This is a genomic window from Janibacter corallicola NBRC 107790 (assembly GCF_001570965.1).
GTDB lineage: Bacteria > Actinomycetota > Actinomycetes > Actinomycetales > Dermatophilaceae > Janibacter > Janibacter corallicola.
In genome coordinates this window covers 1-56,008 of record NZ_BCSR01000007.1, presented here as the reverse complement: position 1 = coordinate 56,008, position 56,008 = coordinate 1, and the positions used below count along the sequence as shown (strand labels likewise).

Sequence of the window (56,008 nt, the reverse complement as noted above, 5' to 3'; positions counted from 1 at the left end):
CGAAGGGGGCCCCGTCGAGTGGCACAAGATGGGCTCCGGCTGGTCCTGGTCGCGCAAGGCCGGCACCGAGGAGGACCACGCCGCCGACGCGCTCGAGGGCTGGCAGGAGATCAAGCGCCGTCTCGCCGAGCAGACCCACACGGTGTACGTGCTCGACGAGTTCACCTACGTCCTCAAGTGGGGCTGGGTCGACGTCGAAGACGTCGTCGAGACGCTGACGAACCGCCCCGGCTACCAGCACGTCGTGATCACCGGGCGCGACCCGCACCCGCGGCTGCTCGAGATCGCCGACGTCGCGACGGAGATGACCAAGATCCGCCACCCCTTCGACCGGGGTCAGAAGGGGCAGAAGGGGATCGAGTGGTGATCCGCCCGTGAGCGTGCTCCCCCGCCTGCTCGTCGCGGCGCCCGCATCCGGGCACGGCAAGACGACGGTCGCGGTCGGGATCATGGCCGCGCTCGCCCATCGCGGCCTCACGGTCGCGCCGGCGAAGGTCGGTCCGGACTACATCGACCCCGGGTACCACGCGCTGGCCACCGGCAGGCCGAGTCGCACCCTCGACCCGTGGCTCGTCGGCGAGGAGCTCGTGGCCCCGCTGCTGCTGCGGGGGGCCAGCCACCCCTCGCCCGCGGACGTCGCGGTGCTCGAGGGGGTCATGGGGCTGCTCGACGGGCGGCTCGGGACCGGCGGCTTCGCCTCGAGCGCCCACGTCGCGACGCTCACCCGCACCCCGGTGGTGCTCGTCGTCGACATCTCCTCGACCTCCCGCACCGTGGCGGCGACCGTCCGCGGCCTGGCCACGATCGACCCGGGGATCGACGTCGTCGGTGTCGTGCTCAACAAGGCGGGCACGCCCCGGCACGGCGAGGAGGCGCGACGGGCGGTCGAGACCGTCGGCGTCCCCGTGTTGGGCGTCCTCCCCCGTGACGCGGCCATGCACGTGCCCTCGCGCCACCTGGGACTCGTCCCGGCGGCCGAGCGTCCGTCCGCCGCAGCGTCCCTGGACCACATCGCCGCGGTCGCGGAGGAGCACATCGACCTCGACGCGCTGCTCACCGCGGCCGGCACCGCGCCGGACCCGGCCGCGGCCCCCTGGTCACCCGAGGAGGCCCTCGGGAGCGAGGCCGGCGCCAGGAGCGACTCCCCCGTCGTCGCGGTCGCGGGCGGGCGCGCCTTCACCTTCCGCTACCCGGAGACCGTCGAGCTGCTCGAGGCGGCGGGCGCACGGGTCGTGGAGTTCGACCCGGTCCGGGACGAGTCGCTGCCCGAGGGCACCCGGGGCCTGTGGCTCGGCGGCGGCTTCCCCGAGGTCCACGCGCGCACACTCGCGACGAATCTCCCTCTCGTGCAGCAGATCCGCGAGGCCGTCGCCGGCGGCACGCCGACCATCGCCGAGTGCGCCGGGATGCTCTACCTCGCCGAGGCACTCGACGGGCACCCGATGGTCGCAGCGCTGCCGGCACGTGCCGCCATGGGCAGGCGCCTCACCCTCGGCTACCGCGAGGCGACCTCTCTCGTCGACTCCGTCCTCGGGCCGGCCGGTACCCGGGTGACGGGACACGAGTTCCACCGCACGGTGACCGATCCCCCCTCCGGCACCCCGGGGGCGTGGGACCTGGGCGGGCGCCGCGAGGGTTTCGCCCTCGACCCCGCCGGCACCGGCCGCGCGACCGTCGTCGCCTCCTACCTGCACACCCACTGGGCCGGCTCCCCCGAGGTCGCGGTGTCGTTCGTCGACGCGGCCCGCACCTGGGCCGGCTGGAGGCAGGGGCGAGGAGGGAGTGCCGCGACTCAAGGGCTGCCCTTCTCGCCCCTGCCTCCGGGTGACGCGGCCGACCCCCTTCGCCACCACGGGGACACCGAAGCCGGCGACGGCCTCATCGACCTCGCGGTCAACATCCGGCTGGACCGGCCGCCGCGCTGGCTGGCCGATGCCCTCACGGACGAGCTGGCCGGCCTCGCGGCCTACCCCGATCCCAGCCCGGCACGGGAGGCGATCGCCGCGCGGCACGCCCTCCCCCGCGAACAGGTGCTGCCCACCAGCGGCGGCGCCGAGGCCTTCACCCTCCTGGCCCGGGCGCTCGACGTCCGCGACCCGGTGGTCGTGCACCCCCAGTTCACCGAGCCGGAGGTCGCGCTGACCACCGCCGGGCACTCCGTGCGCCGGGTGCTGCTGCGGGCCGAGGACGGCTTCGCGCTGACCGACACCGCCGTCGACGAGATCGGCGACGCCGACCTCGTCGTCATCGGCAACCCGACCAACCCGACGGGGGTCCTGCACCCGGCCGAGCGGCTGCGCGCCCTCGTCCGGCCGGGGCGGGTCCTCGTCGTCGACGAGGCCTTCATGGACGCCGTCTCCGGCGAACCCGGCTCGCTCCTCGGCGGCGACCTCTCCGGTGTGCTCGTCGTCCGTTCGCTCACCAAGACCTGGGCGGTCGCCGGTGTCCGGGCCGGCTACCTCGCCGGCGACCCGGACCTGGTCGCCCGGTGCGGGCAGCAGCAGCCCCACTGGTCGGTCGGCTCCCTGGCGTTGCGCGTGATGACCGAGACCGCCGCCCCGCACGCCCTCACCGAGGCCGGCCGGGCCGCCGAGGAGCTCCTGCGGTGGCGGGAGCACCTCGCGACCGGCCTGCAGGACCTCGGCGTGCCCGCGGTGGCGGGCGTCGCTCCCTTCGTCCTCGCCCGTCCCGGGGCCGGAGCACGCGAGGAGCTGCGTGCGGCAGGCTGGGCGGTGCGCCGCGGCGACACCTTCCCCGGCCTCGGTGCGGACTGGGTCCGCATCGCCGCCGCCGACCCCCACACCATCGACGGGCTGCTGCGGGCACTGGCCCGGATCCGCCACGAGGAGCCACGGAGCGCATGACCACCACGAACACCACCGGACGGGTCCTCCTCGTCGGGGCCGGCCCCGGCGACCCCCGACTGCTGACCCTCGCGGCCCGGGACGCCCTCGCCGCGGCCGACGTCGTCGTCACCGACCGGCTCGTGCCGCTCACGGCCATCGACGAGCACGCGCCCCGGGCCGAGGTCGTCCACGTCGGCAAGATCCCCCGCGGTACCTTCACCCCGCAGGAACGCATCCACGAGCTGCTCCTCGAGCACGCCCGCGCCGGCCGGACGGTGGTGCGCCTCAAGGGTGGTGACGGCTACCTCTTCGGTCGTGGCGGCGAGGAGTGGCAGGCCTGCACCGCGGCCGGCATCCCCGTCGAGGTCGTTCCCGGCGTCTCCTCGGCCCTGTCCGTGCCCGCCCTCGCCGGCATCCCCACCACCCATCGCGGGCTCTCCCAGGGGGTGGCGATCGTCTCCGGGCACGTCACCCCCGACGACCCGCGCAGCGAGGTGGACTGGGCGGGTCTGGCGACCTCCGGACTGACGATCGTGGTGCTCATGGGGGTGGCCACGCTCGGGGCGATCGCCGAGGCGCTCCTCGCCGCCGGGCTGCCCGCCGACACCCCGGCCGCCAGCATCGCCGACGGGGCGACACCGCAGCAGCGGGTGGTGCGGGCCCCGTTGACCGGCATCGCCTCCGCCGCGGACGAAGGGGGCATAGCCCCGCCCGCGATCACCGTCATCGGACCGGTCGTGGCAGCCCTGGAGGAGACCCCGGCATGACGACGAGCGGGCTGCGACTGGCGGTGGGGACCTTCACGCGGATCCCCAGCGGCCGCGTGGACACCAGCCCCGCGAGCGCCCGGTCGGCTCTCCTGCTCGCCCCCGTCGCGGTGCTGCCGCTGGCCGTCCTCGCCGGTCTGGTCGCCGCACTCGTCGAGCTGCGGCTCCCGCCCCTGGTCGCCGCCGGCCTGGCGCTCGTGGTCCTGGCGCACGGGTCCCGCGGCATGCACCTCGACGGTCTCGCCGACGTCGTCGACGGGCTCGGCGCCTCGGCAGCGGGTCGGGCCCGCGCGCTGGAGGTCATGCGCCGTGGCGACGTCGGCCCGATGGGGGCGATCGCTCTCGTGCTCGTCCTGCTGCTGCAGGCCGCGGCCCTGGCCGACCTGTTGCGCCACGGGTGGCCGGGAGGGCTGCTCTTCGCGGTGGCGGTCCTCCTCTCGCGGGCGGTCCCGGCCGTCGTGTGCGCGCACGGGACCCCGGCGGCGGAGGGATCGCGCCTCGGGGCGGCCTTCGTGGGGACGGTGCCCCCCTTCGCCGCGACCTGCCTCTTCATGACGCTCACCATCGCCCTGGCAGCGGCCGGCCTCGTCCACGGCCTCGCCGCCCCCGTCGTCACGGTCCTCGCCGCGCTCGCCGCCCTCGTCGCCGCGCTGTGGCTGCGCCGGCAGGTGATCCGGGGTCTCGGGGGCGTGGGCGGTGACGCCATCGGTGCCGCCGTCGAGGTCGCGCTGACCGTCACGCTCGTCTGCCTGACGGTGGCGTGGTGAGCGCCGTGCGGACCCTCGTCACCGGCGGCGTGCGCTCGGGCAAGTCCCGGCACGCCGAGTCCCTGCTGCTGCCCCCGAACCTGCCGCTCGACTCCCCCGTGAGCTATCTCGCGTGTGGTCCGCAGCGCGACGACGCGGACTGGGCGCTGCGGGTGGCCCGCCACCGCGAGCGCCGGCCGACCTCGTGGTCCACGGTGGAGAGCACGGATGCGGCGCGGGCGCTGCGCGCAGCGACCGGACCGGTGCTGTTGGACTGCCTCGGCACCTGGCTGACCGCCCAGCTGGACCAGCTGGGCGCCTGGGAAGCGCCCGAGCAGACCTGGGGACCGGAGCTGGACTCCCGGGTGGCCGACCTCGAGGCGGCATGGCGCGAGGCGGCGCACGTCGTCGCGGTGACGAACGAGGTCGGTTGGGGTGTCGTGCCCGCCCACCGCTCGGGGCGCGTCTTCGCCGACCGGCTCGGCCTGCTCAACCAGCGCATCGCCGCCGCCTCGGACCGGGTGCTGCTCGTCGTCTCCGGGCAGGTGCTCACCGTCAAGGACGACGGGGCGGCGGCCGGACCGTGAGTCCCGCGCCGATCAGCCCGGAGGCGATCGGGCTCCTCGGGGGCTGGCTGGCCGACCGCGTCCTCGCCGACCCGCGACGGGGGCACCCGGTGGCGCTCTTCGGTTCCTGGGCGGCCCTCGTGGAGTCCCGAACCCACCGCGACTCGCGGGCCGCCGGGGTCCTCACCGAGACCATCGTGCTCGCCCCGGTGCTGGGTCTCGGCGTCGCCGCCTCCCGGCTGCCGCCCGCGGGCCGGGCCGTCGCGACGGCGGCCCTGACCTGGGCGGCCCTCGGCGGCACCAGCCTGCGGCGGGAGGGCACGGGCGTGCACGACCTGCTCGTCGCCGATGACCTCGCGGCCGCCCGACGGAGGGTGGCGCACCTCGTGGGGCGGGTCACCGACGACCTCACCGCCGACGACATCGCCCGCGCCGCGGTCGAATCGATCGCCGAGAACACCTCCGATGCCGTCGTCGGCACCCTCGTCTGGGGAGCCCTGCTCGGGCCGACCGGGGTCGTGGTGCACCGCGCCGTCAACACCCTCGATGCGATGCACGGCCACCGCTCGGCGCGCTACGCCCGCTTCGGCTGGGCGGCCGCCCGGCTCGACGACGTGCTCGGCTGGCTGCCCGCGCGGGTCACCGTGCTCGCGACGGCGGTGGCCCGCCCCCTTCGCGCCGGTGAGGTGGTGCGCACCGCACGGCGGGACGGGCGCCGTCACCCGAGTCCGAACGCCGGACCGGTGGAGGCCGGCTTCGCCGCCGCCCTGGGGCTGCGGCTCGGCGGACGCACCGTCTACGCCAGCGGCGCGGAGGACCGGGCCGTGCTGGGCACCGGCGGCGCGACCACGTCCGCCGACCTGCCCCGGGCCGTGGCGCTCTCCCGCCGGGTGGGCACGATCTCGCTGGTCGGCGCCGTCGGCCTGCGCGTCCTCGCCGGCGTCACCCGAGGGAGGCGACCCAGGCCGCCGCAGCGGTCGCGTCCTCGACCGCGGTGACGCCCTCGGGCCGGGGCGGACGGGAGACGACCACCACGGGGACGCCGAGGTCGCGGGCCGCAGCGAGCTTGGCCTCGGTGTATCGACCACCGGAGTCCTTGGTGAGCAGCACGCCGATCCCGTGGGTGCGCATCAGCTCACGTTCGCCGGCCACGTCGTAGGGCCCCCGGGAACGCAGCACGGTCCAGGCCGCGGGCAGCGGATCCGCGGGCGGCTCGACGAGCCGCACGACCACCTCGCGCCCGGCCCACGCACCGGTGTGGTGGTGCAGGGTCTGCCGACCCGTCGTGACGAAGGGGGTCCCCCCGAGCGCGTCCGCCACGTCCCGGGCGGCCACGTGGTCCGTGACCCAGGTCCAGTCCCCGGCGTCCGGGTGGTCCTGCCACCCGGGCCTGGCCAACCGCAACAGCGGCAGTCCCAACCGCGAGCAGGCTTGCGCCGCATGGTTGCCCATCGTCCCGGCGAAGGGGTGCGTCGCGTCGACCACAGCGGTCACGTCGTGCTCCGTCAGCCAGGCGGCGAGCCCGCCGACGCCCCCGAAGCCGCCCACCCGCACCGGACCCTCCGGCAGCCGGGGCCGGGAGACGCGGCCCGCGAGGGAGGAGGTGACGGGGACCCCCTGCGCCACGAGGTGGGCGGCGAGGTCGCGGGCTTCGGCGGTGCCGCCGAGGATGAGGACGTGGGTCATGACGACTGTCAGCCTGTCATGCCCCCGCGGCCGGCCCGCACCACCTCCCTCTACCGTGAGCCTGTGCTCGAGGAGATCCTCCGCCGCCTCGCCCCGGCCGCCGCGCCCGACCTCACCGGCGCCGGGGCCCTCGTCGTGCTCGCCCTCGCCGCGGTGCTCGTCGGGTGGTGGCCGGCCTGGCGAGTGCTGCGCCTGGTCGTCACGCTCGTCCACGAGCTCGGCCACGCGGTCGTCGCAGTGCTCTCGGGCCGACGATTCACCGGCTTCGTGCTGCGCTCGGACATGTCGGGGCACGCCGTCACCGTCGGCCCTGCCCGTGGCCCCGGCGCCGTGGCCACCGCCTGGGCCGGCTACCCGGCGCCGGCGCTGCTCGGGGCGCTCGCGGTGTGGGTGAGCGCCAGGGGCTGGGCGGCTCCGCTGCTCGGCCTGCTGCTGCTCGGGTTGCTGGTGTCGCTGGTCCGGGTCCGCTCGGGGCTGACCGCACTCGTGGTGCTGACCAGCGGCGCAGGCCTCGCGGCCCTGTGGTGGTGGCGTGACGACGCGCTCCAGCAGCAGGTCCTGCTCGGTGCCGGCGTCGTCCTGCTCGTCGGCGCCTGGCGCCACCTCGGCGCGGTGCTCAGCCGGCCCTCGCCGGGCAGCGACCCCGACGAGCTGGCACGGCTCACCGGTGTCCCGGCGGGGCTGTGGCTGGCCGGATTCGTGCTCGTCCTCGCCGCCGCGAGCTGGCTGGTCGTCGCCGAGGTGCTCGCGCTGCTCTAGCGCCCGAGCCAGCCGTCGACGAAGTCGAGCACGTCCAGCAGCTCCTCGGCGACGGCGTCGGGCGTGACCTCCACCGTCACCTGCTGCTCGGTGGGGATGTCGCTGTGCGGCACCCAGATAGCGCGCATGCCGACCTCCTGCGGCCCGAGGACGTCCTCGAAGAGCCGGTCACCGACGTAGACGGCATTCGTCGGCTCCACCCCGAGCTCGTGGCAGATGGTCTCGAAGGCCTTCGCGTGCGGCTTGACCACGTGGATCTCGGACGAGTACACGTCCCCGTCGATCAGGTCCAGCACGCCGTCCCGCGCGAAGATCTCGCGGTGGTACTCCCGGCTCCAGATCGTGTTCGAGAGGACCCCGACCTTGAGCCGACGGGACCGCAGCCCCTCGAAGAGGGGACGCACGTCGGGATCGGTGTGGGTGTGTGGTTCCCAGAAGCGCCGGTACGCCGCGAGCGCCACGTGGTGCCGGTCGTCGCGCGGGTCGACCCCGGCCTCGCGCAGGATGTCGTCCAGGTGCGCGCTGCGCTGGTCCTCCCGGCCTCGTCGCCAGGCGCTCGTCTCGGCCTCGTTGATCCGCTCGGCGAGCTGCCACGCCCGGCGCAGGTCCTCCTCCGGCACGTCCGCGGAGTCCAGCGGGATGCCGTGCACCTCACGGGCGAAGACCCGCCACTGCTGACCGAGGTCGATCGTGTGCCACGGGGTGAGGGTTCCGCCCCAGTCGAAGACGACCGCCTCCACCGCGCCCGCCTCCGGGCGCTCGTGCACGGTCAGGGGGTGTCGCATCTCCTCGGCCGTCATGACGTTCCTCCGGCGCCCCCCGCCTCGGCGAGCACCTCGGCGGCGGCGTCCGCGACCGCCACCTCGCGGCTTTCGCCGGTGCGGCGGTCCTTGATCTCGACGACGCCGTCGGCGAGGCGCTTGCCGACCACGACGATCGTCGGGACACCGACGAGCTCGGCGTCCTTGAACTTCACACCGGGGCTGACCTTGCCCGCCCGGTCGTCGTAGAGGACGTCGAGCCCCTGCCCCTCGAGCGCGCCGGCGAGGTCGGCGGCGGCGGCGAAGATCTCCTCGCCCTTGCCCGCCGCCACCACGTGCACGTCGAAGGGGGCGACTTCCCGCGGCCACACGAGGCCGGCGTCGTCGTGGTTGTCCTCGGCGATGACACCGACGGCGCGGGTGACCCCGATGCCGTAGGAGCCCATCGTGACGGTGGCGAGCTTGCCGTTCTCGTCGAGGACCTGCAGGCCGAGCGCCTCGGCGTACTTCGTGCCGAGCTGGAAGATGTGGCCCATCTCGATGCCCCGCGCGAGGGTGAGGGTGCCGGAGCCGCTCGGGCTCGGGTCGCCCTCGCGGATCTCGGCGGCCTGGATCGTGCCGTCGGCGGTGAAGTCCCGGCCGTGGACGAGGTCGATGACGTGCCGCCCGTGCTCGTCCGCGCCGGTGACCCAGGCGCTGCCCTCGGCGATGGACGGGTCGAGGAGGTAGCGGATGGCCGAGGTGTTCTCCAGGCCGAGGACGCCCGGGCCGATGTAGCCCTTGGCCAGGCTCGGGTGGGCGGCGAAGTCCGCCTCCTCGAAGGGGACCACCTCGGCGGGCGAGACCTGGGCCTCGAGGCGTTTGTCGTCGACCTCCCGGTCACCGGGGACGCCGATCGCGAGCGGCTCGCGCCGACCCTGCGGGTGCTCCGCGTCGGCAGGGTGGACCAGGGTGACGAGCACGTTCTTCAGCGTGTCCGCCGCCGTCCACTCCCGGCCGTCGGTACGGGGGTGGTCGGCGTTGAGCCCGGCCACGAGGGTCTCGATCGTCGGGGTGTCCGGTGTGTCCTCGACGTGCGCCGGCCCGGCGGTCACCTCGACCGGCGGCGCCTGGGGCACCTCGACGGCCTCGACATTGGCCGCGTAGCCGGACCCGTCGCGAACGAAGGTGTCCTCGCCATTGGGGCTGACCGCGAGGAACTCCTCGCTCGCGCTGCCACCCATGGCGCCGGAGTCGGCCTGGACGACGACGTACTCGAAGCCGAGCCGGTCGAAGATGCGGACGTAGGCCCCACGGTGGGCGGCGTAGGAGCGTTCCAGCCCGGCCGCGTCGACGTCGAAGGAGTAGCTGTCCTTCATGATGAACTCGCGACCGCGCAGGATGCCGGCGCGCGGGCGGGCCTCGTCGCGGTACTTGTTCTGGATCTGGAAGAGGGTGAGCGGCAGCTCCTTGTAGGAGTTGTACATGTCCTTGACCGTCAGGCAGAACATCTCCTCGTGGGTGGGGCCGAGCAGCATGTCGACCTCCTTGCGGTCCACGAGCCGGAAGAGGTTGTCGCCGTACTCGGTCCACCGGCCGGTCGCCTCGTAGGGCTCCTTCGGCAGGAGCGCGGGGAAGGAGAGCTCCTGCCCGCCGATGGCCTCCATCTCCTCCCGCACGATCGCCTCGACCCGACGCAGCACCCGCAGGCCGAGCGGCAGCCAGGTGTAGATGCCGGGGGCGGCCCGGCGCACGTACCCGGCCCGCACGAGCAGCTTGTGGCCCGGCAGCTCCGCATCCGCCGGGTCCTCCCGGAGGGTACGGAGGAAGAGGGAGGACATGCGCGTGACCACGGGGGCGACTCCTGGGGAGGGGGTGGGGGAACTGGCCCCCAGCCTATCTGCCGGGCCGGTCCCCAGCCGCGGCACCGACGTGCGCGAGCGGACCCGGCCCCGTGTCAGCCCAGCGCCGCGACGATCCGCGGCAGCACCTGCGCCGCGCTCCCCCGGACGACGTGGTGGCACATGTCGGAGATCTCGGTCTCGACGGGGTTGACCTCGATCACGGTGGCCCCCTCGGACCGGGCCATCGCCGGGTAGCCCGCCGCGGGGAAGACGAGGCCGGAGGTACCCACGACGAGGCAGACGTCGCCCGGCTCCAGCGCCTCGAGCGCCGCCTCGGTCGCGGCCACCGCATCCTCGGGCAGCATCTCGCCGAACCAGACGACGCCCGGCCGCACGTCACCACCGCACTCGGGGCAGGTCGGCGGGTCGAGGCGCTCCACCGGCTCCTCGGGCAGCTCCGGCTCCCCGACGAAGGGGGCCCCGCAGTCGCTGCAGCGCAGGTCGAAGATCGACCCGTGCACGTGCGCGGCCACCGACGAGCCGGCGCGCTCGTGCAGGTCGTCGACGTTCTGCGTCGCGATGCTCACCTCGCGCAGCCGGCCCAGCTCGGCGATCGCCCGGTGACCGGCGTTGGGCTCCACGGCCCGCACGAGATGCATCCGCCACGCGTACCAGGCCCAGACGAAGGCCGGGTCCTCCGCCCACGCCTCGGGGGTCGCGAGCCGCATGGGGTCGAACTCCTCCCACAGCCCGGTCTGCGCGTCCCGGAAGGTCGCGATCCCTGACTCCGCGCTCATCCCCGCCCCGGTGAGCACGAGGATGCGCCGGGCCTCCCGCACCGCGGCGAGCACCTCCGCGGGGAGCGGGTGCTCCTCCGCCCCGGTCACGCCGGCCCCCTTCGCCCCCAGCCGGCGGCCCGGGCCGCGGTCCGGATCATCGGCCACTGCAGCGGGAGGCGTGCCACGGTGCCCGCGAGGAGTCCGAGGGACTTCGGGGTGCGGCGTCGCTGCGCGCGCCGCACGGCGTCGATGCTCATCTGCACGTTCGCGGGGAACACCGCCGCCAGCAGCGCGACGCTGCTCGCGCCCGCCAGCGGTCGGGTCGCCGGGACGAGCAGCCCTGCCCCACAAGCGACCTCGGCCACGCCGGAGGCCCGGACCAGGGCGCGATCGTGCTCGCGCAGCGGGCCGGGGATGATCGGCTCGAAGGTCCGCGGACGGACCAGGTGCAGCGTCCCGGAGGCCAGGAAGAGGCCGGAGAGCAGCCCGGTGGGCAGGTCCGTGTCTCGGGTCATGCCGCTCCTTTCAGAAGATCTGCCGCAGGTTCGCCCGGGAGAGGTCGAGCAGCTCGTCCCCGCGCCCGGACATCACCGTGCGCAGCGCGTAGAGGGTGAAGCCCTTGATCTGCTCGGCCGAGATCGCCGGCGGGATGGTCAGCTCCTGGCGCTCGGTGACGATGTCCACGACCGCCGGACCGTCGTGCGACAGAGCCTCGCCCAACGACTTCTTCACGTCCTTGGACTCGGTGACCCGCCAGCCCTTGATGCCCATCGACTCCGCGAGGGTGGAGAAGTCGGGGTTGTCCAGACCGGTGCCGAAGTCCGGCAGGCCCGCAGCCTTCATCTCCAGCTCGACGAAGTTCAGCGAGGAGTTGTTGAAGACGACGATCTTCACCGGCAGGTCGTGCTGCTTGACCGTCAACAGCTCGCCCAGGAGCATCGTCAGGCCGCCGTCGCCGCTGAGGGTGACGACCTGGCGCTTCGGGAAGGCGGTCTGGGCGCCAACTGCCTGCGGCACCGCGCCCGCCATCGAGCCGTGCACGAAGGAGCCGATGATGCGCCGGTCGCCGCGGCACTCCAGGTAGCGGGAGGCGTAGACGACCGGGGAGCCGACGTCGGGGATGAAGACGGCATCGTCGTTGGCGAGCTCGTCGAGCACCCGCGCGACGTACTGCGGGTGGATGGCCCGGCGCCGCTTGGCGGGCACCGCCAGGTCGTCCAGGTCCTTGCGGGTGCGCACGTAGTGCTTGACCGACTCCTCGAGGTGACCGCGGCTCCGGTTCCTCTTCAGCATGGGCAGGAGTGCGCCCACGGTCTCGCGCACGTCCCCGACGAGCCCCAGGTCGAGCGGGGTGCGTTTGCCCAGCTGCTCCCCGCGCAGGTCGACCTGGATGATCCTCGCGTGCTCGGGGTAGAACTGCCGGTAGGGGAAGTCCGTGCCGAGCATGAGGATCGTGTCGGCCTTCTCCATCGCCCGGTACCCGGAGGCGAAGCCGAGCAGCCCGGTCAGCCCGACGTCGAACGGGTTGTCCCCCTCCACGTGCTGCTTGCCCCGCAGCGAGTGCACCACCGGCGCGGCGAGGGTGTCGGCCAGTTCGAGGACCGCCTCCTTGGCCCCCTCGGCGCCGACGCCGACGAGCATGGTGGTGCGCTTGGACCCGTTGAGCAGGTCGGCGGCCGCCTGCAGCTGGTCGGCCTCGGGAAGCGTCCGGGCCCGCGCCCGCTCGATGACGGTGACCCGGTTGTCGACCGCCTCGGCCTGGGCGACGTCACCGGGGACGACGAGCACCGCCACGCCACGCTGCTGGATGGCCGCCCGCATCGCGGTCTGCAGCATCCGCGGCATCTGGTCGGCGGAGGAGACCATCTCGCAGTAGACGCTGCACTCCTGGAAGAGGTTCTGCGGGTGGGTCTCCTGGAAGTATCCGCTGCCGATCTCCGCGCTCGGGATCTGCGCGGCGATCGCGAGCACCGGTACCCGGGAGCGCTGGGCGTCGAAGAGACCGTTGATCAGGTGCAGGTTCCCCGGGCCGCAGCTGCCCAGGCAGACGGTCATCTGGCCGGTCAGCTCCGCCTCCGCGCCGGCTGCGAAGGCGGCGGACTCCTCGTGACGGACCAACGTCCAGCCGAAGTTCCCGTCCCGACGCATCGCCTCGGTGAAGCCGTTGAGCGAGTCGCCGGGCACCCCGTAGGCGTGGCTGATCCCGTTGGCCCGCAGGGTGGCGATGACGTTGTCCGCGATTGTGGGCATGGGGCCTGCTCCTCGCTGCTCGGAAGTTTCCCGTCACGCTATCCGGTCCGGCCCGGGCGGGCGCCCCCCGGATCCTCCTAGAGTGAGGGAGATCAACGCCCCGACCAAAGGAGTTCACGTGCGCGCCGTCTACGCCGAGACCATCAATCCCGAGAACCCGCTGGCCGGCCTGGTGGTCGGTGAGCGTCCCGAGCCGGAGGTCCCCGATGGTTGGGCGAGGGTGCGGGTGCAGGCCGCGGCGCTGAACCACCACGACCTCTTCTCGCTCCGCGGGGTGGGCCTCGGCGAGGAGCGGCTGCCGATGATCCTCGGCTGCGACGCCGCCGGGCTCGACGAGGAGGGGCGCGAGGTCCTCGTCCACTCGGTGATCCCCTCCCCCGGCTTCACCGGCGACGAGACGACCGACCCGCGCCGCTCGTTGCTCTCCGAGAAGCACCAGGGCACCTTCGCCGACACGGTGGTCGTGCCGAAGGGCAACGTCGTGCCCAAGCCGCAGTCCCTCTCGATGGTCGAGGCCGCCTGCCTGCCGACCGCGTGGCTGACCGCCTACCGGATGCTCTTCGTGCGCGGCGCGATGCGCCCCGGCGAGACCGTCCTGGTCCAGGGCGTCGGGGGCGGCGTCGCGACCGCCCTGATCACCCTCGCGAGCGCCGCCGGCCTGCGCGTGATCGCCACCTCGCGCAGCGAGGAGAAGCTCGGGCGCGCCCGCGAGCTGGGTGCCCACCTGGCCGTCCCGAGCGGTGAACGCCTCCCGGAGAAGGTCGACGCCGTCATGGAGTCGGTCGGGCAGGCCACGTGGTCGCACTCGATCCGCTCGCTGCGCCCGGGCGGGCGGCTCGTCGTGTGCGGGCACACGAGCGGCCCGAAGCCCGACGACGCCCAGCTGACCAGGATCTTCTTCCTCCAGTTGAGCGTCATCGGCTCCACGATGGGCACGAAGGGGGAGCTGGGTGACCTCGTGCGCTTCCTCGAGTCCACCGGGACCCGCCCGCTCGTGGACCGCACGCTGCCCCTGGAGTCCGCCCGCGAGGGGTTCGCGGCGATGGAGTCCGGGGACCAGGTCGGGAAGATCGTCTTCACGCTCTGAGGAGTGCCTCAGAAGAGGATCGTCGCGAAAGTCCCGATCTGCTCCATGCCCACGCGCCGGTAGGTGGCCAGGGCGGGGGCGTTGTAGTCGTTGACGTAGAGCGTGGCGAAGGGGGCGTGCTCGGCCAGGGTCTGCTCCAGCGCCGAGGCCATGAGCGCGGGCGCCATGCCGCGGCCCCGCAGCTCGGGCGCCAACCACACGCCCTGGATCTGGCAGGCCCCCAGCGCGACCGACCCGACGTCGGCCTTGAAGATCACCCGGCCGTCCTCGACGGCGACATAGGTGCGCCCGGCGCGGATGAGCCGCCAGATGGAGTCCCGGTAGAAGGCCGGGCTGCCGGTGTAGGGCCGGTAGCCGATCTCCTCGGTGAACATGTGCTCGGCCGCCGGGAGGACGAGGTCGACCTCGTCGAGGGTGGCCGGACGCACCCGCGGGTCGAGCTCGACCCCGAGCACCGAGGGCGGCGTGCGGGTGCCCAGCAGCGGCTGCTCGGCGCGCAACGAGCGCGGCGCGGGGTAGCTCCCGCCGACCTCCTGCCACAGGCCGAGGACCTGATCCCGCGGACCGAGGAAGGAGGCGCACCGGCGCCGCATCCGGCGCACCTTCTCCGAGAGCGCCAGCCGGCTCTGCACGTCGGTGCCGACCGGGATGACGTTGGCGACGGTCCAGATCAGCGAGGACAGCTGCCCCTCGCGGAAGTACCCGTGGGCGGCGGAGGAGCCGTGCCCCAGACCGCCGTCGAGGATCCTGCTGGCGACGAAGACATTGGCCGCCGGGTCCGCCGCGCACAGGTCCAGGGCATCGTCGACGTCGTCGACGCCCAGGAGCCGGATCGGTTGGTTGCGGGTGCGCAGCACCCTCTCAGCCTAGGTCAGCCGACGCTCACCTGTGCGCCCGCGGTCTCCCCGTCCACCGGCTCACCCATCTCCTCGGCGATCCGGCTGGCCTCCTCGATGAGGGTCTCGACGATCTGGGACTCGGGCACGGTCTTGATGACCTCACCCTTGACGAAGATCTGCCCCTTGCCGTTGCCGGAGGCGACCCCGAGGTCGGCCTCGCGGGCCTCCCCCGGCCCGTTGACGACGCAGCCCATGACCGCGACACGAAGGGGGACGGTCAGCCCCTCCAGCCCTGCGGTCACCTCGTCGGCCAGCTTGTAGACGTCGACCTGGGCCCGGCCGCAGCTCGGGCAGGAGACGATCTCCAGCTTCCTCGGACGCAGCCCGAGGCCCTGCAGGATCTGCTGGCCGACCTTGACCTCCTCCACCGGCGGGGCGGAGAGCGAGACGCGGATGGTGTCGCCGATCCCCTTCGAGAGAAGGGCACCGAAGGCGGTGGCGGACTTGATGGTCCCCTGGAAGGCCGGACCGGCCTCGGTGACGCCCAGGTGCAGCGGCCAGTCGCCCGCCTCGGCGAGCAGCTCGTACGCGCGCACCATCGTCACCGGGTCGTTGTGCTTGACCGAGATCTTGAAGTCGTGGAAGTCGTGCTCCTCGAAGAGCGAGGCCTCCCACACGGCGGACTCGACGAGCGCCTCGGGGGTGGCCTTGCCGTACTTCTCGAGCAGCCGCTTGTCGAGGGAACCGGCGTTGACGCCGATCCGGATGGAGGTGCCGTGGTCCTTGGCGGCCTGGGCGATCTCCTTGACCTGGTCGTCGAACTTGCGGATGTTGCCGGGGTTGACCCGCACCGCCGCGCAGCCGGCCTCGATCGCGGCGTAGACGTACTTCGGCTGGAAGTGGATGTCCGCGATCACCGGGATCTGGCTGTGCCGGGCGATCGCCGGCAGCGCCTCGGCGTCGTCGGCGCTCGGGCACGCGACGCGCACGATGTCGCACCCGGCCGCGGTCAGCTCCGCGATCTGCTGCAGCGTCGCGTTGACGTCCGTGGTGTTGGTCGTGGTCATCGACTGCACCGAGATCGGGCTCTCGCTGCCGACACCGACCGAGCCCACCTTGATCTGGCGGGTCCGGCGGCGAGGGGCGAGCACCGGGTCGGGGGCCTTCGGCATTCCCAGGGAGACGTTCATGGCCCCCATTATGGCTCCCGCTCCCGGGATCAGGTCAGGCGCACCGGTGAGACGATGTCGGCGTAGACGAGCAGCAGCGTCATGCCGATGAAGGCGAGGGCCACCACGTAGGCGAGCGGCAGCGCCTTGGCCACGTCGACCGGGCCGGGGTCGGGGCGCCGCCGCGCCCGGGCCCAGCCGCGCTTGACCGCCTCCCAGAGCGCCCCGGCGATGTGCCCGCCGTCGAGCGGCAGCAGGGGGATGGTGTTGAAGGCGAAGAGGACGAGGTTGAGCGAGCCGAGCAGGCTGACGAGCAGGATCGCCTTGTCCGAGGTGTCGCCGAAGACGTCGGAGCTCGCGACCTCACCGGCGACCCGGCCCACGCCGACGACCGACATCGGCCCGTTGGGGTCACGTTGCGCGTCGCCGAAGGCCGCCTGGGAGACCCCGACGAGCTTCTGAGGGATCTTCACGAGCAGCTCGTAGGTGTCCCCGAGGGCGTCGCCGAAGAGACCGGGCACGGCCGTGAGCGGCTGCGGCTGCACCTCCCGGGTGCCGGAGACACCGAGGAAGCCGGCCCGCTCGCTGCGGATCGACCCGTCGGCCTCGTGCTCGACCTTGCCGTCCTCGTCGTAGACCGGCATCTGCATGACGATGGGGTCCGCGGTCAGCTGCTTGGCCCGCCCGTCCCGGTCGACGGTGATGTGCAGCTGCTTGCCCAAGTTGCCGCGGATCGCCTGGCTGACGTCGTCCCACGTCGAGATCGAGTGGCCGTTGATCGCCGTGATGGTGTCCCCCGGCTTGATGCCCGCCGCGTTGGCCGGGGCGACCGGCATGTCCGAGGTGCACGTGTCCTTGGAGGACTGCCCCACCTGGGAGATGTCGACGCACTGGCTCACCGAGGAGACCTGCGGCGTGGTCACGGCGATCCCGTGGAGCGTGAAGATCCCGGTGAAGAGGACCAGGGCGATGAGCAGGTTCATCACCGGCCCGCCGAACATGATGACGACCCGCTTCCACACCGGCAGCTGGTAGAACATCCGCCCGTCGTCGCCGGGACGCACCTCCTCGAGGCTCTGCTGCCGGGCCTCGTCGATGAGCTGACCGAAGCGGCCGGTGCTCGAGGCCCGCGTCCGCATCGGGTCCTGCCCGGGGGCGGGCGGGAACATCCCGATCATCCGGATGTAGCCGCCGAGCGGCACCGCCTTGACGCCGTACTCGGTCTCCCCGCGGCGACGCGAGAAGATGGTCGGTCCGAAGCCGACCATGTACTGGGTCACGCGCACGCCGAACTTCTTGGCAGGCACGAGGTGGCCCACCTCGTGCAACGCGATCGACAACGAGACCCCGAGGAAGGCCAGCACGACCCCGAGTGCGTACAGCAGCATGGGGTCATCGTCTCATTGTCGGCCGGGGACGCCCCCCAGCACCACGGTGGCCTCGCGGCGAGCCCACGCATCGGCCGCGAAGACCCCTTCGACCGTGTCGGAGTCGTGCTCGTCCGGGTCGTGGCGCTGGACCACCTCGGCGACCGTGCCGACGATGTCGAGGAAGCCGCAGCGGCCCTCGTGGAAGGCGTCCACCGCGACCTCGTTGGCGGCGTTGTAGACCGCCGGCCGGCTCCCCCCGGCGGCCCCGACCTCCTGGGCGAGGCGCACCGCGGGGAAGGCCGAGTGGTCGACGGGCTCGAAGCGCCAGTCGGCCGCCTGCGTCCAGTCCACGGGCGTCTCGACGTCGACCAGTCGCTCCGGCCAGGCGAGCCCGAGCGCGATCGGCACGAGCATCGTCGGCAACCCGAGCTGGGCGACGACGGCGCCGTCGTGGAACTCGACCATCGAGTGGATGATCTGCTGCGAGTGCACGACCGCCTCGATCGAGTCCATCGGGACGTCGAAGAGCAGGTGCGCCTCGATCAGCTCCAACCCCTTGTTCACCAGGGTGGCGCTGTTCGTCGTGATGACCCGACCCATCGCGAAGTTCGGGTGCTGCAGCGCCGCCTCCGGGGTCACCTCGGCGAGCTCGTCCACGCTCATCCCGCGGAAGGGGCCACCGCTCGCGGTCACGACGAGCCGGCGCACCTCCTCGTGGGACCCCGACCGCAGGCTCTGCGCGATCGCGGAGTGCTCGGAGTCCACCGGCACGATCTGACCGGGCCCCGCGGCGGCCCGCACGAGCGGGCCGCCGATGATCAGCGACTCCTTGTTCGCCAGCGCCAGCCGCGCGCCCGAGCGGAGCGCGGCCAGGGTCGGCCGCAGCCCGATGGCGCCGGTGATGCCGTTGAGCACGACGTCGGTCTCCCTCGCGGCGACCTCCGTGGCCGCCTCCGGGCCGACGAGGACCTCCGGGGCGTAGCCGGTGGCCCCTGCATCGTCGGCCGCGGTGGCCACCGCGGCGCGCAGCTCCTCCGCCGTCCCGGTCGCCGCCGCGACGACGTCCGGCCGGAAGCGGGCGGCCTGCTTGGCCAGCAGGCCGGTGTTGGACCCCCCGGAGATCGCCGCCACCTCGAACCGGTCGGGGTGCCCGCCGATGACCTGCAGCCCCTGGGTCCCGATCGAGCCGGTCGACCCGAGCAGCGTGACCCGGGTACTCATGCCTGCACCCGCCCCTCGGCGCGGGAGGAGCTGATGGCCGTTCGCCTCGCCAGCCGGTTCTCCCGGCGGATCTCGGCCTCGTGGAAGCGGCGCCGCTCCTCCGGCGTCTCCGGTGCCAGCTCGGGGACGGAGCGGGGTCCCCCTTCGCCGTCCACGGCCACGAAGACCAGGTAGGCGCTGGCGACGTGCACCCGGTCGGTGACCGCGTCCCACCGGTCGACCTCGGCACGCACGCCCACCTCCATGGAGGTCTGCCCGGCCCAGTTGACCTGGGCGCTCACGTGCAGCACGTCCCCGACCCGGACGGGGTTGTGGAAGGCCATCTCGTCCATCGCCGCCGTGACGGCCGGCCCTTGGGCGAAGCGGTTGGCCGAGACCCCGGCGGTGTCGTCGACCATCTTCATGATGTTGCCGCCGTGCACCGTGCCCAGGAGGTTGGCCTCGGCATTGGACATGACTCGGGAGAGGGTGATGCGGGTGTCGGTGGGTGTGGTCACCCGGTCATCCTCCCAAAACGCCCGCCCGGCACTCAGCGGTCGGCCACGACGACGCTGACCCCCGGGTACTCCTCCTCCAGCGAGGAGAGCACGCCGAGCACCCCCGGGTCGGCCCCGCCGTCCGGCTCGGTGTCACCGGGGGCCCAGACGAGGGTCCACGGGCCCTCGTGCCGGTCGGCCACGTCGCGCAGGCAGTCCATGAGGGCATCGAGGTTGCCCCCGAACCACTCCGGGAAGTCCAGCACGTCGGCGAAGCGGGCGAGCACCTCCGCGCGCGTGGTGCCGCCGTCGACGACGTGGACCCGGTCGGTGCCCGCGCGGGCGCGGGCGAGCAGCCCGTCGACGCCCTCGGAGTCGATATGGATCACTGTCCCTCCTCGATCTGCCGGAAGCTCGCGTAGTGGTCGTCCGTGTAGTAGCTGTCGCCGTCCTCACCGCTGACGATGCGTCGGGCACCGCGGTCGTCCTCGCCGGGGGTGGGCACGGTGTACTCGCTGTAGTAGCCGCGCTCCTCCTCGGGCAGGATCCCCTCCCTGTTCTCGAAGGTGATCCCGTCCCGGTCGTGGGGGAAGGGCCCGCCGTCGTGGATCAGCTCCAGGGTCTCCCGGCCCTCCGGCGGCAGCTCGGAGGCCGGGACGGTCGCCAGCCCGGAGTCCGGGGTCGACCCTGCCGAGGCGCTGCTCGAGGTGTCGGGCGGGTTCGGACCGCGGCCGATCCCGCGGGGGTCTCCCCCGGTGAGCAGGATCCACGCCACGACCAGCAGGAGGAAGACTCCACCGCCGATCCGGATCCACCGGCGCCACCCGCGCGGCTCAGGGCGCGATGCCGACATACTTCGTCTCGAGGTACTCCTCGATCCCCTCGAAGCCGCCCTCGCGCCCGAAGCCGGAGTGCTTGACCCCGCCGAAGGGGGCCGCCGGGTTGGACACGACGCCCTGGTTGATCCCGACCATCCCGAACTCGAGGGCCTCGCTCACCCGCAGGGTGCGGGCGCCGTCCTCGGTGAAGGCGTAGGCGACGAGCCCGTACTCGCTGGAGTTGGCCAGCCGGATCGCCTCCTCCTCGCTCGTGAACGTGGTGATCGGCGCGACCGGGCCGAAGATCTCCTCCCGCAGCACCCGGGCCCCCTCGGGCACGTCGGCGAGCACGGTCGGCGGGTAGAACCAGCCCTTGCCGGTCGGCACCTCGCCTCCGGTGAGCACGGTGGCCCCCTTCGTGACGGCGTCCTCGACCAGTTCGGCGACGTTGCCACGGGCCGCCTCGGTGATGAGGGGGCCGACCTCGGCCCCCTTCGCCGTGCCCTTGCCGACGGTCAGGGCGCCCATGCGCTCGGCCAGCCGGGCGGAGAACTCCTCGGCGACCGACTCGTGGACGATGAAGCGGTTGGCCGCGGTGCACGCCTCGCCGATGTTGCGCATCTTCGCCAGCATCGCGCCGTCGACCGCCCGCTCCAGGTCGGCGTCCTCGAAGACGAGGAAGGGGGCATTGCCGCCGAGCTCCATGGAGACCCGCAGCAGCTGGTCCGCGGACTGCCCGACGAGGGTGCGGCCGACGCCGGTGGAGCCGGTGAAGGTCAGCTTGCGCAGCCGCGGGTCGCGGATGATCGGCTCGCTGACCTCGGCGGTCCGGCTCGTCGTGATGACGTTGAGCACGCCGGCGGGCAGTCCGGCCTCCTCGAGCACGCGGGCCAGGGCGAGGGTGGTCAGCGGGGTCTCGCCGGCGGGCTTGAGCACCACCGTGCACCCGGCCGCGAGCGCCGGGCCGACCTTGCGGGTGCCCATCGCGAGCGGGAAGTTCCACGGCGTGATCGCCATGACCGGGCCGACCGGCTGGCGCATGGTCACCAGCCGGGTGCCACCGCTCGGGGCCACGGCGTAGCGGCCGTGGATGCGCACCGCCTCCTCGGCGAACCACCGGAAGAACTCCGCCCCGTAGGTGACCTCGCCACGGGACTCGGCCAGCGACTTGCCCATCTCGAGGGTCATCAACATCGCGAAGGTCTCGGCCCGCCCGGTGAGCAGCTCGAAGGCCCGGCGCAGGATCTCCGAGCGCTCGCGCGGATCCGTCGCGGCCCAGTCCGCCTGGGCCGCGACCGCCGCGTCCAGGGCGGCCCTGCCGTCCTCGACGGAGGCATCGGCGACCTCGGTGAGGGTGCGCCCGGTGGCGGGGTCGTGGACGGCGAAGGTGGCCCCGCCCGTCGCCGGGCGCCACCGCCCGTCGACATAGAGGCCCGTGGGGGCGAATTCGAGTGCGGACTTCTGCGTCACGGCTGGCATGGAGCACACGGTAGAGGGTGACGGTGACGACGGTCACCCTCGGCGCGTGCCACCGCCGCTCGAGTTTCGACCCTCCCCCGTGGCACGTACCGTTTGCGGTGACCCGGCCGAGACGAGCAGAAGGCGGAGACAGTACATGCGCGACCGACGATGGGCCCTTCGCCTCGGTTCAGGAGTGGCCGGCCTCGCCCTGGCCCTCACGGCCTGCTCCGGCGGGGGCTCCTCGGAGTCGGCCGACGGGGGCGGCAATTCCTCGCCGTCCTCCGCCGAGGCCTCCGAGCCGGGACCGCCGTCGGTGGTGAAGAAGTACTCGCTGAAGAAGCCGAAGCCGCAGGTCGAGGGCGAGGACCGCAAGGCCAACGAGGCGCTGCGCTCCTTCGCCGAGGCGATGGGCTCCGGCGACCGCGCCGCGGTCGCGGACGTCCTCTACGCGCCGACGCCCGAGGACCAGAGCATCGTGGACAAGAGCCTGCGGATCTTCGAGGGCGCGGACTGGGACTTCGAGGGCGCCCGGTGGACCGAGGACGGCGTGCACGGTCCCTGCTACCTGCTGCAGGGCGAGGCGGGCGGTGAACCGGTGCACATGGCCGGCTGGGCCTCGTGGAACGACACCCTGGAGGAGTGGGAGTTCGGCACCCTCGGCCTGCCCGGTTCTCCGGAATACCCCGACGTTCCGAGCTGCTGACGTCACAAATCCTGCATGGCCAGGCGGAAACTGGCGAAGATCATCCTGTTCTGAGATCCTGAAGGTGCCGGAAATCCCGCATCTCGTCCTGGAGGGTGGTCCCCGTGTCCCCGTTCACCCATGTCCTGCTCGACCAGGCGCACAGCAGCGCCTGGTCCATCGACCCCGCGGTCGCCGAGCGGATGAACCCCGCCAACCCGGCCGATGCCAGCCTCGCGCGCTCGGTCGCCGTGCTGCGCGAGCGGGGCAGCGACGTGCGCGCCCACGAGAGCGGTGAGCTGACCCCGGAGGCGCTCGCGGGTGTCGACGTCCTCGTCCTCCCCCACCTCGCCGCGGCGGCGAGCGAGCGGGTGGCCGGCGACCTGCCCCCGGTCCTGAGCCCCGCCGAGATCGATGCCGTGACCGAGCACGTGGTCGCCGGCGGCGGGCTCGTCGTCCTCGGGGAGTGCGACCAGGACTCGCACGGCAACAACATCGGCGAGGTGCTCGCGCGCTTCGGTCTGCACCTCGTCTCCACCCTCGTCCACGAGTCCCGCGACGGCGGGCACCGCCACCACGCCAACGCCACCTGGGTCCTCGCCGAGACCGACGCCGGCCCCGGCCAGGGCGTCATGGCCGGGATCGAGGAGCTCTGCTTCTACCGCGCCGGCACGATCGACACCTCCGGTGCACCGACAGCCCGCGTCCTCGCCCGCACCAGCGGCACCGCCCACCCCGCCGGCCAGCCGTTGGCCGTCACCCTCGAGCACGGGCAGGGACGCGTCGTCGTGCTCGCCGACTCCGACCTCGTGGGCGATGACTCCATCGGCGAGCTGGACCACGAGGAGTTCTGGGTCAACCTGATCACGTGGGCAGGGAACGGGTCCCGGCGCTTCGAGGCTCCGGCCGGAGGCGGCCTTCGCACCTCAGCAACCGGTTCGGGGGCGGTCCCTGAGGTGCGAAGCGCCCCCGGCGCTGAGCCTCGAAGGGCGGTCCCCGAGGAGTGGCACGCGCTCAAGGCCGCCGTGGAGGAGCTGCGCCTGCTCCAGGCGACGGACGGCTCCCTTCGCCCCGAGGCGGACCGGGAGCGGGCCGCGGCACTCGTGGCCGAGATGATCGCGCGGGTCGGCGAGCTCGCCCCGCGCTTCCCGCACGACGCGGACTACCTCGCCGCGCTGCCGGTCGACCTGCAGCGCTGGGTCGACGGCGGCTTCGGCGTGCCCGACTTCCTGATGAGTCTGCAGGCCTTCCGGCCCGACCGCCACCGCGTCGACGGCGCCGAGCACCTCGTCCTCTTCCCGATGTACACCCAGAACGGCAACCCGGACCGTGTCTTCGAGGCCGTGCTCCTCTCCACCTTCTGGCCGGACTGGCTCGCGGGTGTCGAGGCCGACTTCGAGAACCCGATGTTCCTCTCGGTGCAGTTCCTCGACCACACCCCCGGCTACGACACCAACTCCGCGGTGCTCTTCCCCGAGACGGTGGCGGTGCGCGAGGTGCCGACCTTCCACTGGGGGGCAATCTTCTCCGACCGCGAGGCCGCCCGCTTCCGCCGGGTCACCGCCGCGGCCGCGGAGATCCTCGACCTCGAGCTGCCGCCGGAGGGCGAGCGGCTCGTGGCCTCCCAGGAGCTGGCGCAGTCCGCCTTCGCCATGTGGGACCTCGTGCACGACCGCACCCACAGCCACGGGGACCTGCCCTTCGACCCCTTCATGATCAAGCAGCGGATGCCGTACTGGATGTACGCGCTGGAGGAGCTGCGCTGCGACCTGAACACCTTCCGGCAGTGCGTGCGGCTCGCCGAGGAGGGCCACCCCTACGCCCGCGCGGTGCAGCTGGCGATCATCTTCGACCGGGGCTTCCGCTTCCCCGTCACCGGCGAGCGCCACCGCAACTACGACGGCCTCGGCGGCCAGCTGCTCTTCGCGTGGCTGCACCAGCACGACGCGCTGCGCTGGACCGACAACCGCCTGACCTTCGACTGGAGCCGGGTGCCGCAGACCGTGGTCGCCCTCTCCGACGAGGTGGAGCGGCTCTACCGCGACGGCATCGACCGCTCGAAGGTGGGCCACTGGATGGCCGCCCACGAGTTCATCAGCCGGTACGTCGCGCCGCACCCGGCGTCCGCCTGGGCGAAGGGGGCCGCCGGCCTCCCCCTCGACGGTCCCCGCAAGGGCCTGAACGACGCCGTGCTGCCCGACGAGTTCCCGCTCAACGTCTTCTTCGAGGCGCTGCGCAAGAAGCTCGCCCCCGTCATCGACTCCACCCGGGGCCTCACCGGCACCCACGACCCGCGGGCCGAGGAGTCCGGGGCGGACTCCCGCTCCCTCGAGCAGGAAGGCAGGATGTCGGCGTGACCGACACGACCACGACCGAGCCCACCCCCTTCGCTCCGATCCACGACCCCGCCGAGCGGGGTTTCGCCAGCGACAACTACGCCGGGATCCACCCCGAGGTGCTCGCGGCGATCGTCGCCGCCAACGGCGGGCACCAGGTCGCCTACGGCGAGGACGTGTACACCGCCCGCCTGAACGAGGTGCTCGGTGAGGTCTTCGGCGCGGCGGTGGAGGTCTACCCGGTCTTCAACGGCACCGGGGCCAATGTCCTCGCCCTGCAGGCGGCCACGCCCCGCTGGGCGTCGGTGCTGGCCACCTCGACCGCCCACATCCACGCCGACGAGGCCGGCGCTCCGGAGCGGATCGGCGGGCTGCGGGTCAACGTCATCGACACCCCGGACGGCAAGCTCACACCCGAGCTCATCGCCGCCTACCCCGACCGGACCGGCGACGAGCACTTCGCCCAGATCGGGATCGTCTCGATCACCAACTCCACCGAGGTCGGCACGGTCTACACCCCGGCCGAGATCCGTGCGGTCGCCGATGCGGTCCACGAGCGTGGCTGGGTGCTGCACCTGGACGGCTCCCGCCTGTCCAACGCCGCTGCCGCCCTGGGCGTCGGGCTGCGCGAGCTGACCACCGACGTCGGGGTCGACATCCTCTCCCTCGGCGGCACGAAGATCGGCGCTATGCTCGCCGAGGCGGTCGTCGTCCTCTCCCCCGAGCGGGTCGCGGGCCTCGTCTGGCTGCGCATGCAGTCGATGCAGCTGGCGAGCAAGATGCGCTTCATCTCCGCCCAGCTCATCGCCCTCTTCGAGGGGGACCTGTGGCGGCGCAACGCCCTGCACGCCAATGCGATGGCCCGCCGGCTCTCCGACGCCGTGGCCGGCATCGAGGGGGTGCGGCTGGTGACCCGGGTCGAGGCCAATGCGGTCTTCCCCATCCTCCCCCGCGTCGCGAGCGAGCGGCTCATGGAGCGCTTCCGCTTCTACTTCTGGGACGAGACGACCGGCCAGGTCCGGTGGATGTGCGCCTGGGACACGACCGAGGCCGACGTCGACGCCTTCGCCGAGGCCGTCCGCACGGAGATGACCAGCCGGTGAACATTTCGTGCGTCCCGCCACATGCACAGCACGCTGTCAGGCGCACGCGGTAGCCTAGGGGGGTAGTGAGCACCCCGAAGAGCATCACGCGATCGCCGCTGACCAGTGCGCCCGCACTCGCCGGCACCTTCATCGTGCTCACGCTGCTCGTCGCCGGGCCCCTCGTGCCGGTCGACAAGGCGTTGCAGGGCTACTGGGCCAAGCGCTACACCCCGAACTGGGCAGACTTCCTGGACGCGGCCCCCAACGCCCTCGCCGGCCAGGCGGTCTGCCTGCCGATCCTGCTCGCGGTAGCGCTGTGGCTGGCGCGCAAGCACCGCACCTGGCACCCGCTGGCCATCGTCGTGGCCGCCGAGGTCGGCTTCTACGGCGGCATCGGGACGCTGAAGTTCGTGCTCGCCCGCAGCTACCCAACCGCCGGCAACGGCCACTTCTGGGCCGGAGGCATGATCGAGCACGGCGCGCACGGCATCTCCTACCCCTCCGGGCACGCCGCGGAGGCCATCCTGATCTACGGCGCGGCGGCCTACCTGTTGCGCACCTATGCCGAGCCGGACTGGCGCATCCACCGCCGGCTGAACTGGATCGTCGCGCTCGTCACCGCCAACGCCCTCGTCGTCTCCTTCTACCTGGGCTTCCACTGGCCGAGCGACCTGCTCGCCGGCGTGATCGCCGGGGCACTCGTGCTGCGCCTCATCGTCGACGGCGACCGTGCGATCGCGACCAGGCGCACCTACTACGGGATCCGGCTGGACAAGATCGTCCCGTCGATCCTCCACCTGCCACCTGCCCAGGCCGCGCGGGTCCCGCGACCGGCCGGGGAGGCTCCCGCGGCGGTCGTGCGCACCAGCTCCTCACCGGCACGACCGGCGAAGGGGGCGGCCCCGGGACGTCCGGCGCCGCCGCGGCGACCGCCCCGGCCCTCGATCCGGATCGGGGAGCCGCACACGTGGGTCGCCCCGAGCGCCCCGCGACCCGGCAGGATCGACCCCCGCGACGAGGGCGATCGCGACCGGATCGCGAGCTGAACCCGGCTCAGTCGAGGCTGGCCATCACGTGCTTGACGCGGGTGTACTCCTCGAATCCGTACATCGACAGGTCCTTGCCGTGTCCGGAGTGCTTGAAGCCCCCGTGCGGCATCTCGGCGACGAGCGGGATGTGGCAGTTGATCCACACGCACCCGAAGTCCAGCCGCCGACTCATCCGCATCGCCCGACCGAAGTCCTTGGTCCAGACGCTGGAGGCGAGGCCGTACTGGACGCCGTTGGCCCAGGCCGCGGCCTGGTCCTCGTCGGAGAACTTCTGCACCGTGATGACCGGACCGAAGATCTCGTTCTGGATCGCCTCGTCGTCCTGGCGCAGGCCGGAGACGACCGCCGGTGAGAGGTAGAAGCCCTCGCCGAGTTCCGTGACGCGGGTGCCGCCCGCGGCGAGGTCCGCGTGGTCCGGCAGGCGCTCGAGGAAGCCGCTGACCTTCGCCAGCTGGTCGCGGTTGTTCACCGGGCCCAGGAGCGCGTCCTCGTCACCCGGCAGCCCCACCTTCGCCTCGTTCCTCGCGTACTCGGACAGCGCCGCGACGAAGTCGTCGTGGATGCCCGGGCCGGCGAGCACCCGGGTGGCGGCGGTGCAGTCCTGACCGGCGTTGAAGTACCCGGCCTCACCGATCCCGGCGACGGCTGCCTCGATGTCGGCGTCGTCGAAGACGACCACCGGGGCCTTGCCGCCCAGCTCGAGGTGGGCCCGCTTGAGGTTCTTCGCGGCGGACGTGGCGACCTCCACCCCGGCGCGGACCGACCCGGTGATCGCGACCATCGCCGGGCTGTCGTGCTCGACGACCCGGCGGCCGGTGTCGCGATCGCCGACGACGACGTTGAAGGTGCCCTCGGGGAGGAACTCCGAGGCGATCTCCGCCATGAGCAGGGTGGTCTCGGGGGTGGTGTCACTGGGCTTGAGCACGATTGTGTCGCCGGCGGCGAGCGCGGGGGCGACCTTCCACGTGGCCATCATCATCGGGTAGTTCCACGGGGTCACCTGGCCGACGACGCCGAGGGGTTCCCGGCGCACCCAGCTCTCGAAACCCCGCATGTACTCCCCGGCCGACTTGCCCTCGAGGACGCGCGCGGCGCCGGCGAAGAAGCGCAGCTGGTCCAGCATCATCGGGATCTCTTCGCTGGCGGTGAGGGCGCGGGGCTTGCCGGTGTTCTCCGACTCGAGCCGGATGAGCTCCTCGGAGCGCGCCTCGAGGGCGTCGGCGAACTTCAGCAGGGCCGTCTGCCGTTCGCCGGGGGTGGTCGCCCCCCACGTGCCGAAGGCCTTGTCCGCGGCGGCGTAGGCGCGGTCGACGTCCGCCTGGCCGCTCACCGGGGCGCTGGCGACGACCGATCCGCTGGAGGGGTCGACGATGTCCATGCGCTCGTCGGCGGCGGACTCGAGATAGTCACCTCCGATGAAGTTCCGGAGCGGGCGCGGGGCAGCTGGGTTGGCGGTCAACGGAGGTTCTCCTGACATGGGTCGACGGCACTGTCTGACTGTGAGCGCCACTCTAGTCGTCGCGCCCTCCGCAGAACAGTCCCCGCACCGATTGATCTGGACGGAATAAGCGGTTTCGTCTTGCATCAGGAACGGATTCCGTCGTCGACCGTTTGCAAAGCCACTGAATCAGCGACATGATGGGAGGCGTGGGTTCGTCGCCGAGGATCGATGACGTGAGCAAGCAGATCATCGAACAGCTGCAGGAGGACGGTCGCCGCTCGTACGCGACGATCGGCCGCTCGATCGGCCTGTCCGAGGCAGCCGTCCGGCAGCGGGTCCAGCGCATGCTCGACGCCGAGGTCGTGCAGATCGTGGCCGTCACCGATCCCCTCCAGGTGGGGTTCCGGCGCCAGGCGATGATCGGCCTGACCGTCGAGGGCGACATCGCCCCCGTCGGTGACGCACTCGCCGCCATGGACGAGGTCGCCTACGTGGTGACCACGGCCGGCAGCTTCGACCTGCTCGCCGAGGTCGTCTGCGAGGACGACGACGACCTGCTGACCCTCCTCAGCGACCGGATCCGCACCCTCCCCGGGGTGCGCACGACGGAGACCTTCGTCTACCTGAAACTCAACAAGCAGCACTACAACTGGGGGACCAGATGAACGACCAGTCCACGACCAGCCTCGGCACCCCGATGCAGGATGCCGCCCGTGACCACCTGTGGATGCACTTCACCCGCCACGGCGCCTACGAGAAGGGTGCCCGCATCCCGACCATCGTCCGCGGTGAGGGCCACAGGATCTGGGACGACACCGGCAAGGAGTACATCGACGGCCTGGCCGGGCTCTTCGTCGTCCAGGTCGGCCACGGCCGCACCGAGCTGGCCGAGGCCGCCCGGAAGCAGGCCGAGCAGCTCGCCTTCTTCCCGATCTGGTCCTACGCCCACCCGAGCGCCATCGAGCTGGCCGAGCGGCTGGCCGCCGGCGCTCCCGGTGACCTGAACCGGGTCTTCTTCACCACCGGCGGCGGCGAGGCCGTGGAGTCCGCGTGGAAGCTGGCCAAGCAGTACTTCAAGCTGACCGGCAAGCCGCACAAGCACAAGGTCATCTCCCGCGCCGTCGCCTACCACGGCACTCCCCAGGGCGCCCTGTCGATCACCGGCCTGCCCCCGCTGAAGGCCGACTTCGAGCCGCTCGTGCCCGGTGCCCACAAGGTCCCGAACACCAACATCTACCGGGCCGCCGAGGACCTGCGCGAGGACCCGAAGGCCTTCGGTCGCTGGGCCGCCGACCGCATCGCCGAGGCCATCGAGTTCGAGGGCCCCGACACCGTCGCCGCGGTCTTCCTCGAGCCGGTGCAGAATGCCGGCGGCTGCTTCCCGCCGCCCCCCGGGTACTTCGAGCGGGTCCGCGAGATCTGCGACGAGTACGACGTGCTGCTCGTCGCCGACGAGGTCATCTGCGCCTTCGGCCGGATCGGTTCGATGTTCGCCTCGATCGACTTCGGCTTCACCCCCGACATCATCACCTGCGCGAAGGGGATGACCTCCGGCTACTCCCCCATCGGCGCGATGATCGCCAGCGACCGGCTCTTCGAGCCGTACAAGAAGGGGACGAACTCCTTCCTGCACGGGTACACCTTCGGCGGCCACCCGGTCAGCTCGGCCGTCGCCCTGGCCAACCTGGACATCTTCGAGCGCGAGGGCCTGAACGACCACGTCCACGAGAACGCCCCCGCCTTCCGCAAGACCCTGGAGAAGCTGCTCGACCTGCCGATCGTCGGTGATGTGCGCGGCGAGGGGTTCTTCTACGGGATCGAGCTGGTCAAGGACAAGACCACCCGGGAGACCTTCTCCGACGAGGAGGCCGAGACGCTGCTGCGCGGCCACATCGACAAGGGCCTCTTCGAGGCCGGCCTGTACTGCCGCGCCGACGACCGCGGCGACCCCGTCATCCAGCTCGCGCCGCCGCTGACGATCGGCCAGGCCGAGTTCGACGACATCGAGCAGCGGCTGCGGTCGGTCCTGTCGGAGGCGAGCAAGCACATCTGAGGTCACCACACCGCACGTGGCCGGGCCCGCCCCCTTCGGACGAAGGGAGCGGGCCCGTCCCTTCGAGACGGCCGCGGACGGCCTCCTCAGGAACCGCGGATCAAGGGACTCAGCCGGCGTCCACCTGCAGCAGCCCGGTCGGGGTACCGACCGGGGCGTCCGAGATGACGTCGACCGACGCGTCCTGCAGCCCCGTGCTGATCGCGTCGGGCGTCGCACCCGAGTGTGCGTCGAGGTAGAGCGCGGCCGCGCCGGCGACGTGCGGGCTGGCCATCGAGGTCCCGCTGTAGACGTCGGTCCCGCCACCGGGGACGGTGGACTCGACGTCCTGCCCGGGTGCGTAGCCCTCGACGAGCGAGCCGAAGTTGGAGAAGCTCGCGTTGCCGTCCTGGTCGGTCGAGGCCGCGGTCGTGTAGACACCCTCGGCGCTCGCCGGGGAGACGTTGGCGGCGTCCTGGGACTCGTTGCCCGCGGCGACCGCGGTGAAGACGCCGCTGTCGACCAGACCGGTCGCTGCCTCGTTGAGCGCCGGGTCCTTGCCGCCGCCCAGGGACATGTTGGCCACGGACGGGCCGCTGGCGTCGGACGCGATCCAGTCCATGCCCTCGATGATCCCGGCCGTGCTGCCGCTGCCGTTGTCGCCGAGCACCTTGACCCCGACGAGGTTGACACCCTTGGCCACGCCGTAGGTGTCGCTGCCGATGGTGCCGGCGACGTGGGTGCCGTGGCCCTGCCGGTCCAGGCCGTCGCCACCGGTCGCGTCGAAGCCGACCGAGGCCCGCCCGCTGAAGTCCGGGTGGGTCGGGTCGATGCCCGTGTCGAGGATGTATGCCGTGACCCCGGCGCCGGTGTCCGCGGGCTCGTAGCTGCCGTCGAGGGGCAGCTGCGGGTCATCGATCCGGTCCAGGCCCCAGGGAGTCTCGGCGGCCGCGTCGCCCGAGGGCTTCTCGACGGAGATCGTCATGTTCTCCGAGACGGCCGAGACGCTGGCGTCGGCTCGCACGTCGTGCAGCTGCTCGGGGGTGAGCTTCGCCGAGAAGCCATCGAGCACGTGCTCGTACGTGTGGGTCGGCTTCACGCCGAGGTCGCCGGCCACCTGCTTGGCCGACTCGCCCTCGTCGAGCGTCACGACGTAGGTCTGCTCGCCCTGCATCGAGACCGCGGCGTCGCCGTGGGTCGTCAGGGGGGCGAGATCGGGACCTGCCGCCGCGTGGGCGAAGGGGGTGACAGCCAGGAGGAGTGCCGCCGAGGAGACAACTGCGCTGGCGCTCTTCGTCGAGTACTTCATGGGTTCCTTTCGTCCGGCCGACCCGGATTTCGGGGCGACTGCTGCCGGACACTACGAGCGCGCCACGGGGGTGTCCACGGAAGACGCGGGTCCCCCGAATGCGTCAACGGACGGTAAACACTGGTGCGCCACAGCGTATTTGGCGCGATTCTTGTCGTCGATCAGGCGGAGCGACGAAGATCGCCCGAGGCTCCGTCAAGCCTCGAATCCGGAAGGAATCCATACCGTTCCCCGACGGTCCGCACACGGTCGTGGCCGGCTGACTAGGTTGGCGGGATGACGAGGGAGATGCGCCGCCACCCCGTGCACGACCCCGCGCACCCCCGGGGGCGCCACCCCGCCCACAGGGAGGTGCACGACGCCGAGACGCTGCGCGCCCTCACCGAGGCGGACACCCCACTCGGCGGCTGGCGACTGCAGGACCTCGACCTCACCCCGCACGCGGAGCCCCTCTCCCGCGCCGACGTGCAGGGGCTCGTCGTGCTCGGCGGCAAGGTCCCCGAGGACCTCGCCCGCACCCTCGTCGCCGGCGGCGCGGTGATCCTGCCGGAGGACCCGGAGTGCCCGGTGGACCCCTTCAGGGCGCGGCTGTACACCCCCTTCGAGCTCTACGACGAGCTGGCGGACTCCGGTTACGCCGCCATGACCGACGCCCGCGCCTACGCGTGGAGCCGGTCGGCGCGGACCCGGCACGACGCGTGGGCCACGCTGCTGCGGGCCATGCACGACGACGCCGTGCAGGACGCCCTCGTCGAGCTGCTGCACGAGCGCGACGTCGTCGGGATCATGGGCGGGCACGCCCTGGCCCGGGACTCGAGCGGCTTCGCCGATGCCGCCGAGCTCGGGGCCAGGCTGGCGGCCGCGGGCCGGGTCGTGCTCACCGGCGGCGGCCCCGGCGCGATGGAGGCGGCCAACCTCGGCGCGTTCGCCCGCTCCGAGGAGGCGCTGGAACGGGCACTGGCCACGCTCTCGACCGTCCCCGACTTCGCCCCCTCCACCGAGGAGTGGGCCACGGTCGCCCTGCAGGCGCGGGAGCGACTCGACACCCACGATGACGAGGTGCGCAGCGTCGGCATCCCGACGTGGTTCTACGGCCACGAGCCGCCGAACGTCTTCTGCGACGGCATCGCCAAGTACTTCTCCAACGCCCTGCGCGAGGACATCCTGCTCGCCTCGAGCGCCGGGGGCATCATCGTGCTGCCGGGGGCAGCGGGCACGGTGCAGGAGATCTTCCAGGCGGCCACGCCGTTGTACTACGCCGAGGAGACGGAGCCGCTCCCACCGCGGTGCTCGTCGGCCGAAGGCACTGGAGCGAGACGACCCCGGAGGAGGCCGCCGATATCGTGCTCCGTCGTCGCTGAGGCCGGTCACCGCTCGTCCTGCACAAAATCCTACTCACTAGTAACATCACGGATGTCTCCTTCGCCACACCCACCAGGAGCCATCAGTGCCACGTTCATCACGCCACGTCAGGCGTCGCCTCGCCCTCCTCACCCTCCCCCTGGTCGCCTTCCTCGTGGCCGCCGCGCCCGGATCCGCCGCCACGTCCCCGCCGTGGTACGAGCAGAGCGACCCGCTCGCCACGGACTCGGAGGTCAACGTCACGGGGGCGCCCCTGACCGGCACGACCCCGGACGGTGAGGTGCGAGGACTCATCGACGCCCACACCCACCTGATGTCCCACGAGGGCTTCGGCGGGGAGATCGTCTGCGGGGAGGCCTTCGACGAGGCGGGTGCCGCAGCAGCGCTGACCGACTGCGCCAGCCACGGTCACGACGGCCGCACCGCCCTGCTGGAGAACGTGACCAACCTCGAGGGCAAGGGCCCCTTCGCCCCGCACTCCACGCAGCTGTGGCCCACCTTCCAGGACGCGCCCGCCTGGTCCTCGCTGACCCACCAGCAGATGTACTACCGCTGGGTCGAGCGCGCCTGGCGCGGCGGCCAGCGGATCATGGTCGCCGACGCGGTCAACAACAACGTGCTCTGCTCGCTGCCCCTGCAGCTGAACCGGCACTCCTGCAACGACATGGACACCGTTCGCCGCCAGGTGAAGCAGACCGAGCGGCTCGAGGCCTTCATCGACGAGCGTCACGGGGGACCCGGCAAGGGATGGTTCCGCATCGCCCGCACTCCGCAGGAGGCGCGGGAATACATCGAGCAGGGCAAGATGGCCGTCATCCTCGGGATGGAGGTCTCCCACCCCTTCGGCTGCGGCACCGCCCTCGGCCTCCCCAAGTGTACGAAGGCCGACATCGACGCCGGCTTGGACGAGATCGAGGAGATGGGCATCCGCTCGATGTTCCTCTGCCACAAGTTCGACAACGCGCTGTGCGGGGTGCGCTTCGACCCCGGCACGCAGGGCATGGTGGTCAACGCCGGCAACTTCCTCGACACCGGTCAGTTCTGGCAGGTCGAGCAGTGCCGCGGTCCCCTCCACGACAACACCGTCGAGGGCGGGGTGCTACCGCCGGAGCTCGCCCGGCTCGTGCCGGTGCAGGCGCTCCCGGTGTACCCGAAGGGACCGCACTGCAACAAGCGCGGCCTGACCCGACTGGGCGAGTACGCACTGCAGGGGATGATCGACCGCGGCCTCATGGTCGAGATCGACCACCAGAGCGTCAAGGCGGCCGACCGCACGCTCGAGATCCTCGAGGCCGAGGACTACCCCGGTGTCACCTCCAGCCACTCGTGGATGGACCCCTCCCTGACCGATCGGGTCTACCGGCTGGGCGGCTTCGCAGCCCAGTACGGCAACGATGCGCGCAGCTTCGTCGAGGAGGGGGCCGCGCAGCACGAGCTGCGCGAGAAGTACGACGTCGGTTACGGCTTCGGCATGGACATGAACGGCTTCGGCGGGACGCCGCCGCCGCGGGAGGACGCAGCGAGCAACCCGCTGGAGTACCCCTTCCCGACGGTCACCGGCAAGGGCAGCGTCCAGCGGCAGGTGACCGGGAAGCGCATCTGGGACTACAACCGCGACGGCGTCGCCCACTACGGGATGATCCCGGACTGGGTCCAGGACATGCGCACCATCGGCGGGGCGGACGGCGAGCAGGTCGTGCAGGACCTGCTCCGCGGCCCGGAGTCCTACCTGGACACCTGGTCCGCGACCACCGACTGGGAGCAGGAGGGCCGGTGACTCAGCTGAAGACGATCGTGCGCCGACCGCGCAGGACGACCCGACGCTCGACGTGCCAGCGCAGCGCCCGGGCGAAGGCCATCGCCTCCAGCTCCTGGCCGGTGCGGGCCAGCTGCTCGGGGCTCATCCGGTGGTCGACGCGCCGGAAGTCCTGCTCGATGATCGGCCCCTCGTCCAGGTCGGCGGTCACGTAGTGCGCCGTCGCTCCGATGACCTTCACGCCGCGGTCGTGCGCCTGGTGGTAGGGCCGCGCCCCCTTGAAGGAGGGCAGCAGCGAGTGGTGGATGTTGATGACCCGCCCGGGCAGGTCGGCGCACAGGTCCTCGGAGAGCACCTGCATGTAGCGCGCGAGGGCGACCGTCTCGATGCGCTCCTCGGTGATGATCTCCCGCAGCCTCACCTCGGCCTGCGGCTTGGTCTCCTTCGTGACGGGCACGTGGTGGAAGGGGATGCCGTGCCACTCCACCTCGGCGCGGAAGTCCTCGTGGTTGGACACCACGGCGGGCACCTCGACGTTGAGCTGGCCGGTACGCACGCGGAAGAGCAGGTCGTTGAGCACGTGCCCCTGCCGGGAGACCATGACGAGCAGCCGGTGCGGCACGTGCGGGTCGTGCATGGCCACGTCCGCTCCGAGGTCGCGGGCCAGCGCGCCGCGACCGCGCTCGAGGAGCGCCCGGTCCAGCTCGCCCTCCCCCTGCAGGTGCATCCGCAGGTGGAACTCCCCCGTCCTGGGGTCCCCGAACTGCTGGCTGTCCAGGATGTTCAGCCCGAGGTCGAGCATGGCCCCGCTCACCGCGTGCACGATGCCGGGCCGGTCCGGCCCCGACAGGGTGAGGACCACCTCGCGGCCGGGGTTGCTCGGAGTCGCCGCGCTCACGCCGTGGCCGCCGCGAGCTGGCCGCACGCGCCGTCGATGTCGCTGCCGCGGGTGTCCCGGACCGTCGTCGGGATGCCGTGGGCCCGCAGCCGCTCGACGAACTGCTGCTCCACCCCCGGGCGGGAGGCGGTCCACTTCGAGCCCGGTGTCGGGTTCAGCGGGATCGGGTTGATGTGCACCCACCCCTTGCCCCGGGCGAGCAGCTTCTCCGCGAGCAGGTCTGCGCGCCAAGCCTGGTCGTTCATGTCCTTGATCATGGCGTACTCGATGCTCACCCGGCGGCCCGTCGCCTCGAAGTACCGGTACGCCGCGTCGATGGCCTCATCGACCTTGAAGCGGGTGTTGATCGGCACCAGCTCGTCGCGCAGCTCGTCGTCGGGGGCGTGCAGCGAGAGGGCCAGCGTGACGGGGATGCCCTCCTTCGTCAGCCGGTCGATGCCGGTGACCAGGCCGACGGAGGACATCGTGATGCCACGCGCACTCATCCCGAGCCCCTCGGGCGAGGGGTCGACCATCCGCCGGATGGCTCCGATGGCAGCACGATAGTTGGCGAGCGCCTCCCCCATGCCCATGAAGACGACGTTGGTCACCCGCCGCCCGCCGGGCGCTGGGGGCTCATCCCCCTCGTCGGCCTCCTCGCCGAGGGCGACGGTGCCCCCTTCGTCGAGCACGAGCTCGTCGGCGCCGGCGAGCAGCCGGTTGGCGGCCACCACCTGGCCGACGATCTCGGCGGTGGACATGTTGCGGGTCAGGCCGCCCTGGCCGGTGGCACAGAAGGGGCAGTTCATGCCGCAGCCGGCCTGGCTGGAGATGCACACCGTCGCCCGCCGCGGGTAGCGCATGACCACCGACTCCACGAGTGCGCCGTCGTGCAGCCGCCAGACGGACTTCAGGGTCGCGCCCCGGTCGGCCGAGATCGTGCGCACCGGCGTGAGCAGCTGCGGCAGCATCGCGGCGGCCAGCTCCTCGCGAGCGGCCGCGGGCAGGTCCGACATCTGCCCCGGGTCGTCGGTGTGGTGGGTGAACCAGTGCCTCGAGAGCTGCTTGGCACGGAAGCCCGGCACCCCGAGCTCCTTGGCCCACTCGACCCTCCCGGGCAGGTCGAGGTCGGCCAGGTGGCGTGGCGGCTTGCCGCGCCGGGGCGCGGTCATCGTCAGCTGGCCGGGAGCCGGTCGAGTGGTCGAGGGTTCGGGCAGGTCGGTCATCGGGGCCATTGTCTCAGGATCGGAACGGGCCCTGTGCCGGCGCCTTCCGGAGCACGAAATTGATGAAGAACGGCTGCCGGGACAGCCTGTCGTAGACCTCGGGGTATCGCTCCTTCATCGAGTCCGCCGGCAACGGCTCGACCAGGCGCTCGATGACGAACCCCACCTCGTAGAACTCCGCACACCATGCCGTCAACGGCGCCCTTCGGAAACGCACCGCCCAGCCGTCGTTCCACACCTCGTCGATCGTCTCGTCGGTGAAGTAGCTCCCCCCTTGCTGAAGCCAGTCGAGCATCGGGTGCACCGTCGAGATCACGAGTCGCCCACCCGGGCCAAGGACCCGGTGCACCTCGCGCAAGGCCGGTACCGGATCCTCGAGGTGGTGGAGCACGAGCGGCATGACCGCGTCGTCGAAGGACTCGTCCGCCAGCCACTCGAACGGGTCCCGCAGGTCGTGGACCCGAACGTCCGCCACACCCGCCACACGCCGTCTGGCGTGGTGCACGAGCCTGGCGCTGGCGTCAAACGCGACGACGTCTGCCCCGCGCCGCACCAGCTCCTCCGTGTACAGACCGGAGCCGCAGCCGATGTCGAGCACCCGACGTCCCGCGACATCGCCGACGAGCTCGAGGACGGCAGGGCGGTCGTAATGGGCGTTGTGCGCGCTGTCCTCCGCATGGGCGGCGAAGGAGTCCGCGAAGGCCTCGTAGGAGCTCACCAGAGCAGGGTATCCGCACCGGACAGTCAGTACGGCGCGATGAGCCGCAGCACCCACCAGGCGAGCGGGGCGGTCAGCACGAGCGAGTCGAGCCGGTCCATGAGGCCGCCGTGCCCCGGGATGAGGTTCGACATGTCCTTGACCCCGAGGTTGCGCTTGATGCTGGACTCGATGAGGTCGCCGATGGTGGCCACCGGGGCGACCACGGCGCCGAGCAGCGCGCCCTGCCACCAGAGCCCGTCGATGGCCAGGGGGACGGCGATCGCCCCGACCACGGCGCAGCTCAGGACCGACCCGGCGAAGCCCTCCCAGGACTTCTTCGGGGAGAGCCGCGGCGCCATCGGGTGCTTGCCGAAGAGCACGCCGAAGGCGTACCCGCCGATGTCGGAGAAGACCGTGACGAGGATGAAGAGGAAGATCCGCCACCGCCCCTGCGGTTCGGAGACCATGAGGACCGCGAAGCCGGCGAGGAAGCACGGGTAGAGCAGCACGAGAGCACCGGCGGCGCTGTCCCGCAGGGCGCTGGTGACCCCTTCGGCCACCCGCCAGACCACGACCGCGACGACGGCCAGCGTGGTGGCCAGGACCAGCCCCTGGGCCCCCTCGAGGCGCCCCGCGAGCACCATGCCGAGGGCACCGACGAGGACCGGCACGAAGGGGACGTGCAGGTCCCCCTTCGCCAGCGCCTCGCGCATCTCCCAGACCGCCAGCACGAGCGCGACCGCGACCAGCCCGGCGAAGGCGACCGGGTGGATCAGGAGGCAGGACACGGCGACGGCCCCGAGGAGCACGCCAACAGCAATGGCCACGGGGAGGTTGCGGCCGGCCCGCCCCGAACCGCCCGAGGCGGCCGGGGCGGCGTGCCTCGCTGCCTCGGGGTCGCTCACATCAGACCTCGGTGAGCTCGGTTTCCTTGGACTTCTGCATCCCGTCGACGGTCTCGACGTACTTCTTGGTCAGGTCCTCGAGCTCCTTCTCCCCGCGGGAGCCCTCGTCCTCCCCGACGTCCCCGTCCTTGACGGCCTTGTCGATGACGTCCTTGGCGTGGCGGCGCACGTGACGGATGGAGATCCGGGCGTCCTCACCCTGGGAGTTGGCCAGCTTGACGTACTCCTTGCGGCGCTCCTCGGTCAGCTCCGGCATCGTGATCCGGATGACGGTGCCGTCGTTGCTCGGGTTCGCCCCGAGGTCGGAGTCGCGCAGGGCCGACTCGATCGCGGTCATCGAGGACTGGTCGTAGGGGGTGATGAGCAGCGTGCGGGCCTCCGGGGCCTGGAAGGAGGCCAGCTGCTGCAGCGGGGTGGGAGCGCCGTAGTAGTCGACCATCACCTTCGCGAAGAGGCCGGGGTTGACCCGACCGGTGCGGATGCCCGCGAAGTTCTCCTTGAGGACCTCGACGGCCTTGTCCATCTTCTCCTCGGCCTCGAGCAGGGCTTCCTCGATCATGTCGCTGGCTCCTTCTGCGGCCTCCTGCGGCCGTCACAGCTGGTGCGGCGGTCTGCCGCGTCGGTCTGGGGGCAGTCTCTCACTCAGGAGGTGACGAGCGTGCCGATGGGCTCGCCGCGCAGCGCTCGCGTGACATTGCCCTCGCCCTCCATGCCGAAGACGACCATCGGCAGGCCGTTCTCCCGGCACAGGCTGAAGGCGGCCGCGTCCACGACCTTCAGGTCCTCCTGGAGGGCCTGCTCGTAGGTGATCCGGTGCAGCAACCGGGCCCGGTCGTCCTTGCGCGGGTCGGCGTCGTAGACCCCGTCCACGCCGTTCTTGGACATCAGCACCTGATCGCACTTGATCTCCAGCGCGCGCTGGGCACTCACGGTGTCCGTGGAGAAGAAGGGCATGCCCGCGCCGGCACCGAAGATGACGACCCGGCCCTTCTCGAGGTGCCGGATCGCCTTGCGGGGGATGTAGGGCTCGGCGACCTGCCCCATGGTGATCGCGGTCTGCACGCGGGTGTCGATACCGACCTTCTCGAGGAAGTCCTGCAGCGCGAGGCAGTTCATCACGGTGCCGAGCATGCCCATGTAGTCCGCCCGGGTGCGGTCCATGCCCTGCTCCTGGAGCTGGGCACCACGGAAGAAGTTGCCGCCGCCGATGACGATGGCAACCTGCACGCCGTGACGCACGGCCGCGGCGATCTGGTCGGCCACGCCCCGAACGACATCCGGCGCCACGCCCACCTTGCCGCCACCGAAGACCTCGCCGGAGAGCTTGAGGAGGACCCTGCGTCGTCCCTCGGGGGTGGTCTGTTCGGTCACGGTCGCGCTCCCTGGGATCGGATGAGGATTCGTCGTGGATCTTCCCACACGTGGGCGCGCTTCGCGGAACCACTGACCGCCCGATCGCGCCGCGCGGCATATTTGTCAGACGGACTGGGCCGCGGGAACTACACCATGCTCGCGAAACCCGGACGAGCACTGCTGCGGCTCCCCGGGGATCCGCCCCTCGCCCGATGCTGAGCGTGGTGCAGTACGCGCGGGTCACGAGCCGGTGGTCGGCCGCCGGAGCGCCCGACCCGCGCCACTTGACATTCGGTCACCAGTTGTCAAGTGACTCGCGGGTCACTACGCTCGCCGACATCGATCACTCAACGACGAGGAGTTCGCCATGGCGTCGATCGCCGCGACCACCGAATCCACCTGGCGGGACGGCAAGAGGTACCTCTGGCTCATCGGGCTGGTCGTCCCCTCGCTCGCCTTCGTCGCCTTCCTCGGCTTTGCCGTCACCGGGTGGGCGGCCTGGCTCTGGCTCGGGCCGATCCTCATCCTCGGGGTGATCCCCCTCGCCGACCTCGTGCTGGGGTTGGACCCGAACAATCCTCCCGCGGAGGCGGTCAAGGCACTCGAGGCCGACCCCTACTACCGGTGGATCGTCTACGCCTACATCCCCGTCCAGTACCTCGGCTTCCTGGCTGCGATGTATCTCATCGCCCGCGGCAACCCGCTGGCGGACTTCCTCGGTTCGGTCGGGCTGGCCGACTGGGGCGCGGCCCACCTGCCCGGCGGCCTGGGGACCCCCTTCGAGCTGACCACGATGGAAAAGGTCGGTGCCGCGATCTCCATCGGCTGCGTCGGCGGCATCGCCATCAACACGGCCCACGAGCTGGGGCACAAGCGACCGAAGCACGAGAAGTGGCTCTCCAAGGTCGCCCTCGCCCAGAGCGGCTACGGACACTTCTTCATCGAGCACAACCGCGGCCACCACGTCCGCGTGGCCACGCCGGAGGACCCGGCCAGCTCGCGGATGGGCGAGAGCTTCTACGCCTTCTGGCCCCGCACCGTGATCGGCTCGCTGCGCAACGCCTGGCGCCTGGAGTCCAAGCGGCTCGCCCGACGGGGTCAGCACCCCTTCCGCCTCGGCAACGACCTGCTCAACGCGTGGGCGATGACCGTCGTGCTGTGGGCCGCCCTCGTGCTGTGGCTCGGCCCCGGCCTGCTGCCCTACCTCCTGCTGCAGGGCTTCATCGGCCTGTCCCTGCTGGAGGTCGTCAACTACCTCGAGCACTACGGGATGCTGCGCGAGAAGGTCCACCACGGCGACGTCGAGCGCTACGAGAAGGTGCTGCAGCGCCACTCGTGGAACTCCAACAACATCGCCACGAACGTCTTCCTCTACCACCTGCAGCGCCACAGCGACCACCACGCCAACCCGACCCGGCGCTACCAGGCGCTGCGCACCTTCGACGAGGCACCCGTCCTGCCGACCGGTTACGCCGGGATGATCGTGCTCGCGCTGCTGCCTCCCCTCTGGCGGCGTGTCATGGACCCGCGGGTGGCCGCCCACTTCGAGGGGGATCTCACCCGGGCCAACATCGACCCCCGCAAACGGGAGCGGATCCTCGCCGCGCACGCCGTGGCGCCGGCCGGGGGGCCCGCCGCCACGGCCACGATCGAGGTCCGGGAGGCGACGGACGTCGACGCCGCCACGTGCCCGGGCTGCGGCTACCGCTACGAGGTCGCAGCGGGCGATGAGCACGAGGGCTTCGCCGCGGGCACGCCGTGGACGGACATCCCCGGGGACTGGCCCTGCCCCGACTGCGGGGTGCGGGAGAAGCGTGACTTCGTCGTGGAAGCGGCCACATGACCGACGCGCCGCTCCGGGACCGGATCCTGGACGCGGCCGCGGGCCTCGCGATCGGGGGCGGCTGGTCCGCGGTCTCGATGGGCCGGGTGGCCGCCGCCGTCGGGGTGAGCCGGCAGACCGTGCACACCGAGATCGGCACGAAGGCCGATCTGGCCGAGTCGCTCGTCATCCGCGAGGTCGAGGCCTTCCTCGAGGAGGTGCGACACGGGTTCGACGGGGCCACCGACATCCCGCAGGCGATCCGCCGCTCGGTGGGCGGAGTGCTGCAGCGTTCGGCCGACTCCCCGCTCGTGCGCGGGGTGGTCGGCGCCTCGCACGGCGCCGACACCGAGCTGCTGCCGCTGCTGACGACCCGCCCGGAGCAGCTCCTGGAACTGGCCAGCGCCACGGTGGCGGGGCTCGTCGCCCCCTTCGACCCGCCAGTGCCGCAGCAGCGGATCGGGGCCACGATCGAGGTGATCGTGCGGGTCACGCTCTCCCAGGTGATGCACCCGACCGGCACCCCCGACGAGGTCGCCGAGCACCTCGCGTGGATGGTCGCGACGATCCTCGACGCCAACTCCTGAGCTCCTCCCTCGCGGGCAGCCGCCGCAGTAGCATGGGTCCCTGCCGTGCTCGCGGCAACCGGTGAGGGGAGATCACCATGGGGATGTCAGCACCACGGATCCGGCCCGCACTCGCGGTGAGCGTCCTCGCGCTCGCACTCGTCGGCTGCGCGGACCGGGAGACCGACGCCGGCGACGGGCCCCCGACGGAGCGGACCTCCCCGCAGGGGTCGAGTTCCTCGACGTCGTCCACGTCGAGGAAGAAGAGCACCTCCTCGGGCACCGCGCCGACGTCCCCGTCGGCCACCTCGAGCCCCTCCTCCGCCTCGAGCCCGCCGAGCCCGACGGGCACCTCGACGACCTCCACCCCGCCACCGACGTCCACGACGCCGGCCGTGGCGACCGGTCCCCAGAAGTGCGGCGCGGTGACCTCCGTGCCCGGCACCCCGGTGACCGTGCGGATCGTCGCGGGCGAGGTCACGTGCAGCGACGCGGAAGAGCTGCTGAGCACCTACTACCGGGAGGTCCCGACCCGGGGACAGGGCAGCGGAGGACAGCTCAGGCTCGGGGAGTGGGACTGCACCACCTCCTCGGCCGCGTCCTTCGCCAGCACCGGCCTGGCGACGACGTGCACCACGGCCGCCGGGGCGCAGATCGTCACCGAGGGCGACCCCGGCACCGACGGGTCGTCCTGCGCCGAGATCGACGCGGCCACCCTCGAGCAGATGTTCCCCGACGGCCGGCTCGACGAGCAGCTCTGCAGGAACTACGCGCAGGGCGAGTGAGCTCCGTGCCCGGATGACGAAGGGGGCCGCCACCCGCAGTGGGTGGCGGCCCCCTTCGACGTGGGCCGGGTCGGTCAGGCGCCGACGCGGAAGCGGGCGAAGGCGGTGGCCTTCGCGCCGGCCTCCTCCAGGACCGTGCCGACGGACTTCTTGGAGTCCTTGGCGAAGGGCTGGTCGAGGAGCACGTTGTCCTTGAAGAAGGCACCGACGCGACCCTCGATGATCTTCGACATCGCGGCCTCCGGCTTGCCCTCCTCGCGGGCGGTCTCCTCGGCGATGCGACGCTCCTTGGCGACCGTCTCGGCGTCGACGTCCTCACGGGAGAGGACCGAGGGGCTGAACGCCGCGATGTGCATCGCGACGTCGCGGGCCGTCTGCTCCTCGCCCCCCTCGGTGCCGACGAGGACGCCGATCTGCGCCGGGAGGTCCGGGCTCGTCCGGTGCAGGTAGGAGGTCACTGTCGCGGCCTCGATACGGGCGACCCGCTTGATCTCGATCTTCTCGCCGAGGGTGGCGTTGGCCTCGTCCAGCAGCTCCTGGACGGTCTTGCCGTCAGCCGTCGCGGCGAGCAGGGCCTCCGCGTCCGCCGCGCCGGTCTCGACGGCGACGGCGAGCACCTGGTCGGCGAGCTCGCCGAACTTCGGGTTCTTGGCCACGAAGTCGGTCTCGCAGAGGACCTCGACGAGGGTGCCGACGCCCTCCCCCGCCTTGGCGACGACCAGACCGTTGGAGGTGGTGCGCCCCTCACGCTTGGTCACGCCCTTGAGGCCCTTGATGCGCAGCAGCTCGGTCGCCTGGGCCTTGTCGCCTTCGGCCTCGTCGAGCGCCTTCTTCACGTCGAGCATGCCCGCGCCGGTGGACTCGCGCAGTGCCTTGATGTCAGCGGCGGTGTAGTTCGCCATGTATGTGCCGTTCTCCTTCGCAGGGATGGACCAGTGGGGTGGACTCAGGCCTCGGGGGTGTCCTCGGCGGGCGTCGCCGGGGCCGTCTCGGGCGAGGTCGCGGTCTCGTCCGAGGCCGCGGTCTCGGCCGGGGTCTCGGACTCGGCGGGAGCAGTGGTCGCGGGAACCTCGGCCGCAGCCTCGGTCGCCGCGGCCTTGGCCTCGGCGTCCGGCACGGTGGCGGCCGGGGCCTGCTCGACGGCGGCAGCGGTCTCCCCCTCGCCGGCGAGCAGCTCGCGCTCCCACTCGGCCATCGGCTCGGCCTCGGCCGGCGCGCCACCGGAGGCGTTGCCGCCACCACGGGCCATGAGGCCGTCGGCCACGGCGTCGGCGACGACCCGGGTCAGCAGGGTGACCGAGCGGATCGCGTCGTCGTTGCCGGGGATCTTGTAGTCGACCTCGTCCGGGTCGCAGTTGGTGTCGAGGATCGCGATGACCGGCAGTCCGAGCTTGCGCGCCTCGTCGACGGCAAGGTGCTCCTTCTTGGTGTCGACGATCCACACCGCGGAGGGGACCTTGGTCAGGTCGCGGATACCGCCGAGGGTCTTCTCCAGCTTGTCCTTCTCACGGCGAAGGATGAGCAGCTCCTTCTTCGTGTAGCCGGAGCCGGCGACGGTGTCGAAGTCGATCTCCTCGAGCTCCTTCAGGCGGGTGAGGCGCTTGGAGATCGTGACGAAGTTGGTGAGCATGCCGCCGAGCCAACGGTGGTTGACGTAGGGCATCCCGACGCGGGTGGCCTGCTCGGCGATGGCCTCCTGGGCCTGCTTCTTGGTGCCGACGAACAGGATGGTGCCGCCGTGGGAGACGGTCTGCTTGACGAAGTCGTAGGCATCGTTGATGTAGGTCAGCGACTGCTGCAGGTCGATGATGTAGATGCCGTTGCGCTCGGTCATGATGAAGCGCTTCATCTTGGGGTTCCAGCGACGGGTCTGGTGCCCGAAGTGGACGCCGCTCTCCAGGAGCTGGCGCATGGTGACGACGGCCATGCCGAAGTCCTCCTCGTTTTTCGTTGTCAGTTGGGTCCTGGTGTCCCGGCCCACCCCGCCCGATCCTTGCGGGTCGGGACTGCCGTGGTGGACCCCGGATTCGGAGGAACTCGTCACCCGGTGTGGAACACGCGTATTCACCCGGACACACCGGGCGTGCCCTCGATCTTACGCGCGCCGGGGGCGAAGGGGGAAATCCTCCGCCCCGGCACCTATCGTCGGGGCATGGACCAGCCCCTCGTGAGCCGGATGCGCCCCTACGGGGAGACGATCTTCGCCCGGATGACCGCCCTGGCGACCGCGCACGACGCGGTGAACCTCGGCCAGGGATTCCCCGACACCGACGGTCCGGCCGAGGTGCTCGAGGCGGCCCGGGAGGCGATCAGCGACGGGCACAACCAGTATCCGCCGGGCCCGGGGATCCCGTCGCTGCGGGAGGCGGTGGCGAGCCACCAGCAGGAGCGTTACGGGCTGGGCGTCGACCCCGACGGCGAGGTGCTCGTGACCACCGGCGCGACCGAGGCCATCGCGAGCGCCCTGCTGGCCCTCGTCGAGCCCGGGGACGAGGTCGTGGTCATCGAGCCGTACTACGACAGCTACGCCGCGGGGATCTCCCTGGCCGGTGGCATCCGGCGGGCGGTCCCCCTTCGCCGTGACCTCACCCTGGACCGGGAGGCACTGACCGCTGCCTTCTCCGAGCGGACGCGGGCGGTGCTGGTCAACACCCCGCACAACCCGACCGGCCGGGTGCTCACCCGGGAGGAGCTGGGGCTGGTCGCGGACCTCGCGCGCCGGCACGACGCCTGGGTCATCAGCGACGAGGTCTACGAGCACATGACCTTCGACGGCGCCGGGCACGTGCCCATCGCGACGCTGCCGGGGATGTGGGAGCGGACGGTGACGATCGGCTCGGCGGGCAAGTCCTTCTCGGTGACCGGGTGGAAGGTCGGCTGGGTCAGCGGGCCGCGGGAGCTGGTCACGGCGGTGCGCACGGTCAAGCAGTTCCTCACGTACACCTCGGGGGCGCCCTTCCAGCCCGCCGTCGCCCGCGCCCTGTCGATGGGGCCGGCTCCGCTCGAGGAGCTGACCGCGTCGCTGCAGTCCCGCCGCGACCTGCTGGTCGAGGGCCTGCTCGGGGCCGGGCTGGACGTCTCGGTCCCCGAGGGCACCTACTTCGTCGTCGCCGACGCGGCGCCCCTCGGGGTCACCGACGCGACCTCCTGGTGCCTCGAGCTGCCCGAGCGGGTGGGTGTGGTCGCCGTGCCGGTGTCGGTCTTCTGCGACGACCCCTCGAGAACGGCATCGCTGGTGCGTTTCGCCTTCTGCAAGCGCGAGCCGGTGCTGGAGGAGGCCTGCCGGCGGCTGGCCCGGCTCTGAGCCGTCCACACCCTGCGGGCGACCTCACGGCTCGTCCACAGCCGGCGACGATCGCTGTCGGGCCGCGCTCCCCCGCGACAGGCTCGGGTCATGGATCTCAGCGGGCTCGCCATCACCCTCCTGATCGCCGTCACGGCACCGGCGGGCACGTCGACACCGCAGTGGTCCTGGCCGGTGGGGGGCGGTGACCACCCCTGGGTCGCCGCCCCCTTCCGCGCACCCGAGAGCACGTGGGGTGCCGGCCACAGGGGCATCGACCTGGGCACGAGGACCGGCGCTGTGGTGCGGGCCGTCGCCGACGGACGGGTCACCCACCGGGGGCGGATCGCCGGGCGCGGCACGATCACGTTGCTGCACGAGAGCGGCATCCGCAGCACCTACGAGCCGGTCGACTCACGGCTGAGCGTCGGCGACCGGGTGCAGGAGGGGCAGGTCATCGGCCGGATCGGTGACGAGGACGGGCACTGCGAGCCGAAGGTGTGCCTCCACCTGGGGGCGAAGGTCGACGAGGGCTACCGCGACCCGCTGCCCTTCTTCGACGGGCCGAGGCGGGTGGTCCTGCTGCCGATGGAGTGAGACGGGCGCCCGGCGGGCGGCTCAGGCCCGGGGGTGCGCCTGCTCATAGCTGCGGCGCAGCCGGTCCAGCGAGACGTGGGTGTAGATCTGCGTCGTCGCGAGCGAGGCGTGCCCGAGCAGCTCCTGGACCATCCGCAGGTCCGCCCCGCCCTCGAGCAGGTGGGTGGCGGCGGAGTGCCGCAGGCCGTGGGGCCCCAGGTCCGGCGCGTCCGGGACGTGGGAGAGGAGCTCGTGCACGACCTGGCGCACCTGGCGGGGGTCGATGCGCCGGCCACGGCGCCCGAGGAAGAGTGCCGGGCCGGACTCCCCCGTCGCGAGGGCGGGTCGCCCCCGCTCCAGCCACGCGGTCAGGGCCTCGTCCGCGGGCAGACCGAAGGGGACGGTGCGCTCCTTGCGCCCCTTGCCGAGGACGAGCAGGACCCGGCGGTCGCGGTCGACGTCGTCCACGTCCAGGCCGGTGAGCTCGCCGACGCGCACCCCGGTCGCGTAGAGCACCTCGAGGACCGCGCGGTTGCGCAGGTGCACGGGGTCCTCGTCGTCCGCGGCGACGGCGGCGACGTCGAGCACCGCACCGGCTCCCTCACGGGTGAGCACGTCGGGCAGGGTCCGGGTGCGTTTCGGGGCGGCCAGCCGCAGGGCGGGGTCGGTGTCCACCCGGGAGGTGCGCCTCGCCCAGGCGAAGAACGTGCGCAGGCTCGCCGAGCGGCGCGAGAGGGTGGTCCGGGCCGTTCCCGAGGCGGCGAGGGAGCCGAGCCATGCCCGCAGCTGGGTGAGGGTGACGTCACCCGGTCCGGTGCTGCCGTCCCGGGCGCACCAGGTCAGGGCCGCGGTGACGTCACCGCGGTAGGCGCGGATCGTGTGCGGTGAGCGGTCGCGCTCGGCGGTGAGGTGCCCGGTGAAGTCCGCGACGACGGCCGTGACCCACTCCGGGGGCGGCTCGGGCGCGTCGCGATCGGTCATGCCCCTACCGTGGCACGTTCACCCGGCGGGGGTGCGCAACCACCCGCCGGACTCCCCCTGCGTGACCCACCCCTCGATCTGGAGCACCGAGAGGATGGCGATGACCTCCTCGACGGGCAGGACCAGCTCGGTGGCGAGATCCCCGACCGCGCTCTCCTGCCGGAGGGAGAGCAGGTCGTGCACCCCGCGCTGGGCGGCGGTGAGCGCGTCCAGGGGGCGGGCCGGTCCGAGGAGCTCGGCGACCTCGTCCGGGGCGTCGCCGACGGATCCGGCGAGCGCCAGGACGTCACCGGTGTCGGCGACGAGGCCCGCCCGCGTCTTCTGGATCCACTCGTTGCACCCCGCGGAGGACATCTGCGTCACGGGTCCGGGCACGGCACCGACCGGCAGGTGGAGGGCCTCCGCCCAGCCCGCGGTGTTCAGCGACCCGGAGCGCAGCCCGGCCTCGACGACGATGCAGCACCGCGAGAGGGCGGCGATGAGTCGATTGCGGGCGAGGAAGCGGTGGCGGCGCGCGACGGTGCCGGTGGCCAGCTCGGTGACCACCGCCCCGGACTCGGCGACGGCGTCGACGAGACGCTGGTTGCTCACGGGGTAGGTGCGGTCCGGGCCGCACGGCAGGACGGCCACGCCGGGCCCGTCGACGACGAGGCCGCCCTGGTGCGCGGCGGCGTCGATGCCGAAGGCCGCCCCGGAGACGACCGTCCAGCCCGAGCGGGCGATGCCGGAGCCGAGCTCCCGCGCCACGGCCTCGCCGTAGCCGGTGCCGGCGCGGGACCCGACGACGGCGACGGCCCGCTGCGTCAGGTCGGCGAGGCACCCCTGACCGCGCACGTGGATCAGGTGCGGCCGGATGAGCGGATGGTCCAGCGCGGTGGGCCAGTCCGCGTCGCCCGGCACGACGACGCGTGCCCTCGAGCGGGTGACCCGCGACAGCTCCGCGTCGACGTCGACGGCGGGCACGTGGGCCCGGGCGCTCTCGGCCCTGGGCAGGTCGCCGTCGACGAGCCGGTGCCACGCGGTCGTGTACCCGATCTCGTGGAGGGCGACCTCGAGTCGGGTGAGCGGGAGCCCCGGACGCTCACGGCGGGGTTCGAGCACCCGGGACCAGGCGATGCGGGCGCGGCGCTCGTCCCCGTCGACCATGGCGTGGGCGCGGGCGCGCTCGGCGGCGGTGGGAGCGGGAGGACTCTGGGCACTCATGCCGCCACCGCCCCCTGGGTGCGGTACATCAGGGCCAGGCCCACGTCCTCGGCCGCGGGCGCCGTGCGTCCGTGCAGGTCGGCGGAGGACCATGCCAGCCGGAGCACGCGGTCGTACCCCCGGACGGTGACCTGCCCCAGCTCGAGGGCACGGTCCAGCGAGGCGGTCGCGGCCGACGGCAGCCGCCACGGTCGCCGCCGGAGCACCGGCCCCGGCACCTGCCCGTTGAGCTGCCACCCGAGGGGCTCCCACCGGCGGCGCTGGGCCTCCCGTGCCTGCCGCACGCGCTCGGCGACGGCGGCGCTGGAGTCCGGCGGTGCCTCGTTGAGGTCGGCCAGACTGACCTTGGGTACCTGCACCTGGATGTCGACCCGGTCCAGGAGCGGGCCGCGCAACCGGGCCGCGTACGCCCGGCGCTGGGTGGGACGGCAGGTGCAGGAGAGCCCCTTGCCGTACCCCTCACCGCACGGGCACGGGTTCGCCGCGAGGACCAGCTGGGCGCGGGCGGGGTAGACCACTCGCTCGCGCGCCCTGGCGATGACCACCTGGCCGGACTCCAGAGGCTGGCGCAGCGCCTGCAGCACGGAGGCACCGAACTCGGCCGCCTCGTCGAGGAAGAGGACCCCGTGGTGGGCCTGGGAGACCGCCCCCGGCAGGACGGCGCCGCTGCCACCGCCGACGAGCGAGGCGAGGCTGGCGGAGTGGTGCGGCGCGACGAAGGGCGGCTGCAGGTCCAGGCCCGTGGTCGGGACCTCACCCAGCAGGGAGCGCACGGCGAGGGACTCCAGGGCCTGCTCCCGGGTCAGCGTCGGCAGGATCGTCACGAGGCGCTCCGCGAGCATCGTCTTGCCCGACCCCGGTGGCCCGTTGAGGAGCAGGTGGTGCCCGCCGGCGGCGGCGAGCATGAGCGCCGAGCGGGCCTCGTGCTGGCCCGAGACGTCGGCCAGGTCGACGGCGGGCGACGGCGTCCCGTCGCCTCGTGCGGCACGTGCGGCAGCGGGCTCGAGCCGGCCTCCCCGGCGCAGCGCCCGGTAGGCCGCGACCAGCTCCCCGAGGCTCTCGGCGGTCGAGACGCGCATCCCGTCGACGAGGCCGGCCTCGGCCACGTCCTCCGGGGCGACGACCACGTGCTCGCAGCCGGCCCGCTGTGCGGCCAGCACCGCCGGCAGCACGCCGGTCACGTGCCGCAGCCGACCGTCCAGTCCGAGCTCGGCCAGGTGGGCCACCGGGCGGACCGCCGTGGCCGGCACGACGTCGACCGCCGCGTACACCGCGATCGCCAGACCCAGGTCGAAGCCGGTCCCCTGCTTGGGGATCGAGGCGGGTGAGAGGTTGATCGTGATCTGCCGGGACCCGATGGGGGCGCCGGCGGAGAGCGCCGCCGCACGCACCCGCTGCGGGGCCTGGCGCAGCGCCCGGTCCGGCAGCCCGCCGAGCTCGAAGGCGGGCAGACCCGGGCCGACGTGGCACTCGATCTCCACGAGGTGCCCGGTGACGCCCCGGAGGGCGACTCCCTTCGTCACGCCGATGCTCACCGTCACACCCCCCGCCGGTGGTCGACGGAGTGGGTGCCGTCCGGGTGGAACAGCATCCCCACGACGTCGAGCCGCAGCCCACCAGCCGGACTGGCGTGCTCTGCCACCCACATGCCGGCGAGGCGGCGCAGCCGCGCGTGCTTCGTCGGGGTGACCGCCTCCACGGGGTCCCCGAACCGGGTGCTCGTGCGGGTCTTCACCTCGCACACGACGACCTGCCCGCCGTCGCGCATGACGAGATCGATCTCGCCGGCACGACAGCGCCAGTTGCGGTCCAGCAGCTCCATGCCGGCCCGCTGCAGGTGCTCCAGCGCGAGCTCCTCCCCCTGCGCCCCGAGCTCCATCCGTGTGGGCCGTGTCCCGGTCATCTCGACCACCTCCACGACCAGTGAAGCGTCGCCGACGGCCGGTGCGGACCGGCTCGTCCCGGCTGTGGAGGACCGCCCGGGGCACCGAGAGGATGTGGACGACGGACTCCCGACGCGAAGGGGGTGGCAGCCGGCTCAGTCGTCGATGCCGCGGGCGTGCAGCGCCTCCCCGGTCGCCCGGGCGCGGGCGACCACCCGGATCACGAGCGGAACCAGGCGGGCCCGGGGGCTGCGCGTCATGCCCCGTGCCAGGGCCGCCTGCCGGGTCTCCTCGGCGACCTCGAGCGTGCTCGGGATGGCCCGGATCATCAGCGAGAAGGTCAGCGCCGCCCGTTCCGGGTCCGCCCCGAAGCGCCGCAGCGGCACCAGCGCCCGCGTCACGGTGTCGAGCATGTCCTCGACGGAGGTCGTGCGGGTCAGGACCGAGGCGAGCAGGACGAGCGCAAGCAGGTCACCGACGGAGTCCACCGCCCGGGCCCACCCGTGCTGCCAGACGAGCCAGGCGCCGAGCAGGACCGCCACGATCATCACTCCGCGCAGCGTGCGGCCGGCCTCGCGCCAGCCGATGCCGGAGCCGAGCGCGAGGCCCAGCGCGACGAGCACGGCCGCCACGGCGAGAGGGGGCCAGCGGACCGCGACGAGCAGGATCGCGCACCCGCACAGCCCGAGCAGCTTGCTGCCCGGGCCGAGCCGGTGCAGCCACGTGGTGCCGGGGCGATACTCCCTGAGCAGGACCGGGGCGCTCACCGCGCACCCGCGAGCACCCGGTAGTGCTCGACCGCCGCGGGCGCCGGGCCGTCGTGGACCACCCGCCCGGCGTCGATGACGAGGGCCCGGTCGCACCGGGCGGCGAGACCGAGGTCGTGGGTGACGAGCACGAGCTGCTGCTCGAGGGAGAAGAGCAGCTCCCCGATGCGCAGGCTGTTGCCCAGGTCGAGCAGGGTGGTCGGCTCGTCCGCCACGAGCACCGCAGGCGAGGTGGCCAGGACACCGGCGAGCGCGAGCAGCTGGCGCTGGCCCCCGGAGAGTGTGTGCACGCTCTGGTCACCGCGCCCGCCGAGGCCGAAGGACTCGAGGGTCGCCAGGGCCGCGGCACGCCGCTCCTTCTTGTTCCGGTGGGTGCGCCGGAGGGAGAGCGCCACGTCCTCGAGGACCGTCGGCATGACGAGCTGGGCCGACGGGTCGGAGAAGGCGAAGCCCACCCGCCGCCGGACGCTCCCGCCCTCGCGGGCGACGTCGAGGCCGTCGACGAGGACCTGCCCGCTGCTCGCCGGGACCAGCCCGTTGAGCATCCGGGCGAGCGTGGACTTCCCGGACCCGTTGGCACCGATGAGGGCGACGCGCTGCTCGGTCAGCTCCAGCGTCGTGGGGTGCAGGACCACCGGCCCCTCGGCCGTGGGACGGAAGGAGGCCGCGCGCAGCTCGAGCCGGCTCACGCGTCCGCGCGCTCCTCGACCGCGGCGCCCGCCCCGGGCGCGGCGGCGACCGGACGGTCCAGCAGGTCGGGGAAGGCGCGGTGGACGGCGGTCGCGACCAGCGCCATGACGACGTTCTTGATGATGTCGCCGATCCAGAAGACCTTGTCGGTGTCGAAGGCCTGCGCCCACGTCATGTCGGCGCGCAGGACGAGCCCGGCCATCCCGGCGGTGTGGATGAAGACCGCGCTGCCGACCAGGCCGGCGAGGAAGACGAAGGGGATGCTCCGCGCCCCGAGGCGGCGGGGCACTCGCTCGACGAGGAACCCGCAGAGGGCCGCGGCGAAGGGGAAGCCGACGAGGTAGCCCGCCGTGGGCCCGGCCAGCACGCCGAGTCCCCCGGCCCCGCCGGAGAAGACCGGCAGTCCGGCGGCCCCGACGACGACGTAGAGCAGCACCGCGAGGAAGCCACGGCGGGCACCCAGCACCGCGCCGCACAGCAGCACGGCGAAGGTCTGCAGGGTGATGGGTACCGGGCCGGCGACGTTGAGCGCGGGCAGGATGGCCGCCACCGCCACGAGCGCGGCGAAGGCCGCGATGAGCGCGAGGTCGGTGGAGGTGGAGCGGCGGCGGGCGAGAGCCATGGGGGGTTCCTGTGGGTGGTGGCGACGGGAGCCTGAACGGCGTTCAGGAGATGAACAGCGTTCAGGTTATGGTGGAGCCCACCCGCCGTCAAACATGCCTCACCAAGGAGCATCGCGTGGTCAATCGCCGAGGCGACGTCATCGACCGTGCCCTGGCCGTGCTCGACGCCCACGGCCTGGGTGACCTGACGATGCGCCGTCTGGCCACCGAGCTCGACGTGCGGCCGAGCGCGCTCTACCACCACTTCCCGAACAAGCAGGCACTCCTCGGGGCGGTCGCCGACACGTTGCTCCTCCGGGGCCCCCGCGCCGGCGGCACCACGCGGGGCAGCTGGGACGAGCAGCTCGCGGCCGCCTGCTCCTCGCTGCGGGACGCGCTGCTCGCCCACCGGGACGGCGCGGAGCTCGTCGCGACCGTCCGGGCCCTCGGCACCGGTGGCCGGGCCCCCGAGGAGGCCGTCGCGGCCGTCCTGGCCGGCTCCGGCCTGGACGACGAAGGGGTCCGCGTCGCCACCCGCACGCTGCTGCACTTCGTCCTCGGCCACACGATGGAGGAGCAGACCCACCTGCAGGCCGCCAGCGCGGGGGCGATCGAGGACGAGGTCCTGCAGGAGTCCGACTTCCACCTCGGCCTGGCGCTCGTCCTGGACGGGGTGCGTCAGCGGGTCAGAACGGGCCCTCCGGCACCTTCAGCTCGTTCCGGGCGAGCTCCTCGACGTTGACGTCCTTGAAGGTGACGACCCGTACCTGCCTGGCGAAGCGGGCGGGGCGGTAGATGTCCCACACCCACGCGTCCTCCATCGTCACCTCGAAGTAGACCTCGGCACCCTCGCCACGGACGCTCACGTCCACGCTGTTGGCGAGGTAGAACCGGCGCTCGGTCTCCACGACGTGGCTGAAGAGGTGCACGACGTCGCGGTACTCGCGGTAGAGCGCGAGCTCCATCTCGGTCTCGTACTTCTCCAGGTCCTCCGAGCTCATCGGGTCCTCCCTTCGGCGGTCGCTGCGGCCACGAGCCTCTCGAGCGGCTCACGGCCATCCTCCACCCTCGCCACCGGCTCCCCGACCCCCGGGAGGGACCAGGATCGGCGGTGGTGCTCGCAGGCGCCGTGCTCGGCGAGGGCGTCCAGGTGGGCGGCCGCGGAGTAGCCCTTGTTCTCCTCCCACGAGTACTGCGGGTGGGAGGCGGACAGCTCGATCATCATCGTGTCCCGCTCGACCTTGGCCAGCACCGAGGCGGCGGCCACCGAGCTGCACCGCATGTCCGCCTTGACCACCGTGTGCACCGGCGGGGCGGCAGTGCCCTGCCCCAGCTCGGCGAGCAGGCCCACCTGCTCCGGGTCGGTGAGCCAGTCGTGGTTGCCGTCGAGGATGACCAGGTCCACGGGCAGGCCGACCTGCGCCAGCGCGCGGGTGCCCGCGAGCCGGAGGGCGGCCATGATCCCGATCCGGTCGATCTCGGCCGGCTGCGCGTGCCCGACCGCGTGCCCGAGGGCCCAGCGCCGCAGCCGCGGCACCATGGCCCGGCGTGCGGTGGCCGTGAGCAGCTTGGAGTCGCGCACCCCCGTGGGGGCGCTGCGGCAGGTCTCGTCGATGACGACGACCCCGACGCTGACCGGGCCGGCGAGTGCGCCACGGCCGACCTCGTCCATGCCGGCAAGCACCCGGTGGCCCTGCCGTTGCAGCTCCCGCTCCAGGCGCAGGCTGGGGCGCGAGGAGCGGGTGGTGCGCGGGGCCGGTGTCACCGCGTCTCCGTCTCCGCGAGGGCCTGTGATCCGGCGGGCGGCACGTCGGAGAAGACGGTGTCGTGGGAGTCGATCATCGAGATCCGGTCCAGCGGCCAGATCTTGACGAAGGCCTTGCCGACGACGAGGTCCATCGGGACCGAGCCCTCCTTGCCGGTGCCCTCCGGGTCGTGGAAGCGGGAGTCGGAGGACTCGCCCCGGTTGTCACCCATGACCCACAGGTGCCCCTCGGGGACGACGACGTTGAACTCCACCTCGCTGGGCTTCGATCCGGGGCGGATGTAGGAGGTCTCGTCGATGGGCTCGCCGTTGACGAGGAGACGGTCCTCGGCGTCGCAGCACTCGACCTTGTCACCGGGAAGACCGATGACGCGCTTGATGAGGTGGCCCTCGGAGGTGTCCGGCAGCAGGCCGACGAACACGAGCCCGTCGTGCAGTCCGTCGAGGAGCGGCCCGCGGTCCGCCGGTGGCGGTTGGTTCAGCCAGCCGCCCGGGTCGTCGAAGACGACGACGTCCCCACGGTCGATGTCGAAGGGGCCCGGCGTCAGCTTCGAGACGACCACCCGGTCCCCGACGAGGAGGGTGTCCTCCATCGACTCGCTGGGGATGAAGAAGGCCTGCACGAGGAAGGTCTTGACGACGAAGGAGAGGACCAGCGCCATCGCGAGGACGATGACGACCTCCTTGACACCGGCGGCGAAGCCCGCGACGACGCGGCCGCCACCACCACTGCCCCGGTGCCGCTCCGAGCGGGTCCGGGCGCGCCCGTGGTTCGCGGCCTCGCGGTGGGCCGAATCAGGATCGTGTGCCACAAGTCTCCTCTGCTGCGCCGGTGGCGACGAACTGCCGCACCAAGTATCGCCCCCGTCGGCCCGAAGGAGTGCAACCGGTCCGGCTCGGTCGTGTCCCTCAGCCCACGCTCCCCCAGCGGTCGAGCGGCCAGTACCGCCAGGACACGTGGCCGATCACGGTCTCCACCGGCACCATCCCGCCGCCGGGATCACCCAGGTGGGAGCGGGAGTCGGCCGACTCCGACCGGTTGTCCCCGAGGACGAAGAGGTGGTCCGGCGGGACCTCCACCTCGAAGGGGGTGGAGCAGGGCGCCTCGTCCTCCGGGAGCCAGGGCTCGGCGACGGGGTCGCCGTCGACCACCAGTCCCCCCTTCGGGGTGCACGCGACCACCTCGCCGCCGGTGGCCGCGACGCGCTTGAGGTAGTCCTGCTCCCCGAGGTCGATGGAGAAGGTGGAGGCCGCCGCGGCGAGGGCCCGGCCGAGCTCACCACCCGGCAGGAAGCGGCTGCGCTCGGTGTCGGCGAAGACCTCGGTGCCGTCGAAGACGATGACGTCGCCCCGCTCGAGCTGCCCGGCGCCGATCTTCGTCACGGCCACGCGGTCCCCTGCCGCGACCGCGGGCTCCATCGAGGAGGTGGGCACGCGGTAGGACTGGACGACGAGGACGCGTAGCAGCACGACGAGCAGGATCCCGACGCCGATGGGCACGAGCCAGCGTCGGCCCCGACGTGACCCGACCCCCGCCGATGGCTCGGC

56 protein-coding genes and 1 pseudogene (1 of these 57 cut by a window edge) are annotated in these 56,008 nt (G+C 72.5%); 22 read left to right on the top strand and 35 right to left on the bottom strand.

Annotation, left to right across the window (positions count from 1 at the left end; all coding sequences use genetic code 11):
• The 6 genes in view from cobO to cbiB are tightly spaced (at most 7 nt apart) and all read left to right on the top strand, a layout consistent with a single transcriptional unit that may run on beyond the window.
• Positions 1–367: the 3' portion of a cob(I)yrinic acid a,c-diamide adenosyltransferase gene (gene cobO, locus JCO01S_RS04800; RefSeq protein ID WP_068251516.1), read on the top strand. 248 nt of this gene lie to the left of the window's left edge; 367 of the gene's 615 nt are visible here — the last part of the coding sequence; its start codon lies off the left edge, out of view; its stop codon occupies positions 365–367.
• A gap of 7 nt (positions 368–374) precedes the next feature.
• Positions 375–2,864, top strand: a complete 2,490-nt coding sequence (gene cobBC / locus JCO01S_RS04795) for a bifunctional hydrogenobyrinic acid a,c-diamide synthase/histidinol phosphate aminotransferase CobBC (RefSeq protein ID WP_068251513.1) — start codon at positions 375–377, stop codon at positions 2,862–2,864.
• Positions 2,861–3,613, top strand: coding sequence for a uroporphyrinogen-III C-methyltransferase (gene cobA / locus JCO01S_RS04790; protein ID WP_068251510.1), 753 nt, complete (start codon positions 2,861–2,863; stop codon positions 3,611–3,613). The genes cobBC and cobA overlap by 4 nt, the downstream gene beginning before the upstream one ends.
• On the top strand, positions 3,610–4,380 hold the full coding sequence (locus JCO01S_RS04785; protein ID WP_068251507.1) for an adenosylcobinamide-GDP ribazoletransferase: 771 nt from the start codon (positions 3,610–3,612) through the stop codon (positions 4,378–4,380). Before cobA ends, JCO01S_RS04785 begins: the two co-directional genes overlap by 4 nt.
• On the top strand, positions 4,377–4,946 hold the full coding sequence (locus JCO01S_RS04780) for a bifunctional adenosylcobinamide kinase/adenosylcobinamide-phosphate guanylyltransferase (protein WP_157074482.1): 570 nt from the start codon (positions 4,377–4,379) through the stop codon (positions 4,944–4,946). Before JCO01S_RS04785 ends, JCO01S_RS04780 begins: the two co-directional genes overlap by 4 nt.
• Positions 4,943–5,923, top strand: coding sequence for an adenosylcobinamide-phosphate synthase CbiB (gene cbiB / locus JCO01S_RS04775; protein WP_245634330.1), 981 nt, complete (start codon positions 4,943–4,945; stop codon positions 5,921–5,923). Before JCO01S_RS04780 ends, cbiB begins: the two co-directional genes overlap by 4 nt.
• Here the strand turns inward: cbiB and JCO01S_RS04770 are convergent.
• Positions 5,868–6,611, bottom strand: coding sequence for a cobalt-precorrin-6A reductase (locus JCO01S_RS04770; protein ID WP_068251501.1), 744 nt, complete (start codon positions 6,609–6,611; stop codon positions 5,868–5,870). The two genes, cbiB and JCO01S_RS04770, sit on opposite strands and share 56 nt — an antisense overlap.
• A 63-nt stretch (positions 6,612–6,674) precedes the next feature.
• On the opposite strand from JCO01S_RS04770, the gene JCO01S_RS04765 reads away from it, so the two are divergent.
• Positions 6,675–7,370, top strand: coding sequence for a M50 family metallopeptidase (locus JCO01S_RS04765; protein WP_245634329.1), 696 nt, complete (start codon positions 6,675–6,677; stop codon positions 7,368–7,370).
• Here JCO01S_RS04765 and JCO01S_RS04760 read toward each other — a convergent pair.
• From JCO01S_RS04760 to poxB, 5 genes are all read right to left on the bottom strand, one after another.
• The gene (locus JCO01S_RS04760; RefSeq protein ID WP_068251495.1) at positions 7,367–8,170 is read right to left on the bottom strand and encodes an HAD family hydrolase; all 804 of its coding nucleotides are present in this window, start codon (positions 8,168–8,170) and stop codon (positions 7,367–7,369) included. The genes JCO01S_RS04765 and JCO01S_RS04760 overlap by 4 nt on opposite strands.
• Complete coding sequence (locus JCO01S_RS04755) at positions 8,167–9,963, bottom strand: proline--tRNA ligase (protein WP_218002221.1); 1,797 nt, start codon at positions 9,961–9,963, stop codon at positions 8,167–8,169. Before JCO01S_RS04755 ends, JCO01S_RS04760 begins: the two co-directional genes overlap by 4 nt.
• Before the next feature lie 104 nt (positions 9,964–10,067).
• Positions 10,068–10,841 carry an SIR2 family NAD-dependent protein deacylase gene (locus JCO01S_RS04750; protein WP_084342641.1) on the bottom strand — a complete coding sequence of 258 codons (774 nt, stop codon included), beginning with the start codon at positions 10,839–10,841 and terminating at the stop codon, positions 10,068–10,070.
• Entirely contained in the window at positions 10,838–11,248 is a 411-nt protein-coding gene (locus JCO01S_RS04745) for a DoxX family protein (RefSeq protein WP_068251493.1), read from the bottom strand. Before JCO01S_RS04745 ends, JCO01S_RS04750 begins: the two co-directional genes overlap by 4 nt.
• A gap of 10 nt (positions 11,249–11,258) precedes the next feature.
• Positions 11,259–12,983: a ubiquinone-dependent pyruvate dehydrogenase gene (poxB, locus tag JCO01S_RS04740; protein WP_068251490.1), complete on the bottom strand. Its 1,725-nt coding sequence runs from the start codon at positions 12,981–12,983 to the stop codon at positions 11,259–11,261.
• A 118-nt stretch (positions 12,984–13,101) separates the two neighbouring features.
• On the opposite strand from poxB, the gene JCO01S_RS04735 reads away from it, so the two are divergent.
• Positions 13,102–14,070: a zinc-binding dehydrogenase gene (locus tag JCO01S_RS04735; RefSeq protein ID WP_068251487.1), complete on the top strand. Its 969-nt coding sequence runs from the start codon at positions 13,102–13,104 to the stop codon at positions 14,068–14,070.
• A gap of 8 nt (positions 14,071–14,078) precedes the next feature.
• Here the strand turns inward: JCO01S_RS04735 and JCO01S_RS04730 are convergent, their stop codons facing one another.
• The 8 genes from JCO01S_RS04730 to JCO01S_RS04695 are packed head-to-tail and all read right to left on the bottom strand — an operon-like array spanning position 14,079 to position 21,442.
• Positions 14,079–14,927 (bottom strand): GNAT family N-acetyltransferase, encoded by an 849-nt coding sequence (locus JCO01S_RS04730; RefSeq protein ID WP_084342631.1) that lies wholly within the window; start codon positions 14,925–14,927, stop codon positions 14,079–14,081.
• Positions 14,928–14,941: 14 nt separating this feature from the next.
• Positions 14,942–16,099, bottom strand: a complete 1,158-nt coding sequence (gene ispG, locus JCO01S_RS04725; protein WP_068251680.1) for a flavodoxin-dependent (E)-4-hydroxy-3-methylbut-2-enyl-diphosphate synthase — start codon at positions 16,097–16,099, stop codon at positions 14,942–14,944.
• 29 nt (positions 16,100–16,128) lie between these two features.
• On the bottom strand, positions 16,129–17,466 hold the full coding sequence (locus JCO01S_RS04720; protein WP_068251484.1) for a M50 family metallopeptidase: 1,338 nt from the start codon (positions 17,464–17,466) through the stop codon (positions 16,129–16,131).
• A 12-nt stretch (positions 17,467–17,478) separates the two neighbouring features.
• Positions 17,479–18,669 carry a 1-deoxy-D-xylulose-5-phosphate reductoisomerase gene (gene dxr, locus JCO01S_RS04715; protein WP_068251481.1) on the bottom strand — a complete coding sequence of 397 codons (1,191 nt, stop codon included), beginning with the start codon at positions 18,667–18,669 and terminating at the stop codon, positions 17,479–17,481.
• Positions 18,666–19,166 (bottom strand): acyl-CoA thioesterase, encoded by a 501-nt coding sequence (locus JCO01S_RS04710; RefSeq protein WP_218002220.1) that lies wholly within the window; start codon positions 19,164–19,166, stop codon positions 18,666–18,668. Before JCO01S_RS04710 ends, dxr begins: the two co-directional genes overlap by 4 nt.
• Positions 19,167–19,198: 32 nt before the next feature.
• Positions 19,199–19,534, bottom strand: a complete 336-nt coding sequence (locus tag JCO01S_RS04705; RefSeq protein WP_068251478.1) for a barstar family protein — start codon at positions 19,532–19,534, stop codon at positions 19,199–19,201.
• The gene (locus JCO01S_RS04700; RefSeq protein WP_068251475.1) at positions 19,531–19,998 is read right to left on the bottom strand and encodes a guanyl-specific ribonuclease; all 468 of its coding nucleotides are present in this window, start codon (positions 19,996–19,998) and stop codon (positions 19,531–19,533) included. Before JCO01S_RS04700 ends, JCO01S_RS04705 begins: the two co-directional genes overlap by 4 nt.
• Entirely contained in the window at positions 19,979–21,442 is a 1,464-nt protein-coding gene (locus JCO01S_RS04695; protein ID WP_068251472.1) for an NAD-dependent succinate-semialdehyde dehydrogenase, read from the bottom strand. Before JCO01S_RS04695 ends, JCO01S_RS04700 begins: the two co-directional genes overlap by 20 nt.
• 136 nt (positions 21,443–21,578) lie before the next feature.
• Here JCO01S_RS04695 and JCO01S_RS04690 point away from each other — a divergent pair, with 136 nt between their 5' ends.
• The 4 genes from JCO01S_RS04690 to JCO01S_RS04675 all read left to right on the top strand — a co-directional run bounded on the left by JCO01S_RS04690 (position 21,579) and on the right by JCO01S_RS04675 (position 26,573).
• A complete protein-coding gene (locus JCO01S_RS04690; protein WP_157074481.1) occupies positions 21,579–22,127 on the top strand; it encodes a hypothetical protein in 549 nt (182 codons plus the stop codon).
• 104 nt (positions 22,128–22,231) lie between these two features.
• Positions 22,232–24,463, top strand: coding sequence for a DUF6421 family protein (locus JCO01S_RS16405; protein WP_068251674.1), 2,232 nt, complete (start codon positions 22,232–22,234; stop codon positions 24,461–24,463).
• On the top strand, positions 24,460–25,545 hold the full coding sequence (locus JCO01S_RS04680) for a threonine aldolase family protein (protein WP_068251466.1): 1,086 nt from the start codon (positions 24,460–24,462) through the stop codon (positions 25,543–25,545). Before JCO01S_RS16405 ends, JCO01S_RS04680 begins: the two co-directional genes overlap by 4 nt.
• 65 nt (positions 25,546–25,610) lie before the next feature.
• Complete coding sequence (locus JCO01S_RS04675; protein WP_068251463.1) at positions 25,611–26,573, top strand: phosphatase PAP2 family protein; 963 nt, start codon at positions 25,611–25,613, stop codon at positions 26,571–26,573.
• A 7-nt stretch (positions 26,574–26,580) separates the two neighbouring features.
• On the opposite strand, the gene JCO01S_RS04670 is transcribed toward JCO01S_RS04675, so the two are convergent.
• A complete protein-coding gene (locus tag JCO01S_RS04670; protein WP_281189171.1) occupies positions 26,581–28,035 on the bottom strand; it encodes a gamma-aminobutyraldehyde dehydrogenase in 1,455 nt (484 codons plus the stop codon).
• A gap of 179 nt (positions 28,036–28,214) precedes the next feature.
• Here JCO01S_RS04670 and JCO01S_RS04665 point away from each other — a divergent pair, with 179 nt between their 5' ends.
• Complete coding sequence (locus JCO01S_RS04665) at positions 28,215–28,682, top strand: Lrp/AsnC family transcriptional regulator (protein ID WP_068251671.1); 468 nt, start codon at positions 28,215–28,217, stop codon at positions 28,680–28,682.
• Entirely contained in the window at positions 28,679–30,070 is a 1,392-nt protein-coding gene (locus JCO01S_RS04660; RefSeq protein WP_068251457.1) for an aspartate aminotransferase family protein, read from the top strand. The genes JCO01S_RS04665 and JCO01S_RS04660 overlap by 4 nt, the downstream gene beginning before the upstream one ends.
• A gap of 109 nt (positions 30,071–30,179) precedes the next feature.
• Here the strand turns inward: JCO01S_RS04660 and JCO01S_RS04655 are convergent, their stop codons facing one another.
• Entirely contained in the window at positions 30,180–31,358 is a 1,179-nt protein-coding gene (locus JCO01S_RS04655; protein ID WP_068251453.1) for a S8 family peptidase, read from the bottom strand.
• A gap of 276 nt (positions 31,359–31,634) precedes the next feature.
• Between JCO01S_RS04655 and JCO01S_RS16485 the strand changes: the two are divergent.
• Together JCO01S_RS16485 and JCO01S_RS16480 are read left to right on the top strand one after the other, a co-directional pair.
• A pseudogene (locus JCO01S_RS16485) lies at positions 31,635–32,225 on the top strand (LOG family protein); the annotation flags it as partial.
• Between the two features lie 580 nt (positions 32,226–32,805).
• A complete protein-coding gene (locus tag JCO01S_RS16480) occupies positions 32,806–34,497 on the top strand; it encodes an amidohydrolase family protein (RefSeq protein ID WP_439645689.1) in 1,692 nt (563 codons plus the stop codon).
• Position 34,498: 1 nt separating this feature from the next.
• Here the strand turns inward: JCO01S_RS16480 and purU are convergent, their stop codons facing one another.
• The 6 genes from purU to pyrH form a co-directional block, all read right to left on the bottom strand.
• Positions 34,499–35,374: a formyltetrahydrofolate deformylase gene (gene purU, locus JCO01S_RS04645; protein ID WP_068251662.1), complete on the bottom strand. Its 876-nt coding sequence runs from the start codon at positions 35,372–35,374 to the stop codon at positions 34,499–34,501.
• Positions 35,371–36,579 (bottom strand): 23S rRNA (adenine(2503)-C(2))-methyltransferase RlmN, encoded by a 1,209-nt coding sequence (gene rlmN / locus JCO01S_RS04640; RefSeq protein WP_068251665.1) that lies wholly within the window; start codon positions 36,577–36,579, stop codon positions 35,371–35,373. Before rlmN ends, purU begins: the two co-directional genes overlap by 4 nt.
• Before the next feature lie 13 nt (positions 36,580–36,592).
• On the bottom strand, positions 36,593–37,297 hold the full coding sequence (locus JCO01S_RS04635) for a class I SAM-dependent methyltransferase (RefSeq protein ID WP_218002219.1): 705 nt from the start codon (positions 37,295–37,297) through the stop codon (positions 36,593–36,595).
• Between the two features lie 26 nt (positions 37,298–37,323).
• On the bottom strand, positions 37,324–38,184 hold the full coding sequence (locus tag JCO01S_RS04630; protein WP_068251450.1) for a phosphatidate cytidylyltransferase: 861 nt from the start codon (positions 38,182–38,184) through the stop codon (positions 37,324–37,326).
• A gap of 1 nt (position 38,185) precedes the next feature.
• Positions 38,186–38,743, bottom strand: coding sequence for a ribosome recycling factor (frr, locus tag JCO01S_RS04625; protein WP_068251447.1), 558 nt, complete (start codon positions 38,741–38,743; stop codon positions 38,186–38,188).
• 83 nt (positions 38,744–38,826) lie between these two features.
• Positions 38,827–39,555, bottom strand: coding sequence for a UMP kinase (gene pyrH, locus JCO01S_RS04620; RefSeq protein WP_068251444.1), 729 nt, complete (start codon positions 39,553–39,555; stop codon positions 38,827–38,829).
• A 349-nt stretch (positions 39,556–39,904) separates the two neighbouring features.
• Here pyrH and JCO01S_RS16350 point away from each other — a divergent pair, with 349 nt between their 5' ends.
• The 3 genes from JCO01S_RS16350 to JCO01S_RS15625 all read left to right on the top strand — a co-directional run bounded on the left by JCO01S_RS16350 (position 39,905) and on the right by JCO01S_RS15625 (position 42,710).
• Complete coding sequence (locus tag JCO01S_RS16350) at positions 39,905–41,380, top strand: fatty acid desaturase (RefSeq protein ID WP_068251441.1); 1,476 nt, start codon at positions 39,905–39,907, stop codon at positions 41,378–41,380.
• On the top strand, positions 41,377–41,946 hold the full coding sequence (locus tag JCO01S_RS04610; protein WP_068251437.1) for a TetR family transcriptional regulator: 570 nt from the start codon (positions 41,377–41,379) through the stop codon (positions 41,944–41,946). Before JCO01S_RS16350 ends, JCO01S_RS04610 begins: the two co-directional genes overlap by 4 nt.
• A 77-nt stretch (positions 41,947–42,023) precedes the next feature.
• On the top strand, positions 42,024–42,710 hold the full coding sequence (locus tag JCO01S_RS15625; protein ID WP_169796895.1) for a hypothetical protein: 687 nt from the start codon (positions 42,024–42,026) through the stop codon (positions 42,708–42,710).
• A gap of 74 nt (positions 42,711–42,784) precedes the next feature.
• Here the strand turns inward: JCO01S_RS15625 and tsf are convergent, their stop codons facing one another.
• Both tsf and rpsB read right to left on the bottom strand, forming a co-directional pair.
• Complete coding sequence (gene tsf, locus JCO01S_RS04600; RefSeq protein ID WP_068251431.1) at positions 42,785–43,612, bottom strand: translation elongation factor Ts; 828 nt, start codon at positions 43,610–43,612, stop codon at positions 42,785–42,787.
• 44 nt (positions 43,613–43,656) lie between these two features.
• Entirely contained in the window at positions 43,657–44,637 is a 981-nt protein-coding gene (rpsB, locus tag JCO01S_RS04595; protein ID WP_068251428.1) for a 30S ribosomal protein S2, read from the bottom strand.
• A 225-nt stretch (positions 44,638–44,862) separates the two neighbouring features.
• Between rpsB and JCO01S_RS04590 the strand changes: the two genes are divergently transcribed.
• Both JCO01S_RS04590 and JCO01S_RS04585 read left to right on the top strand, forming a co-directional pair.
• Positions 44,863–46,014 carry a pyridoxal phosphate-dependent aminotransferase gene (locus JCO01S_RS04590; RefSeq protein ID WP_068251425.1) on the top strand — a complete coding sequence of 384 codons (1,152 nt, stop codon included), beginning with the start codon at positions 44,863–44,865 and terminating at the stop codon, positions 46,012–46,014.
• Between the two features lie 90 nt (positions 46,015–46,104).
• Positions 46,105–46,590, top strand: a complete 486-nt coding sequence (locus tag JCO01S_RS04585; RefSeq protein ID WP_068251422.1) for a murein hydrolase activator EnvC family protein — start codon at positions 46,105–46,107, stop codon at positions 46,588–46,590.
• Positions 46,591–46,611: 21 nt separating this feature from the next.
• On the opposite strand, the gene JCO01S_RS04580 is transcribed toward JCO01S_RS04585, so the two are convergent.
• The 7 genes from JCO01S_RS04580 to JCO01S_RS04550 form a co-directional block, all read right to left on the bottom strand.
• On the bottom strand, positions 46,612–47,550 hold the full coding sequence (locus JCO01S_RS04580; protein WP_068251419.1) for a tyrosine recombinase XerC: 939 nt from the start codon (positions 47,548–47,550) through the stop codon (positions 46,612–46,614).
• Positions 47,551–47,568: 18 nt separating this feature from the next.
• Complete coding sequence (locus JCO01S_RS04575) at positions 47,569–48,753, bottom strand: DNA-processing protein DprA (RefSeq protein WP_169796894.1); 1,185 nt, start codon at positions 48,751–48,753, stop codon at positions 47,569–47,571.
• Positions 48,750–50,288, bottom strand: coding sequence for a YifB family Mg chelatase-like AAA ATPase (locus tag JCO01S_RS04570; protein ID WP_068251412.1), 1,539 nt, complete (start codon positions 50,286–50,288; stop codon positions 48,750–48,752). The genes JCO01S_RS04575 and JCO01S_RS04570 overlap by 4 nt, the downstream gene beginning before the upstream one ends.
• Positions 50,289–50,290: 2 nt before the next feature.
• On the bottom strand, positions 50,291–50,656 hold the full coding sequence (locus JCO01S_RS04565; RefSeq protein ID WP_084342638.1) for a YraN family protein: 366 nt from the start codon (positions 50,654–50,656) through the stop codon (positions 50,291–50,293).
• Between the two features lie 135 nt (positions 50,657–50,791).
• On the bottom strand, positions 50,792–51,403 hold the full coding sequence (locus tag JCO01S_RS04560; RefSeq protein ID WP_068251406.1) for an energy-coupling factor transporter transmembrane component T family protein: 612 nt from the start codon (positions 51,401–51,403) through the stop codon (positions 50,792–50,794).
• Positions 51,400–52,092: an energy-coupling factor ABC transporter ATP-binding protein gene (locus JCO01S_RS04555; protein ID WP_068251403.1), complete on the bottom strand. Its 693-nt coding sequence runs from the start codon at positions 52,090–52,092 to the stop codon at positions 51,400–51,402. The genes JCO01S_RS04560 and JCO01S_RS04555 overlap by 4 nt, the downstream gene beginning before the upstream one ends.
• Entirely contained in the window at positions 52,089–52,715 is a 627-nt protein-coding gene (locus tag JCO01S_RS04550) for a biotin transporter BioY (protein ID WP_068251400.1), read from the bottom strand. Before JCO01S_RS04550 ends, JCO01S_RS04555 begins: the two co-directional genes overlap by 4 nt.
• Before the next feature lie 116 nt (positions 52,716–52,831).
• Between JCO01S_RS04550 and JCO01S_RS04545 the strand changes: the two genes are divergently transcribed.
• Positions 52,832–53,437, top strand: coding sequence for a TetR/AcrR family transcriptional regulator C-terminal domain-containing protein (locus tag JCO01S_RS04545; RefSeq protein WP_157074477.1), 606 nt, complete (start codon positions 52,832–52,834; stop codon positions 53,435–53,437).
• Here JCO01S_RS04545 and JCO01S_RS04540 read toward each other — a convergent pair.
• The 4 genes from JCO01S_RS04540 to lepB (JCO01S_RS04525) all read right to left on the bottom strand — a co-directional run.
• Complete coding sequence (locus JCO01S_RS04540) at positions 53,382–53,696, bottom strand: DUF2469 domain-containing protein (protein WP_068251394.1); 315 nt, start codon at positions 53,694–53,696, stop codon at positions 53,382–53,384. The two genes, JCO01S_RS04545 and JCO01S_RS04540, sit on opposite strands and share 56 nt — an antisense overlap.
• A complete protein-coding gene (gene rnhB / locus JCO01S_RS04535) occupies positions 53,693–54,460 on the bottom strand; it encodes a ribonuclease HII (RefSeq protein WP_245634327.1) in 768 nt (255 codons plus the stop codon). Before rnhB ends, JCO01S_RS04540 begins: the two co-directional genes overlap by 4 nt.
• Positions 54,457–55,272, bottom strand: coding sequence for a signal peptidase I (lepB, locus tag JCO01S_RS04530; RefSeq protein WP_068251391.1), 816 nt, complete (start codon positions 55,270–55,272; stop codon positions 54,457–54,459). Before lepB (JCO01S_RS04530) ends, rnhB begins: the two co-directional genes overlap by 4 nt.
• Before the next feature lie 97 nt (positions 55,273–55,369).
• The coding region (lepB, locus tag JCO01S_RS04525) for a signal peptidase I (RefSeq protein ID WP_084342629.1) at positions 55,370–56,008 on the bottom strand (639 nt) is incomplete at its 5' end.

Coding starts and splice junctions, on each gene's coding strand:
- cobA (WP_068251510.1), top strand. CDS start 2,861: ATGACCACCACGAACACCACCGGACGGGTCCTCCTCGTCGGGGCCGGC.
- JCO01S_RS04785 (WP_068251507.1), top strand. CDS start 3,610: ATGACGACGAGCGGGCTGCGACTGGCGGTGGGGACCTTCACGCGGATC.
- JCO01S_RS04770 (WP_068251501.1), bottom strand. CDS start 6,611: ATGACCCACGTCCTCATCCTCGGCGGCACCGCCGAAGCCCGCGACCTC.
- JCO01S_RS04760 (WP_068251495.1), bottom strand. CDS start 8,170: ATGACGGCCGAGGAGATGCGACACCCCCTGACCGTGCACGAGCGCCCG.
- JCO01S_RS04745 (WP_068251493.1), bottom strand. CDS start 11,248: ATGACCCGAGACACGGACCTGCCCACCGGGCTGCTCTCCGGCCTCTTC.
- poxB (WP_068251490.1), bottom strand. CDS start 12,983: ATGCCCACAATCGCGGACAACGTCATCGCCACCCTGCGGGCCAACGGG.
- ispG (WP_068251680.1), bottom strand. CDS start 16,099: ATGAACGTCTCCCTGGGAATGCCGAAGGCCCCCGACCCGGTGCTCGCC.
- JCO01S_RS04720 (WP_068251484.1), bottom strand. CDS start 17,466: ATGCTGCTGTACGCACTCGGGGTCGTGCTGGCCTTCCTCGGGGTCTCG.
- dxr (WP_068251481.1), bottom strand. CDS start 18,669: ATGAGTACCCGGGTCACGCTGCTCGGGTCGACCGGCTCGATCGGGACC.
- JCO01S_RS04700 (WP_068251475.1), bottom strand. CDS start 19,998: ATGTCGGCATCGCGCCCTGAGCCGCGCGGGTGGCGCCGGTGGATCCGG.
- JCO01S_RS04695 (WP_068251472.1), bottom strand. CDS start 21,442: ATGCCAGCCGTGACGCAGAAGTCCGCACTCGAATTCGCCCCCACGGGC.
- JCO01S_RS04690 (WP_157074481.1), top strand. CDS start 21,579: ATGCGCGACCGACGATGGGCCCTTCGCCTCGGTTCAGGAGTGGCCGGC.
- JCO01S_RS04665 (WP_068251671.1), top strand. CDS start 28,215: ATGGGAGGCGTGGGTTCGTCGCCGAGGATCGATGACGTGAGCAAGCAG.
- JCO01S_RS04660 (WP_068251457.1), top strand. CDS start 28,679: ATGAACGACCAGTCCACGACCAGCCTCGGCACCCCGATGCAGGATGCC.
- JCO01S_RS04655 (WP_068251453.1), bottom strand. CDS start 31,358: ATGAAGTACTCGACGAAGAGCGCCAGCGCAGTTGTCTCCTCGGCGGCA.
- rlmN (WP_068251665.1), bottom strand. CDS start 36,579: ATGACCGACCTGCCCGAACCCTCGACCACTCGACCGGCTCCCGGCCAG.
- frr (WP_068251447.1), bottom strand. CDS start 38,743: ATGATCGAGGAAGCCCTGCTCGAGGCCGAGGAGAAGATGGACAAGGCC.
- JCO01S_RS16350 (WP_068251441.1), top strand. CDS start 39,905: ATGGCGTCGATCGCCGCGACCACCGAATCCACCTGGCGGGACGGCAAG.
- JCO01S_RS04610 (WP_068251437.1), top strand. CDS start 41,377: ATGACCGACGCGCCGCTCCGGGACCGGATCCTGGACGCGGCCGCGGGC.
- JCO01S_RS15625 (WP_169796895.1), top strand. CDS start 42,024: ATGGGGATGTCAGCACCACGGATCCGGCCCGCACTCGCGGTGAGCGTC.
- tsf (WP_068251431.1), bottom strand. CDS start 43,612: ATGGCGAACTACACCGCCGCTGACATCAAGGCACTGCGCGAGTCCACC.
- rpsB (WP_068251428.1), bottom strand. CDS start 44,637: ATGGCCGTCGTCACCATGCGCCAGCTCCTGGAGAGCGGCGTCCACTTC.
- JCO01S_RS04590 (WP_068251425.1), top strand. CDS start 44,863: ATGGACCAGCCCCTCGTGAGCCGGATGCGCCCCTACGGGGAGACGATC.
- JCO01S_RS04585 (WP_068251422.1), top strand. CDS start 46,105: ATGGATCTCAGCGGGCTCGCCATCACCCTCCTGATCGCCGTCACGGCA.
- JCO01S_RS04580 (WP_068251419.1), bottom strand. CDS start 47,550: ATGACCGATCGCGACGCGCCCGAGCCGCCCCCGGAGTGGGTCACGGCC.
- JCO01S_RS04575 (WP_169796894.1), bottom strand. CDS start 48,753: ATGAGTGCCCAGAGTCCTCCCGCTCCCACCGCCGCCGAGCGCGCCCGC.
- JCO01S_RS04565 (WP_084342638.1), bottom strand. CDS start 50,656: ATGACCGGGACACGGCCCACACGGATGGAGCTCGGGGCGCAGGGGGAG.
- JCO01S_RS04550 (WP_068251400.1), bottom strand. CDS start 52,715: ATGGCTCTCGCCCGCCGCCGCTCCACCTCCACCGACCTCGCGCTCATC.
- JCO01S_RS04540 (WP_068251394.1), bottom strand. CDS start 53,696: ATGAGCTCGGAGGACCTGGAGAAGTACGAGACCGAGATGGAGCTCGCG.